This window comes from Kouleothrix sp. 19917 (genome assembly GCF_057073505.1).
In genome coordinates, this window is the sequence record NZ_CP097099.1 from 3,229,482 (window position 1) to 3,287,152 (window position 57,671).

39 protein-coding genes and 2 CRISPR repeat arrays (2 of these 41 cut by a window edge) are annotated in these 57,671 nt (G+C 61.9%); of the genes, 28 read left to right on the forward strand and 11 right to left on the reverse strand.

All coding sequences use genetic code 11. The annotated features are described in order from the left end of the window. The 24 genes from M1P90_RS13160 to M1P90_RS13275 form a co-directional block, all read left to right on the forward strand. Nucleotides 1-3,737, forward strand: the 3' portion of a protein-coding gene (locus M1P90_RS13160) for a PAS domain S-box protein (RefSeq protein WP_483703111.1). The gene continues 1,498 nt to the left of window position 1, outside the view; only the last 3,737 of its 5,235 coding nucleotides appear in the window; its start codon lies beyond the left edge, outside the window; the stop codon is at nt 3,735-3,737. A gap of 8 nt (nt 3,738-3,745) precedes the next feature. After that, on the forward strand, nt 3,746-4,381 hold the full coding sequence (locus tag M1P90_RS13165; protein ID WP_483703112.1) for a chloramphenicol phosphotransferase CPT family protein: 636 nt from the start codon (nt 3,746-3,748) through the stop codon (nt 4,379-4,381). Between the two features lie 92 nt (nt 4,382-4,473). After that, entirely contained in the window at nt 4,474-5,208 is a 735-nt protein-coding gene (locus M1P90_RS13170; RefSeq protein ID WP_483703113.1) for an SDR family NAD(P)-dependent oxidoreductase, read from the forward strand. A 394-nt stretch (nt 5,209-5,602) separates the two neighbouring features. Further along, nucleotides 5,603-9,490 (forward strand): choice-of-anchor X domain-containing protein, encoded by a 3,888-nt coding sequence (locus tag M1P90_RS13175; protein ID WP_483703114.1) that lies wholly within the window; start codon nt 5,603-5,605, stop codon nt 9,488-9,490. Nucleotides 9,491-9,702: 212 nt separating this feature from the next. Next, nucleotides 9,703-10,515, forward strand: a complete 813-nt coding sequence (locus M1P90_RS13180) for a PIG-L deacetylase family protein (RefSeq protein WP_483703115.1) — start codon at nt 9,703-9,705, stop codon at nt 10,513-10,515. A gap of 166 nt (nt 10,516-10,681) precedes the next feature. Continuing rightward, nucleotides 10,682-11,596, forward strand: a complete 915-nt coding sequence (locus M1P90_RS13185; RefSeq protein ID WP_483703116.1) for an SAM-dependent methyltransferase — start codon at nt 10,682-10,684, stop codon at nt 11,594-11,596. Nucleotides 11,597-11,796: 200 nt separating this feature from the next. After that, nucleotides 11,797-13,545, forward strand: a complete 1,749-nt coding sequence (locus tag M1P90_RS13190) for an ABC transporter ATP-binding protein (protein WP_483703117.1) — start codon at nt 11,797-11,799, stop codon at nt 13,543-13,545. A 17-nt stretch (nt 13,546-13,562) separates the two neighbouring features. Next, nucleotides 13,563-15,290 (forward strand): ABC transporter ATP-binding protein, encoded by a 1,728-nt coding sequence (locus M1P90_RS13195; protein WP_483703118.1) that lies wholly within the window; start codon nt 13,563-13,565, stop codon nt 15,288-15,290. Between the two features lie 64 nt (nt 15,291-15,354). Then, on the forward strand, nt 15,355-15,480 hold the full coding sequence (locus tag M1P90_RS13200) for a hypothetical protein (protein ID WP_483703119.1): 126 nt from the start codon (nt 15,355-15,357) through the stop codon (nt 15,478-15,480). A gap of 222 nt (nt 15,481-15,702) precedes the next feature. Continuing rightward, on the forward strand, nt 15,703-17,265 hold the full coding sequence (locus tag M1P90_RS13205; protein ID WP_483703120.1) for an HD domain-containing phosphohydrolase: 1,563 nt from the start codon (nt 15,703-15,705) through the stop codon (nt 17,263-17,265). A gap of 399 nt (nt 17,266-17,664) precedes the next feature. Then, nucleotides 17,665-18,069: a nuclear transport factor 2 family protein gene (locus M1P90_RS13210; RefSeq protein WP_483703121.1), complete on the forward strand. Its 405-nt coding sequence runs from the start codon at nt 17,665-17,667 to the stop codon at nt 18,067-18,069. Between the two features lie 40 nt (nt 18,070-18,109). Continuing rightward, nucleotides 18,110-18,553 (forward strand): ester cyclase, encoded by a 444-nt coding sequence (locus M1P90_RS13215; protein WP_483703122.1) that lies wholly within the window; start codon nt 18,110-18,112, stop codon nt 18,551-18,553. A 226-nt stretch (nt 18,554-18,779) separates the two neighbouring features. Continuing rightward, nucleotides 18,780-19,970 (forward strand): amino acid deaminase/aldolase, encoded by a 1,191-nt coding sequence (locus M1P90_RS13220; protein WP_483703123.1) that lies wholly within the window; start codon nt 18,780-18,782, stop codon nt 19,968-19,970. Nucleotides 19,971-20,305: 335 nt separating this feature from the next. Then, nucleotides 20,306-21,619, forward strand: coding sequence for a D-arabinono-1,4-lactone oxidase (locus M1P90_RS13225; RefSeq protein WP_483703124.1), 1,314 nt, complete (start codon nt 20,306-20,308; stop codon nt 21,617-21,619). After that, nucleotides 21,616-22,593 (forward strand): aldo/keto reductase, encoded by a 978-nt coding sequence (locus M1P90_RS13230; RefSeq protein WP_483703125.1) that lies wholly within the window; start codon nt 21,616-21,618, stop codon nt 22,591-22,593. The genes M1P90_RS13225 and M1P90_RS13230 overlap by 4 nt, the downstream gene beginning before the upstream one ends. Nucleotides 22,594-22,679: 86 nt before the next feature. Continuing rightward, a complete protein-coding gene (gene pobA / locus M1P90_RS13235; protein ID WP_483703126.1) occupies nt 22,680-23,855 on the forward strand; it encodes a 4-hydroxybenzoate 3-monooxygenase in 1,176 nt (391 codons plus the stop codon). A gap of 10 nt (nt 23,856-23,865) precedes the next feature. After that, nucleotides 23,866-24,258: a 4-carboxymuconolactone decarboxylase gene (pcaC, locus tag M1P90_RS13240; protein WP_483703127.1), complete on the forward strand. Its 393-nt coding sequence runs from the start codon at nt 23,866-23,868 to the stop codon at nt 24,256-24,258. Next, a complete protein-coding gene (gene pcaH, locus M1P90_RS13245) occupies nt 24,255-24,983 on the forward strand; it encodes a protocatechuate 3,4-dioxygenase subunit beta (RefSeq protein WP_483703128.1) in 729 nt (242 codons plus the stop codon). The genes pcaC and pcaH overlap by 4 nt, the downstream gene beginning before the upstream one ends. Further along, entirely contained in the window at nt 24,980-25,564 is a 585-nt protein-coding gene (gene pcaG, locus M1P90_RS13250; protein WP_483703129.1) for a protocatechuate 3,4-dioxygenase subunit alpha, read from the forward strand. Before pcaH ends, pcaG begins: the two co-directional genes overlap by 4 nt. Nucleotides 25,565-25,573: 9 nt before the next feature. After that, nucleotides 25,574-26,398, forward strand: coding sequence for a CoA transferase subunit A (locus tag M1P90_RS13255; RefSeq protein ID WP_483703130.1), 825 nt, complete (start codon nt 25,574-25,576; stop codon nt 26,396-26,398). 96 nt (nt 26,399-26,494) lie between these two features. After that, nucleotides 26,495-27,268 (forward strand): CoA-transferase subunit beta, encoded by a 774-nt coding sequence (locus tag M1P90_RS13260; protein ID WP_483703131.1) that lies wholly within the window; start codon nt 26,495-26,497, stop codon nt 27,266-27,268. Further along, entirely contained in the window at nt 27,265-28,599 is a 1,335-nt protein-coding gene (gene pcaB, locus M1P90_RS13265; RefSeq protein ID WP_483703132.1) for a 3-carboxy-cis,cis-muconate cycloisomerase, read from the forward strand. Before M1P90_RS13260 ends, pcaB begins: the two co-directional genes overlap by 4 nt. Beyond that, complete coding sequence (gene pcaD, locus M1P90_RS13270) at nt 28,599-29,399, forward strand: 3-oxoadipate enol-lactonase (RefSeq protein ID WP_483703133.1); 801 nt, start codon at nt 28,599-28,601, stop codon at nt 29,397-29,399. Before pcaB ends, pcaD begins: the two co-directional genes overlap by 1 nt. Beyond that, a complete protein-coding gene (locus M1P90_RS13275; RefSeq protein ID WP_483703134.1) occupies nt 29,392-30,618 on the forward strand; it encodes a thiolase family protein in 1,227 nt (408 codons plus the stop codon). The genes pcaD and M1P90_RS13275 overlap by 8 nt, the downstream gene beginning before the upstream one ends. A 687-nt stretch (nt 30,619-31,305) precedes the next feature. Continuing rightward, nucleotides 31,306-36,802: direct repeats of the CRISPR family, unit length 36 nt; unit sequence GTTTCAGAGCTCTCTGCGAGCCGAATGGATGTGAAC. 53 nt (nt 36,803-36,855) lie between these two features. Here M1P90_RS13275 and M1P90_RS13280 read toward each other — a convergent pair. From M1P90_RS13280 to M1P90_RS13305, 6 genes are all read right to left on the reverse strand, one after another. Continuing rightward, nucleotides 36,856-38,070 carry an IS701 family transposase gene (locus M1P90_RS13280; protein ID WP_483696970.1) on the reverse strand — a complete coding sequence of 405 codons (1,215 nt, stop codon included), beginning with the start codon at nt 38,068-38,070 and terminating at the stop codon, nt 36,856-36,858. A 96-nt stretch (nt 38,071-38,166) separates the two neighbouring features. Continuing rightward, nucleotides 38,167-41,529: a CRISPR direct-repeat array (repeat unit 36 nt; unit sequence GTTTCAGAGCTCTCTGCGAGCCGAATGGATGTGAAC). A gap of 291 nt (nt 41,530-41,820) precedes the next feature. Then, a complete protein-coding gene (cas4, locus tag M1P90_RS13285; RefSeq protein ID WP_483703135.1) occupies nt 41,821-42,432 on the reverse strand; it encodes a CRISPR-associated protein Cas4 in 612 nt (203 codons plus the stop codon). Further along, nucleotides 42,425-42,682, reverse strand: a complete 258-nt coding sequence (cas2, locus tag M1P90_RS13290; RefSeq protein ID WP_483703136.1) for a CRISPR-associated endonuclease Cas2 — start codon at nt 42,680-42,682, stop codon at nt 42,425-42,427. The genes cas4 and cas2 overlap by 8 nt, the downstream gene beginning before the upstream one ends. Before the next feature lie 271 nt (nt 42,683-42,953). After that, nucleotides 42,954-43,970 (reverse strand): CRISPR-associated endonuclease Cas1, encoded by a 1,017-nt coding sequence (cas1, locus tag M1P90_RS13295; protein WP_483703137.1) that lies wholly within the window; start codon nt 43,968-43,970, stop codon nt 42,954-42,956. A gap of 148 nt (nt 43,971-44,118) precedes the next feature. Continuing rightward, the gene (cas6, locus tag M1P90_RS13300) at nt 44,119-45,153 is read right to left on the reverse strand and encodes a CRISPR system precrRNA processing endoribonuclease RAMP protein Cas6 (protein ID WP_483703138.1); all 1,035 of its coding nucleotides are present in this window, start codon (nt 45,151-45,153) and stop codon (nt 44,119-44,121) included. After that, entirely contained in the window at nt 45,150-45,647 is a 498-nt protein-coding gene (locus M1P90_RS13305; protein ID WP_483703139.1) for a hypothetical protein, read from the reverse strand. The genes cas6 and M1P90_RS13305 overlap by 4 nt, the downstream gene beginning before the upstream one ends. 240 nt (nt 45,648-45,887) lie before the next feature. On the opposite strand from M1P90_RS13305, the gene M1P90_RS13310 reads away from it, so the two are divergent. After that, on the forward strand, nt 45,888-46,373 hold the full coding sequence (locus M1P90_RS13310) for a hypothetical protein (protein ID WP_483703140.1): 486 nt from the start codon (nt 45,888-45,890) through the stop codon (nt 46,371-46,373). A gap of 351 nt (nt 46,374-46,724) precedes the next feature. Here M1P90_RS13310 and cas3 read toward each other — a convergent pair whose 3' ends face one another. The 5 genes from cas3 to M1P90_RS13335 all read right to left on the reverse strand — a co-directional run bounded on the left by cas3 (nt 46,725) and on the right by M1P90_RS13335 (nt 53,536). Next, nucleotides 46,725-49,142: a CRISPR-associated helicase Cas3' gene (gene cas3 / locus M1P90_RS13315; protein WP_483703141.1), complete on the reverse strand. Its 2,418-nt coding sequence runs from the start codon at nt 49,140-49,142 to the stop codon at nt 46,725-46,727. After that, entirely contained in the window at nt 49,139-49,861 is a 723-nt protein-coding gene (gene cas5 / locus M1P90_RS13320) for a CRISPR-associated protein Cas5 (protein ID WP_483703142.1), read from the reverse strand. The genes cas3 and cas5 overlap by 4 nt, the downstream gene beginning before the upstream one ends. 9 nt (nt 49,862-49,870) lie before the next feature. After that, nucleotides 49,871-50,941, reverse strand: a complete 1,071-nt coding sequence (cas7i, locus tag M1P90_RS13325; RefSeq protein ID WP_483703143.1) for a type I-B CRISPR-associated protein Cas7/Cst2/DevR — start codon at nt 50,939-50,941, stop codon at nt 49,871-49,873. A 26-nt stretch (nt 50,942-50,967) separates the two neighbouring features. Beyond that, on the reverse strand, nt 50,968-52,476 hold the full coding sequence (gene cas8a1 / locus M1P90_RS13330; protein ID WP_483703144.1) for a type I-B CRISPR-associated protein Cas8b1/Cst1: 1,509 nt from the start codon (nt 52,474-52,476) through the stop codon (nt 50,968-50,970). Between the two features lie 88 nt (nt 52,477-52,564). Continuing rightward, nucleotides 52,565-53,536, reverse strand: a complete 972-nt coding sequence (locus M1P90_RS13335; protein ID WP_483703145.1) for a helix-turn-helix transcriptional regulator — start codon at nt 53,534-53,536, stop codon at nt 52,565-52,567. Between the two features lie 420 nt (nt 53,537-53,956). Between M1P90_RS13335 and M1P90_RS13340 the strand changes: the two genes are divergently transcribed. From M1P90_RS13340 to M1P90_RS13350, 3 genes are all read left to right on the forward strand, one after another. Continuing rightward, the gene (locus M1P90_RS13340; protein ID WP_483703146.1) at nt 53,957-54,853 is read left to right on the forward strand and encodes a PQLLE family protein; all 897 of its coding nucleotides are present in this window, start codon (nt 53,957-53,959) and stop codon (nt 54,851-54,853) included. Nucleotides 54,854-55,816: 963 nt separating this feature from the next. Beyond that, nucleotides 55,817-56,932 carry a methyltransferase domain-containing protein gene (locus M1P90_RS13345; protein WP_483703147.1) on the forward strand — a complete coding sequence of 372 codons (1,116 nt, stop codon included), beginning with the start codon at nt 55,817-55,819 and terminating at the stop codon, nt 56,930-56,932. A gap of 4 nt (nt 56,933-56,936) precedes the next feature. After that, nucleotides 56,937-57,671, forward strand: partial view of a protein O-mannosyl-transferase family gene (locus tag M1P90_RS13350; RefSeq protein WP_483703148.1) — the beginning only. 759 nt of this gene lie beyond the right edge of the window; the window shows 735 of its 1,494 coding nt (coding positions 1-735); the start codon lies at nt 56,937-56,939; its stop codon lies off the right edge, out of view.

The window sequence follows — 57,671 nt, forward strand, 5'->3', positions numbered from 1 at the left end:
AAGATTCCCTGTCGATTGACCGGCAGATCCTGCACGACTACGATCAGATCATCAGCCGCCTGGTGCCAGCGGGCGTTTTGCTCAATGAAGAACATCATATTCTGCATTATTTTGGCGCGATCGGTCAGTATCTCAAGCCGCTGGCGGGCCTGGCCGAGTCCGATTTCACACAAATGGTGACGGAAGACCTGCACCTAGCGGTGAGTGTGGCCTTGCAGCGCGCCCTGACCCTCAAGGGCCATTTCTCGATGCCCAGCATCCCGCTGCCCCAGAAAGAAGAAGGCCAGCGTGTCGATATCGGCGTCGATTGCATCCCTTACGAAAAAACCAACGCACTGCATTTTCTTGTCACGTTCAGCCCGGTGAAATCGCCAGAACTGCTTCCATCGATCTCCGACCCCACAGCGATGGTGGAAAACCTGAATACCACGCAGACCCTGCAGACGCATATCGCCGAGCTCGAGCTCGATTTGCAGTTTGCGCGCGAAAACCTGCAGGCCACGGTGGAAGAGCTGCAAACCAGCAACGAAGAGCTGCAAGCCACCAACGAAGAGCTGCTGGCCGCCAACGAAGAGCTGCAAAGCACCAACGAAGAGCTGCACTCGCTCAACGAAGAGCTGTATACCGTCAATGCCGAGTACGAAAAGAAGAATGCCGAGCTTCAGGCGCTCAACGAGGATCACGTGCACCTGCTGGCCAGCCTGGATGTGGGCGTGGTCTACCTGGATGAGCACCTGACCATTCGCAAGTTCAACCCGGCCAGCGCCACTTCCTTCAAGCTCATGCCGCAGGATGTGGGCCGCCCGATCGACCACATTGCCTACCAGCTCACCGATCAAAAAGAAATGATGGCAAATATCCAGACGGTGCTGCAAACCAGCCAGAAGATCGAAACCGAGCACCAGACACAGGACGGCACATGGCTGCTCCAGCGCATCCTGCCCTATGTCGACAACAAACAAGAGGTAAAGGGCGTCATCCTCACTTTTACCGACGTTACCAACCTCAAAAGCAACGAATCCAAACTGCGCACCCTGTTCGAGCTGCTGCCGGTGGGCGTGACGATCCTCGACAAAGACCGGCACGTGGTCGAAGTCAACCAGGCCATCGAAAAGACGATTGCGCTGAGCCGGGCCGATTTGCTTGGCGGGAACTTTGGGCAGCGCAGCTATATTCGCGCCGATGGCACAGCCATGCCCGCCAATGAATTTGCCTCGGCGCGCGTTATCGCGGAGCAAACGCCAGTGTACAACGTCGAAACAGGTATCAGGAAGGAAGATGGCGCGACTGTCTGGACGAATGTCAGCGCCGCGCCCCTGCCCGACGGCGGCCTGGTGGTGGTGACGGCCGATATCACCGAGCGCAAACGCTCGGAGCAAGCCTTGCTGCGCTGGGCCGAAATTTTCCGCAATGTGGCCTGGGGCGTGGTGGTGAGCAGCGCCGATGGCACAACGCTGGAGCAGATGAACCCGGCCTTTGCCGCGATGCACGGCTGGAGCGAACAAGAGCTGATTGGCGCGCCGATTGCCAGCGTGTTTACGCCCGAGGCGTGGGCGGAAACCCCGCGCCATATTGCGATTGCGCACGAACAGGGCCGCCACGCATTCGAAACCACCCACGTGCGGCGCGATGGCTCGGTGTTCCCCGTTTCGTTAGATATTGTCGCGGTGAAAGACGCCGCCGGGCAGGTGCGCTACCGTATTGTCAGCGTTCAGGATCTGACTGACCAGAAACGCGCAGAGGCCGAACAAAAGGAAAGCGAAGCGCGCCTGTCAACGATCATCAACTCGGCGATGGATGCCGTGATCAGTGTCGATGAACGGCAGCATGTCATTGTGTTCAACCCTTCCGCCGAAGCGATTTTCATGTATAAAGCCGACGAAATACTAGGCAAGCCGCTCGATACGCTCATCCCCGCCCGCTTTCGGAAAACACACTACGCGGATGTAGCCGCTTTCGGCAAAACGCTCGTGACCCAACGCAGCATGGGCAGCCTGGGTACGCTATGCGGCCTGCGCAGCACCGGCGAAGAATTCCCAATCGAGGCTTCTATATCGCACACCGAGCGCAATGGGCAGCATTTCTCCACCGTCATCCTGCGCGACATCACCGAGCGGCATTTGGCCGAGGCAAAGCTCCGCGAGAGCGAAGAGAAATATCGCGGCCTGCTGGAAAGCCTCGACAACTCTGTGGTGATGGTCGATGCCGATGGCCGTTTTATCTTTGCGAATGATGAAGCGGCCAGGCAACTGAGCGGCAGCGCCAACGACATTATCGGCAGAACAATGGACGAGCTTTTCCCCGAACGCTATGCCGACACGCAAATGGCCGCAGTGCGCCAGGTCTTCCGCGATGATACGGCCCTGCTGCTGGAAAGCCAGAGTTTTGCAAGCGGCAGCGTGCGCTGGTATCGCACCACCATCCAGCCGCTGCACGACGATGCAGGGAATGTTACTTTTGCCCTGATCAACGCCACTGATATCACCAACCTCAAAAATGCCCAGCAAGAGCTGGAGGAACTGAACCGCACCCTTGAGCAGCGTGTGGAAGAGCGCACTGCTGAAGTGCGGCAGGCCAGCCTCGCCTTGGAGCAGGCCTCGCGCGCGAAGGACGCTTTTCTTGCCAACATGAGCCACGAGCTGCGCACCCCGCTCAATGGCATCCTGGGCAGCTCGGAGATCCTGCTGGCCGGGTATCGCGGCCCGCTGAATGAGCGCCAGCGCAACTTCATTAGCACAATCGATTCGAGCGGCCGGCATTTGCTGAGCCTGATCAACGACATTCTCGACCTTTCGAAGATCGAAGCCGACAAGCTGGAGCTGCATCTCGAGTCGGTATCGGTTGCGGAGATCTGCCAGGCGAGCGTGGCATTCGTCAAAGAGCTGGCCGCGAAGAAGAGCCTGGAAGTGGATATTGTGATCGATGCGGGCCTGAGCCGCATGCAGGCCGACCCACGCCGCCTGAAGCAGATTCTGGCGAATTTGCTGAACAACGCCGTGAAATTCACCCCTGCTGGGGGGCGCATCACCCTTGAAGCGCGACACAACGCGGAAAAAAGCGCTGCCGAGCTGTGCGTGATCGACACAGGGATTGGCATTTCGCCCGAAAACCAGAAGCTGCTGTTTGCGCCATTTACCCAGGTCGATACCAGTATCAGCCGAAGCTACGAGGGCACTGGCCTGGGCCTGACCCTGGTGAAGCGCCTGACCGAACTTCACGGTGGCAGTGTGTCGCTCCAAAGCGAAGAGGGCAAGGGCAGCCGCTTCACGGTTTCATTGCCCTGGAGCGAAGCTGCGGCGGAAGCAGTTGCGCCAGGGACCACCAAGGGCGATATCGATCATCACGCCCCTTCTTCCATCATCGATCAGAAAAACAAAGCGACTATCCTGCTGGTCGAAGACAACGCCACCAACATGCTCACCATCGTCGATTACCTGGATGCGCTGGGCTATAGTGTTGTGACGGCAAGCGACGGCCACGAGGCGCTGGCCAAAGCTGCCACAAGCGCCCCGGATGTGATTCTGATGGATATTCAGATGCCGCATATGGATGGCCTGGAAGCCACGCGCCGCCTGCGCGATGACCCACAGTTTGCCGCCACTCCAATCATTGCGCTTACCGCGCTGGCCATGCCCGGCGACCGCGAACGCTGCCTCGATGCGGGCGCGAACGAGTATCTGAGCAAACCCGTCAAGCTCAAGTCGCTGGCGTCCATGATCGAGCGTTTGCTGGGGTAGTGCGCGCCGTGCGAAAGGATCGAAAGCAGTTCATGGTCATTGTGCTGAATGGCGTTTCAAGCAGTGGGAAGAGTTCGGTGGCGCGTGCCTGCCAGGATGCGTGGGCCACGCCGCTGCTGCACCTGGGCGTCGATACCTTCGTCGACATGCTGCCCGAGCGATTTTGCGGCGAAGGGCCCGAAGCGCGCTACGGCCTGCAATTCGTGCCAACCCAAACGCCCAGCGGCCCCACAACCGAAATTCGCCAGGGGCCGTATGCGAAGCGCTTGTTCGCGGGGATGGTGGGGGCGATTGGCGCGCTTGCCCGCGCTGGCAACGACATCATTCTCGATGAGGTGCTGTTTGGCGACGCGCTGCTGAAGGCCTATGTGCGCGAACTGCGCGGCCAAACGGTTTATTTCGTCGCGATCACATGCCCGCTGGCGATCGTCGAGCAGCGCGAGCGCGAGCGCGGCGACCGCTTTATCAACTCAGCGAAAGCCCAGTTCCCGCTGGTTCATGGCCCCACCCGCGCCTATGATCTCGAGCTGGATAGCTCCCAACACTCCCCACCGCAGCTCGCCCGCACGATTCTGGCGTATGTTGCGGCCACCCCCGTGCCGCAGGGCTTTGTGGCGATGGAACGCGCGTTTGGCGTTTCCTAACGGCAGAAGCCCCATATTGCCTCACTACTACATCCAGCCGTTTGAATCGCGCGTACATGCTGCACCGGCATTGTTTCGCACAGGAGGCCAGCATGGACGCGCAAACGCAGCCTTTGGTCGCGCTGGTGACGGGCGCGAGCCGCGGGATTGGGCGCGAAGTTGCCAACCAGCTCGCGCAGGCAGGGATGATCGTTCTGCTCACCGCGCGCACTGTTGAGGGTGCCAGCGCCGCAAGGCAGCAGGGCGGCGCGGCGCTCGACATTCGGCCCTGCGCGCTCGACATCACCGACGAAGTAAGCATTCAGCAGCTTGCCGCCACGGTCGAACGCGATTTCGGGCGGCTCGACGTGCTTGTCAACAACGCCGCCGCCGTGGTCGACTGGTCGGAAACGGCGCTCGCCGCCGACCTCAACGCCACGCGCCAGCTGTTTGAAACCAACCTGTTTGGAACATGGCGCATGTGCCAGGTGTTTGCGCCGTTGCTGCGGCGCAGCGCGCACGGGCGCATGGTGCTGGTTTCCAGCGGCGCAGGATCGCATGGCGACGAGCAATTCGGCCTGACGACCAATCGCGGATCGGTGGCCAGCTATGGCATTTCCAAAGCCGCCCTGAATGCGCTTGTCGCCAAGCTGGCGGCCGAGCTTGAAGGCAGCGGCGTGCTGGTCAACGCCGTGTGCCCGGGACTCACCGCAACCGCCCCCGGCATGGAGGCGTTTGGCGCGCGCCCGATCCCCGAAGGCGCAGCCAGCGTGGTGTGGGCCGCAACGCTGGGCGACGATGGCCCGAATGGCGGCTTTTTCCGCGATGGCAAGCCGCTGCCCTGGTAGCAGTGCATCGTTCGAACAGCACAGATCCATCCTGAAAATCGCGAAGCACGCATCGCAGAGCGCCTCGCAACATTTTCCCAAGCCCAGCATATTCGTGTGCCTGGCAAAATCGGGCGAACCTCTTTTTTGCGTGCTATTCGGCTGGGTAGCTATACGCAGTACCCGCCGCGCTCAGCCGTGTACAACAACGCTGGCCCTAACAATACGACTAAACAAAACGAGTATAATCGCCTCTAATAACGCATAGCTCCTTTGTGAAGAATAATTTTTTGCTTTGTACGATGAGCAATCGTGCGAGTATTTCGCTGCCAGCGGAATACTTAACTACATTGCAAAAATCCAGCAGGTTTCTGCTTGCTTCGTGTATGGAACCGTTTGAGTATGTAGGATGATCATGATGTCAAAATCGCGCCTCGTTGCCCTAATTGTTTTGGTTCTGCTGAGCGCAAGCTCAATCGGCGAAACGCGGGTACAAGCTTTCGCCACAACCCCTGCGCCTGCAACCCCTACGCCCGCGCCGATCGCGCGCGATCAGGCGCCCGATTCACCCGAACGCCCACCACTGGCAGCGCCAGCGCAAGCCCAGGTACAAGCGCATGCCGGGCGGGGGCCATTTGCCGCGCCCCAGACAAACGATGCGCGCTTCATCCAAGACAGCGCCCCCACTATGGATGAATATCGCTATGTGACAGGCAGCCCAATAACGTTTCCCATTCACGTCAATCGCGTGATGGGGCGCACCGATACAAACGGCTACCTGCTCGACGCTGACAAATTAATTGCCAATGGCGTCATTTCACAAAAGGCACATTTGCAGCTTCTTGTGTGGGATATTGACGAAGATTACAGCGGTTCGGGCAAAGTTCGCGAGATCGACAAGGTCTATATCAATGGTCATTATATTGGGACACTTTCTGGAGCGAATGAAACCTGGAGTGTCACGCGGCTGGATTTCGACATCCGCTTTGTAAAGTTCGCCAAACCAACCTGCCAGGAAACCGGCGATGCGCAGGGGCAGCAGCAGCTCATGGCATGCCATAGCGCGCCAATACCAGCGCAAAACACCATCCGTATCGACATAGACACAGGCAATGGTGGGGCAAACGTCTGGGCAGTTGAAGTTGACTGGGGCGTTATTTCCTTCGATGCTGCACGGCCAATTCTTTTCGTGCATGGGAAAGGCGGCAGTAACACAGGCGGTGGCTGTGGCATGCCGAACCATGTCGGTGATGGCTACGACTACTGGGATTGCAACGATCAGCGTTATTTCTTTGGCTTTCGCGGGCAGTTTTCGAATTCGGGCTACCTCACCGCAATTACCGAGAACCGCTTGGGCGGAAATGCAGCAATTCAGACAAACTCGTTAGTGTTGAAAGGCATCATTGCCGAGCTCAGGCAACGCTATGGCGTGCAGCGTATTAATATCGTCGCCCACAGTAAAGGCGGGCTCGATTCGCGCGGGTATATTTCCGATCGCAGACTCAACCCGGCGAACGACGTAGAAACCCTGGTGACGCTGGCAACGCCGCACCACGGCTCGTATCTGGCCAATGTGGCTATAGGGCTCTTCCCTATTTCGCTGCTATTTGGCGAGTTTACCCCAGCCAATTACAATCTGACCGAAGAATTCGTCGATTCTTTCAACCTCACGCATCCTGCGCGCGATGGTGTGCGCTATGTGTCGATCGCTGCTGACGCAGAATTTGCAAGAGTGCTGGCGCCCTGGCAAATTACTGCAATGCCAACGCTGAAATGGCAGATAGAAGCTCCTTTTGGCTGGGCTATTATGCGTAATGGCGGCAAATACAAGGGCGCGAACGATATTCTTGTGTCGGTGCCAAGTACTCGCTGGACTGGTATTCCCGGCCACACAGCGAAAAACTCCTTCTTCATGGGCCCATACCAGCGTAACCATCACTCGATCCGGGCGGGCGAGAAGTTGGCTGGCATTGGCGATGCAACGATTGTGAACGCCGCTAAGCAGTGGCTTGATATTAAACCTGATGCTGTAAAGCCCCAATCGGCACCCGAAGCGCAGGCCGAAGCAGAGACCGAACGCCAGACCGAACGTGCAGCGGTAGATGCAATGGCCCCCCAGGCAGCCGCAACCAGCGCGCCATCGGCGCTGACTGCGCTGAATGGCACAATTGCTCAGGGGCAAGTGCTTGCGCGACAAATCGGTATTGACTCAACGACATTTGCAAGCATTGGTCTGTTGTGGGGTAGTGGGAATATGAACCTGTCGCTGATCGACCCGAACGGGCGGATCATCAACCCTTCGATAAACGACCCAAATATTCGTTATGGTGCGAGCCGCGAAGGGAATGAAACGCATGATTTCCTGAAAGGCTACGAGATCTACTATAACATCGTGAATCCTGTTCCTGGCCAATGGAAAGCTGTTATCAAGGCTGACGCATCCTTGCCCAATGGCGCAGCACAGTGGTCGCTGCTCACCACGCAGGAAAGCTCAACCGTGCTGTCTATGGCGACCAATGTCGGGTGGCAGCGCGTAAATCAGCAGGTTATTGTCACGGCGCGCACAAGCAGCAATGGCGCGACAGTGCGGGGAACCGGGGCGCAGGCAACTATAACCACGCCGAGTGGCGCGGCTCAGGGGCTGCCACTGGTGGATAATGGCACGCTGGGCGATGCAGTAGCCAACGATGGTTTGTACAGCCGCGCATTTGTGGTTCGTGAGCAGGGCCGCTACAAAATCACGACCGAAGCTACCGGCGTCGGCCCGAATGGTGCTTTCAAGCGCAACGCCGTTGCCGAGCTACAGGTGGGGGCACCAACAGCAGTGGTACAGCCTTCTGGTTTTACCGACCAGGGCATTGATACCAATGGCGACGGATTGTTCGATGTTATCAGGGTGTATGTCCCGGTTCGCATACTTGGGCGTGCTCAGTATTTTATTTCTGGCAGCCTGTTCGACAGCACAAATCGCGAAGTTGGCTGGTCGAATGCTAATGCCGTGCTGGATGCCAGCATCACCACCATTGCCCTCGATTTCGATGCGCGAACGATCTGGCAGAAGGGCGCGCAAGGGTCGTTTACCCTGCGCGGGCTGCGCGTATTCAACGGCGCTGCCTCAACGCCGCTGCAAATCGACTATGCGGCCCAACCATATGCCACTGCGTGGTACAGCGCAAACCGGCTTGCACACGCCGCCGCAGGTCTAACAGGCACCACCACCGACATGGGTATTGACAACAACGCTAATGGAACGTTCGATACACTTTCAGTTTCACTCGGTGTCTATGTCGAGCAGGCCGGCACCTATAGCTGGAATGCCCGCCTGGTCGATACCAATGACTTCGAGTTTGGCTGGAGCAGCGCAACGCGTTACCTACCTGCCGGCCAGCAAGTGGTGATGGTCACATTCGATGGCAAAGCTATTTCGGCGCATGGCGTGAACGGGCCGTACTATGTAAAAGATTTTGCCTTCTGGGGTCCGTCGGGCTACGTTACGTCGATCAACGCGGCGAGCACGCAAGCCTATAACGCGGCAGCGTTTGAAACCGAGCCCGTAGCAGGCCAGCCGCCAGCCGCGCCACTCAATTTCAGCGCCGCAGCACTCAGCCCAAGCGAAATTGTGCTTTCGTGGAGCGATACTTCCGGCAATGAAAGCGGCTTCAGAATTTACAATGGCGGAACGCTCATTCAATCTCTTGCGTCAAACACGCAGTCGTATGTGGCAGGCGGGCTTCAGCCAAACACCAGCTACTGCTTCACCATCGACGCTTTTAATGAGTATGGCAGTTCGGCCTCTGCCGATCCAGCCTGCGCCACCACCAACCCAAACCCGCCGATCGGTGGGAATCGCCTGGTTAATAGCAGCTTCGAACAGGACGACAATCGCGACAATTTGCCAGATGGCTGGGCGCTCAACGGCAAGTTTACGCGCAGCTCGAACGTGGCACACAGCGGAAACTATGCGGCGAAGCACGAATCGAACAGCAACGCCACCTACCGGGTCTGGCAGTGGATGCCAAATATCAACCCTGGCGCGCGCTACCAATTGGAAGGCTATGTCTATATTCCACCAACCAGCGATAGTTTTGCTTTCCGGGTTGAAGTAAGCTGGTGGAGCGATGGAGGCGGCACGCTTATCAATACAGTCCCGATCCAGACGTTCACTGGGCCGACAAACGGATGGAATTTGCTTGCGGCTGATCTTGTTGCACCAGCCGGGACACAATCAGCAACCGTGCGGATGGTTGTCGATAGCTTGAATGGCCAGATTTACGTCGACGACTTTGGGTTCACGCCGCAATAAAGAGCGAGCAGCCAGCGACAGTGTGGGGTGCGCTGAAGAGCGCACCCTATGATTTTGCCACAGGAGCGTGCAGCGCAGCGCGCGCCTCAATTGCCACGCCAATCTCCCTGTACTATAATCCTCGCTGCGTTAGGCGGAGGTTTTTTGGCGCGGCATCACCGCGTTGCTTGCCACTGTAAGCCCCGCTCGATTGAACCAGCGGAGGTTACCCTATGACTGAAGCACTGAAGCTTCTGGCGATTTTCCCGCACCCCGACGACGAGACGCTTGGTCTGGGCCCGACCCTGGCGAAATATTCGGCCGAGGGCGTGGCGACCTACCTGGTGTGCGCAACACGCGGCGAGCGCGGCTGGAGCGGGCCGGAAGATGAACACCCCGGCTTTGCGGCATTGGGAAGCATTCGCGAGGCCGAGCTGCACTGTGCGGCCGAAAAACTCGGCCTGCGCGAAGTCGCATTGCTCGATTACATCGACGGCGAGGTCGACCAGGCCCCGCCACAGGAAATTATTGCGCAGCTGGTCGCGCACATCCGCCGCATCCGCCCGCAGGTGGTGGTCACCTTCTCGCTGGATGGCAACTACGGCCACCCCGACCATATTGCGCTTGCGCAGTTTGCGGCTGCGGCGCTGGTGTGCGCGGCCGATGCCGAGTATCACGACCCGAGCAATATGCCCGCATTCCGCGTATCGAAGCTGTATTACATGGTTGACTCGAAACGCCTGGTCGATGCATTCAGGTCGGCAATCGGGCCGATCGGCATGGAAGTCGATGGCGTGGAGCGCAACCATTTCGGCTGGGAAGAATGGTCGGTGACCACGCGCATCGATGCCAGCACGCATTTCGATGCGGTCTGGCAGGCGATTCTGTGCCACCGCTCGCAGCTTGCCGGCTACGGGCCAATACTCGATCTGCCGCGCGAAACCCTGCAGCGCATCTGGGGCGAAGGGACGTTTGTACGCGCCTACAGCCTGGTGAACGGCGGGCGCGCGATCGAGCGCGATCTGTTCGAGGGTTTGCGGTCGTGATCTCGCTGGTGAAGTGCAGATCAGGTAAGCCACAGAGCGCACAGAGGGCACGGAGTTTTGTTTTCTTGCTCGGTGTTCTCGGTGTTCTCTGTGGCTTAACCAATTGGTGCTTGGCTACGGTAGCGTTTGAAACATCGGAACGCCTCGGCCGCCGGGGAACAGCTCCATGACGATCGACGCGCTCCAGGCGCGGCTCGCCGCCCTTGACGAGCCCGCACTCTACGCGCCGGGCGAGTTCCAGCGCCGCGCCGACGCGCTGGATGCGCTTGCAAGCGACATCATCGACGAGATCGACGCACTGCTGGCCTACCCGGCGCAGCCGCGCCCGTTGCGCGCGCTTCGGCAGGCCGCCGAGCAGCTTCAGCAGCGCCTGCTGGCCGCCGACGCGCAGCTCTGCCACGAGTTGCGGGCGCGCATTCGTGGCGGCTTACGGGGCGCGCCGCTGCGGGAAATGATCGAACAGCTTGCCGGCCTGCCACCCGCCAGCGCGCAGGGACGCGCGATTTACGGCTACGACCGGCTCGACCGGCTGGTGAGCGGCATTCTCGACGCCGACGCACTGCCCGCGCCACGCCGCGCCCCCGAAGCCGAAATGATCCTCAACCAGCGCACGCCCGCCCGGCTGGTCTTCGAGCTAGTACAGCGCGCCGCGCTCGGCCCAGGCGATGGCTTCTTCGACATTGGCGCGGGCACCGGGCATGTGGCCACGCTGGCGCACCTGCTGAGCGGCGCGGCGGCGCGGGGCGTGGAGTTCGAGCCGGCGTTCTGCGAGTATGCGCAGGCCCGCGCCGCCGCGCTGAGCCTGACTGACGTTACGTTTCTCAACGCCGACGCGCGCCACGCCGACTACGCGGCCGGCACGATCTTCTACCTGTTCACGCCCTTTGAGGGCGCAATGCTGCGCGCGGTGCTCCATCGCCTGCGCGAGCGCGCCGGTCGCGGCCCGATCCGCCTGGCGACCTATGGCGCGTGTACCGGCGTCGTCGCGCAGCAGGGCTGGCTTTCGGCGCCGAGCCCGGCCGAACCGGGTAGCTACCGGCTCGCGCTGTTCAGCAGCCTAAGCGAAGAGAAGATCAGTTGAGCCACAGAGCGCACAGAGGGCACTGAGTTTTGTTTTCTTGCTCGGTGATCTCCCTGTGCTCTGTGGCTCTGTCGCTTGACCTTCGACTGTAAAAGCCCTTCCCACCTCCATCAAATGGCGGATTGACCCCACCCCACCGCCGTGCTACGCTGCAACGGTTTGTGCTCCCGCAACACGCTTCCCCAAACGAAAGAAAAGCAATGCACGCCTCCACAGCGCCCTATGGCGGTTTTCTCCGCACGTATCTGGCACCGCAGCGCACACGCATGGTCGTGCTGGCCGCGCTGATGCTGGCCGATCTGGCCTTGCAGCTTGGCCTGCCGCGCGTGGTGCAAACCTTTATCGACCGGGCGATGGCGGGCAGCGACCTGCGCACCCTGCTGGGCATTGGCGTGGCCTATTTCATTGTTGCGCTGGCCCAGAGCTGGACGCTGGTGGGCTGCCAGTATGTGGCCCAGAATGTCGGCCTGACCGCCACCAACCGCATTCGTGCCGACCTGACGCTGCACTGTTTACGGCTCGACATGGGCTTTCATACGCAGCGCACGCCGGGCGAGATGATCGAGCGCGTGGATGGCGACGTGGGCAAGCTCGAAAACTTCCTGTCGCAGTTTCTTGTGCAGGTGGTGCTGAATGGCCTGCTGCTGCTTGGCGTGCTGGTGCTGCTCTCCCTGATCAACTGGCGGGTGGGGCTGCCAAGCGCGGTGAGCGTGCTGGTTGCTGCGGGCAGCGCGCGCCTGCTGACGAAGCGGCTGGCTCGCTACAGCATCAGGGAGCGCCAGGCCAGCGCCGAGCTGTTTGGCCTGCTGGAAGAGCGCCTGTCGGGCACCGAAGATATTCGCGCCAATGGCGCGGTGGGCTATGTGCTGCGCCGCCACGTCGAGCGCTCGCGGCAACTGTTTCGCGCCGGCGTGGCGCGGGCCGCCTGGGGCGTGGTGAGCTGGCGCTCGCTGAACATGGCCATCACGATTGGCGGCATTCTTTCGCTGATCATTGGCGCGTTCCTCGCGCTCGACGGCGCGATTACCGTTGGGCAGGTATATCTTATTTTTGCCTATACCAACATGCTCAATCGCCCGGTGGAAGAACTGATGCGCCAGCTCGACGATTTACAGCAGGCGACCGCCAGCATCGGGCGGGTGCAGGAGCTGTTCGCCACTGCCCCGCAGATCGCGGATGCCAGCCCACCCGCGCGCCTGCCCGACGGGCCGCTGTCGGTTGAGCTTGGCGCGGTGAGTTTCGCCTACCCCGGCGACGCGCTGGTGCTGCGCGACGTCGATGCGCTCCTTCCGCCGGGCAGCGTGCTTGGCGTGCTTGGCCGCACCGGCAGCGGCAAAACCACGCTCACGCGCTTGCTGCTGCGCTTGTACGACCCAACGGCGGGCGCGGTGCGCCTGGGTGGCGTCGATCTGCGCCAGGTGCCGAACGCCGATCTGCGCGCGCGCGTGGCCGTTGTGACGCAGGACATTCAACTATTCAGCGCAACCGTGCGCGAAAACCTAACCTTTTTCGACACCGGCATCTCCGACGCGCAGATTTTGGCCGCGCTCGACACGCTGGGCATGGGTGAATGGCTGCGGGCGCTGCCCAACGGCCTCGATACGCTGCTGGCTGCCGGCGGCGCGGGCCTGTCGGCCGGGCAGGCGCAGCTGCTGGCCTTTGCGCGCGCCTTTCTGCGCGACCCGGGGCTGGTCATTCTCGACGAAGCATCGTCGCGGCTCGACCCCGCGACCGAGCGGCAGCTTGAACAGGCGCTGCGCCAGCTCCTCCATGGCCGCACCGCCATGATCATTGCCCACCGGCTGGGTACGCTCGAACGCGTCGATCAGCTGCTGATTCTGGAAGACGGCCAGGTGATCGAGCAGGGAGCACGCGCCGCGCTGGTACGCGACCCCGGCTCACGCTTTGCGCAGCTCCTGCGCGTCGGCATGGACGACATGCTCAGCTAGAAGAGGCAGGAATCGTTATGTCCACACAAGCACGCCCGTCGACAATTCGCTCGTCGTGGTGGTACATCGCCCGCCTGATCGCGTTTCGGCCCGGGCGGTACCTGCTCAGCGCGGCTGGCATCATGAGCTTCTACCTGTGGCCGCTGGTGCCGGGCATTTTCATCCGGCGCATCTTCGACATGCTTTCGGCCCACATGCCGCTGACGAACGACACGCGCGCCACGCTCTGGGCGATTGCCGGCGTGCTGATCGGCGTGGCGGCTGTGCGCTCGGTTTCGGTGCTGGCCTACCCGTTTGGCGAAAAAGCCGCCATGCTGGTGGCCGAAACCCTGATGCGGCACAACCTGCTGCGTGCGATCCTCGGGCGGCCGGGCGCGACCCCCTTGCCGCCGGGCTCGTCGCCAGGCGAGGCCGTGAGCCGCCTGCGCGACGATATGGCGCATATCAGCGTGTTTATGACCTGGACAGCCGACCCGGTTGGGCAGCTTCTGGCCTTTGGAATTGCCTTTGTCACGCTGGCGCGGATCGACCTGCGCATTACGATTTTCGGCTTTCTGCCACTGCTCGCCATTCTGGCATTCGTGAACGCGCTCAACACGCGCATTCGGCGCTACCGCAAAGCCAACCAGGAATCGATTGGGCAGGTGACGGGCCTGCTGGGCGAGCTGTTTGGCGCGGTGCAGGCGGTCAAGGTCGCGGGCGCGGAAGCCCACGTGGTGGCGCACCTGCAGCGCGCCAGCGAGGCCCGGCGCATGGCGGCCCTGCGCGACCAGCTGCTCACCAACCTGATCAACGCAGCCTCGTTTGGCGCAACGAATATTGCCACCGGCGTGCTGCTCATTCTCGCCGCGCAGTCGCTGCAATCGGGCCAGATCACGGTAGGCGATTTTTCGCTGTTTGCCGCGTACCTGAGCTGGCTGGCGACGGTGATGGGCATGGTTGGCGGCTATGTGACGCGCTACCAGCAGGTGGGCGTGTCGTTGCAGCGCGCCGTCGAGCTGTTGCAGGGCGCGCCGGCCGGCCTGCTGGTGCAGCACGACACCGATGTGCGCATGCGCGGCGCGCTGCCAGAGCCGGCCGCGCCAGCCCACAACCAGCGCAACGCCCTCGAAACGCTGCGTGTAAGCGGGCTGAGCTATCGCTACCCCAGCAGCGGCCAGGGCATCGAAGACATGAATTTCAGCATCGAGCGCGGGCAGTTTGTGGTGGTGACCGGGCGGATCGGCAGCGGAAAGAGCACCATGCTGCGGGCGCTGCTGGGCTTGCTGACGCCACAGGCCGGCGAGGTCTGCTGGAATGAGCGGCGGGTTGACGACCTCGGAACCTTCATGGTACCGCCGCATGTGGCCTACACGCCGCAGGTGCCGCGATTGTTTAGCGAAACCCTGCGCGACAACCTGCTGATGGGCATGAGCGCGGGCGAAGGGTCGGGCGACGAACGGCTCGAAGCGGCGCTGCACCAGGCCGTGCTTGAGCGCGACGTGCCACGGCTGGAACACGGGCTGGAAACGCGGGTTGGGCCGCGTGGCGTGCGTCTTTCGGGCGGGCAGGTGCAGCGGGCAGCGGCTGCGCGCATGTTTGTGCGCCGGGCCGCTCTGCTGGTGTTCGACGACCTGTCGAGCGCGCTGGATGTCGAAACCGAGCGGCTGCTGTGGGAACGACCGTCAGCAGTCAGCAGTCAGCAGTCAGCAGTCAGCAGTCAGCAGTCAGCAGTCAGCAGTCAGCAGTCAGCAGTCAGCAGATGACCCACTGCCAGCTGCCGACTGCCAACTGCCCACTATTCTCGCCGTCTCGCACCGCCGTGTCGCATTGCAGCGCGCCGACTGGATCATTGTGCTGAAGAACGGGCGCGTAGCGGCGCAGGGCCGGCTCGACGACTTGCTCGCCACAAGCGCCGAGCTGCGCGATCTGTGGCGCACCGAGGCCGATCAGTAACAGGGCAATTTCATCAGGGGCCAAAGTCCCAAACCATCCACAGATGACGCAGATTACGCAGACAAGAGATATCATATCTGCGTAATCTGCGTCATCTGTGGATTCATGTCGCCCTCATTCTCGTGTTGACAGCGCGGCCGGCTTCGCGCTATGATCAGGCCCATCACATCGTGCTTAGGCTTGTTTTCCCGCTGCACACTCTATTCAATGCGGAGCAAGAATATGCCCGCTTCGCCGCCAACCGAGCTTCGCCTGGCCGAACTCATGGCATCGCTCGCGACCGCCACCGACCTCGGCATGGGCCAGCCGCTTGAGTTCGCCATGACTGCCTGTGTGCTCGCCACCCGTCTGGGCGACGCGCTGGGCATGGATGCTGGCGAGCTGCGCGATGTCTACTATTTCGGCCTGCTGCGCTTTATTGGCTGCAACAGCGACACGCACGCCATGGCGGCGCTGCTGGGCGACGAACTCAGCCTGCGCCGCGCATTCGCCGCCGTCGACCCCGGCAACACGCCGCAGGTGCTCAACCTGACCATCCGCTTTATGCGCCAGGCCCATGCTGGCGCGTCGCCGCTCGACATGGCGCGCACGATTGCGCGCGGCGTGCTGAGCATGCCGCAGTTCATGCACGAGCAGTTTAGCGGCCACTGCGAAGTTGCCCAGCGTCTGGCCGAGCGGCTTGGCTTTGGCGCGTCGCTCATTCACGCGCTTGGCCAGCTCTACGAGCGCTGGGATGGCAAAGGGCTGCCCAACGGCCTGCGCGCCGAGGCAGTTTCGCCCGCCGTCCTGCTGGTCACACTCGCGCAGGACGCGGTGATCCACCAGCGCCTGGGCGACCTGGACGCGGCGGTGCAGATGGTGCGCTCGCGCAGCGGCAGCGCATACGACCCGCGCCACGCCGAGTATTTCTGTGCCCACGCGGCCACGCTGATGCACGGGCTGGATGACGAGCCCTCGTGGGAGCTGGTGCTGGCCTGCGAACCGGGCGAGCAGCCGACCCTGAGCGCGGCCCAGTTCGACACAGCCTGCCACGCGCTGGCCGATTTTGCCGACCTGAAATCGCCGTATATGCTCAACCATTCCGCCAGTGTCGCGGCGCTGGCCGCACACGCGGCGCGGCTGGCCGGGCTGGGCGAAACCGAGGCGCTAGTGCTGCGCCACGCGGGCTTGCTGCACGACCTCGGTCGCGTGGGCGTGTCGGCGGGCATTTGGGCCAAACCAGCGCCGCTGAGCGAGCGCGAGTGGGAACAGGTGCGCCTGCACCCTTACTACACCGAGCGCATTCTGGCGCGGCCTGCGGCACTGTCGAGCATTGGCGCGCTGGCGGCCCTGCCGCACGAGCGGCTCGACAGCTCGGGCTACCACCGGCGCCTGCCCGCCAGCATGATCTCGCCCGCCGCCCGCCTGCTGGCCGCCGCCGACGTGTTTCAGGCGCTGTGCGAGCCGCGCCCACACCGCCCAGCGCGCCCGCCCGACGCAGCGGCGGCTGAGCTGGCGCGCGCCGCACAGGCCGGCGGGCTCGATCCGGAGGCCGTGCGCTGCGTGCTGGCGGCGGCCGGCCAATCGGCGAAGCAGCCCCGGCCCACGCGCCCGGCCCAGCTCACCGAGCGCGAGCTGGCGGTGCTGCGCCTGATCGCGCGCGGCCATTCGATCAAAGCTATGGCCCGCGAGCTGACGATCTCCCCAAAAACGGTCGACAGCCATGTTCAGCATATTTACGAGAAGCTTGGCGTTTCGACGCGCGCGGGCGCTACGTTGTTCGCCGTCGAGCACAGTATCGTATAGCCCGCGTGAAGCTCGGCCCTGCCCGCTGCCCGCTGCCCGCTGCCCGCTGCCCACTGCCCGCTGCCCGCTGCCCGCTGCCCGCTGCCCGCTGCCCGCTGCCAACTGCCCGCTGCCCACTGCCTCCTGCCCGCTGCCCACTGCCTCCTGCCCGCTGCCCACTGCCAACTGCCTCCTGCCCACTGCCAACTGCCTCCTGCCCACTGCCTCCTGCCTCCTGCCTCCTGCCCGCTGCCCGCTGCCCACTGCCCAGTGCTTCCTGCCCACTGCCCACTGCCCGCTGCCCGCTGCCCGCTGCCCACTGCTAACAATAAAGATCAGGTGTTCTCCCGATAGAATGCGCCGCCCCGGCGAGCTACCCTATACCCATCGAACGGCCAATCTACAGCAAGGAGAACTCGTATGTCGACCCAAAGCAATCTGGCGACGGCGCAGGGCATCTACACGGCCTTTGGCCAGGGCAACATCCCCGCGATCCTGAATGTTTTCGCCGATGATGTCGAGCTGCACGAGCCGCCCGGCGGCGAACCGCCATTCACTGGCGTCTACTACGGGCTGGATGGCGCCGGCACCTTTTTCCAGCGCATGGCCGAAACTGTGGACGTGCTTGCCATGGTGCCGCAGGAGTTCGTTGCCCAGAACGACACCGTGGTTGTGCTGGGGCACTACCGCTTCCATGTGCGGGCGACCAACAAAACCTACGACACCGACTGGGCGATGGTCTGGCGCTTCCGCGACGGCAAAGTCGTGAAGTTTCAGATCCACGACGACTCGGCCACCGAAGCCGCCGCGCTGCGCGGGGCATAGTGCCCGCCCGCATCAGCAACCGTAAAAAGGAGTTGCAGCTATGTCGAACGAGCAGAACAAATCCACCGCCCGCCGCTGGTTCACCGACATCATCGCGCAGGGCCAGCTCGGCGTCGCCGACGAGATTTTCGCCGCCAACCATGTCATTCACGACCCGCACGGGCCGCCGAACGGCTGGCCGGAAGGGCCAGAAGGCTTGAAAATGGTTGCCAGCGTGTTCGGCGGCGGCTTCCGCGATTGGGATATTGTGGTGGAAGATCAGATCGCAGAGGGCGAATGCGTGGCTTCACGCTGGGTTGCAAGCGCGATCAACAGTGGCCCGGTGATGGGCATGCCGCCAACAGGCCGAACCGTGCACGTAACTGGCGTCAATGTCGCGCGCTTTGCCGAGGGCAAAATCGCCGAGTCGTGGTTCAACTTCGATATGCTGAGCCTGCTCCAGCAGCTTGGCGCGATCCCGGCCCCGGCAGAGCATAGCCATTAAGCAGTTCAGGCAACCTTTCTTGACGTACTATTTCCCGTGCTGCGCCCCGATCTCGCTGGGCGCAGCACGGGAAACAACATTCCGGCCCCATATCCCCGCTGTCTGTGCCTCCCGCGCACGCTTGCCCACGAGCGCATTGCCAGAACGCCCGCGCCGCGCATCTTGACGATTACGCATTTCCGAAGACAATGGCACAAACAGCCGGGGAAATGAGGAAAAGAGCGCAGTGCCACGCGACTACCAGTACTATAAGGCCGCCTTTGCCGGCTGCATGCTGCCGTTCGCCTACGCCGACACCGATCTGCTGGCCGAAAATCTCCGCGCGACCGTGGCGCGTGCCGGCGCGAAGCGCATCCGCATCGCCTCGAAGTCGCTGCGCTGCCGTGGCATCATCGAGCGCGCCCTCGCCGCGCACCCGCAGTTTGGGGGCATCATGGCCTACACCGCAGCCGAAGCGGTGTGGCTCAGCGGGCACGGCCACGACGACCTGCTGGTGGGCTACCCCACCCGCGACACCGCGCAGGTGCGCGCGGTCTGCGCCGAGCTGCGGCGCGGCAAGACGATTGTGCTCATGCTCGACGCAGCCGAGCACGCCGCGCAGCTGGCCGCCATCGCCGCCGCCGAAGGCGTGACGCTGCCGCTCTGCCTCGACATCGACCTCTCGCTGGATGTGCCGGGCCTGCACTTCGGCGTGTGGCGCTCGGCAGTGCGCGACGTGGCGGGCGCGCTGGCTGTGTACGGCGAAATTGCGCGCCACCCGCAGCTGCGCCTTGAGGGCGTGATGGGCTACGAGGCGCAGGTGGCTGGCGTGGGCGATAATGCGCCCGGCCAGCGCGCCCGCAACCTACTGATCCGCATGCTCAAGCGCCGCTCGGTGGCGCTGGCGGCGCGGCGGCGCGGCGCAATCGTGCGGGCGCTGCGCGAGCGTGGCGCGCCGCTGCGCTTTGTGAACGGCGGCGGCACCGGCAGCCTGGAAAGCACTGGCCGCGAGGCCTGCGTCACCGAAGTGACGGTTGGCTCGGGCCTGTTTGCGCCCACGCTGTTCGACGCCTACCGGGCGTTTCGCTACCAGCCCGCCGCCGGCTTCGCCATCCCAATCGTGCGGCAGCCGCGCCCCGACATTTTCACCTGCCTGGGCGGCGGCTATGTGGCCTCGGGCAGCGCCGGCCCCGAAAAGCTGCCGCAGCCGTTTTTGCCGGCTGGCGCGCGCCTTGTGCCACTGGAGGGCGCGGGCGAAGTGCAGACGCCAGTGGTCTATAATGGCCCCGAGCGGCTTGCGCCCGGCGACCCGATTTTCATGCGTCACGCCAAGGCCGGTGAGCTGTGCGAACACTTCAATGCGCTGCTGCTCGTGGCGGGCGGCGCGGTGGTTGGCGAGCTGCCAACCTATCGCGGCGAGGGCATGGCGTTTCTGTAGGATGCGACGACCGACCCTTCGACAAGCTCAGGGCAGGCCAAACGACGACTGACGACCGACGAACAATATAGCGTCCTGGACCCATAGGGTGCCCCGGCCGAAGGCCGTATCGAAGGGCGACGACTGACGACCGACGACCAGAGGGATTTCACCACGGAGGCACGGAGGCACGGAGAGCTTGGGATTGCGAGTTGCGGGTTTGAAGGTTGCAAGTTACGGGTTACGAATGATTGGCCAAATCCCAAAACCCCAGACCCTAAACCCTCATGCGATTCTTGGTTCTCGCAGCTCGCATTCTGTCTCCTGACTCCTGAACACGAGAGAAAGCACTCGCTATGCCATCGTCCTGGGAAAACTGGTCGGGTTCGGTACACGCGCAGCCGGCGGTGATCCGCTACCCCACCACGCTCAACGAGATCGCCGCGATTGTGCGCGAAGCCAGCGCGCGTGGCGTGGGCGTGCGCGCAGTTGGCGCGGGCCACTCGTTCACGCCGCTCGCCGCCACCGACGGCATGCTGGTGAGTCTGGATCGTTTCGCCGGGCTGGAAAGCGTCGACTTCACCACCCGCCGCGCAACCGTGCGGGCCGGCACGCGCATCAAGGCGCTGGGCGAAGAGCTGGCGCACCACGGCCTGGCGCAGGCCAACCTGGGCGACATCGACGTGCAGTCGATTGCGGGCGCGATCAGCACCGGCACGCACGGCACCGGCACGACGCTCGGCAGCATTGCCACTCAGGTCGTCGAGCTGACGCTGGTCACCGGCACGGGCGAGATCGTCACCTGCTCGGAGGAGCACAACCGCGATCTCTTCAAGGCCGCGCAGGTTTCGCTTGGCGCGCTCGGCATCATCGCGCTGGTCACGCTCCAGCTCGAACCGGCCTACCGGCTCGACTACCGCTGGGCGCGCGAGCCGCTTGCCGCCACGCTGGCGAATCTCGAATATGAGCGGCTGGAGAATCGCAACTTCGAGTTCTACTGGTTTCCCTACAGCGAGTGGGCGCTGGTCAAGCGCAGCAACCGCACGGAAGCGCCCGCCCGCCCGCGCAACCTCCTGCGCGGCTTCAACGATCTGGTGATGGAAAATGGCGCGTTCTGGGCGCTCAGCGAGCTGTGCCGCCTGCGGCCGCAGCTCAGCCCGCGCATGGCACGCCTGGCCGGCGATCTCATTTCGGGCGGGCAGGATGTCAACGCCAGCCACCGCGTCTTCGCCACCACCCGGCTGGTGCGCTTTCAGGAAATGGAGTACAGCATCCCGGCCGGCGCCATGGCCGAGGCCGTGCGCATGATCGATGCGCGCATTCGCCAGCAGGGCATTCTGGTGCACTTCCCAATCGAGTGCCGCTATGTGCGCGCCGACGACATCGACCTCAGCCCGGCCTATGCCCGCGACTCGGCCTACATCGCGGTGCATATGTATCGCGGCATGCCCTACCGCGATTACTTCGCCCAGATCGAGCCGATCCTGCGCAGCTTTGGCGGCCGGCCGCACTGGGGCAAGCTCCACACGCTTGCCGCCGGGGAGCTGCGCCCGCTCTACCCGCGCTGGGATGCCTTCGCCGCAGCGCGTCGCCAGCTCGACCCGGCCGGCGTGTTTCAGAACGACTACCTGCGCGCGCTGCTGGGCGATGTGCGCGAGGAGGCCGTATGATGCTCGTGCCTTCTTCCAGCCGCATCGGGCTGGGCATGGCCGCGCTCGGTCGGCCGGGCTATATCAACCTCGGGCACGCCGCCGCGCTCCACGGCCAGACCGACGCGGCCGCGATGGCGGCGCACGCCCGCGCCCTGCTCGACGCAGCCTGGCAGGGTGGCGTGCGCTACTTCGACGCGGCGCGCTCATACGGGCGCGGCGAAGAGTTCCTGGGCGAGTGGCTCCATGCCCGCCAGATCGACCCGTCGGCGGTGGCGGTTGGCTCGAAGTGGGGCTACACCTACACGGCGGGCTGGCGCGTCGACGCCCTCGTGCACGAGGTGAAAGACCATTCGCTGGCGGTGTTCGAGCGGCAGTGGGCCGAAACGCAGCAGTTTCTGGGCGGCTTCCTGCGTCTGTACCAGATCCATTCCGCCACGCTCGACAGCGGCGTGCTGGCTGATGCAGCCGTGCTGGGCGCGCTGGCGCGTCGCAAAGCCCAGGGCACCGCGATTGGTCTGTCGCTCAGCGGCCCCGAGCAGGCGGCCACCTTGCGTCGCGCGCTGGCGGTTCGCGTCGATGGCGTGCCCTTGTTCGACGCGGTGCAGGCAACCTGGAACCTGCTGGAGCCTTCCGCCGGCCCAGCCTTGGCCGAGGCGCATGCCGCCGGGCTGCTGGTGATAGTAAAGGAAGCCGCGGCGAATGGCCGCCTGACGCAGGGCAACAACGACCCGGCATTTGCAGCGCAGCGCGCAGTGCTGGGGGAGCAGGCCGGCCGATTACGTGCCAGTCTGGATGCGCTGGCGCTTGCGGCGGCGCTTGCGCAGCCGTGGGCGGGCATCGTGCTCAGCGGCGCGTCCACCGTCGAGCAATTGGCGTCGAACCTGCGCGCGGCGCGCGTGCGCTGGGACGGCGAAGCTGCCCAGGCACTCGCGCCGCTGGCCGAAACGCCAGCCGCCTACTGGGCCGCGCGCAAAGCCCTGGCGTGGAACTAGGGCGCGAGATCCGCTGAAGGGCGTATCGCATGCGTCCAGGCCGGCGAAAGGCGTAATCGCATACGCCCAGACAAGCGGAGGGCAACATGCGCACACAGATCGCAATCATTGGCGCTGGCCCGGCCGGGTTGGTGCTGGCCCACCTGCTGCACGGGCACGGCATCGAGTCGGTGGTGCTGGAACACCGCGACCGCGCCTATGTCGAGAGCCGCGTCCGCGCTGGCGTGCTGGAACAGGGCACCGTCGATCTGCTGGCCGCGCTCGGTCTCGACAGGCGGCTGCGGCGCGAAGGTTTAATCCATCACGGCATCTACCTCCAGTTCGATGGTGCGCGCCACCGCATCGACATGCACGAACTGACCGGCGGGCGCGCGATCACAGTCTACGGGCAGCAGGAAGTGGTGAAAGATTTGATCGCCGCCCGACTGGAGCAGGGCGCGCCGATCCTGTTCGACGTCGCGGACGTGTCGCTGCACGACATCGACGGCGCGCGCCCAAGCGTCCGTTTCCACCACGGCGGGGACGACCACACGCTGGAATGTGATTTCATTGCTGGCTGTGACGGCTTTCACGGCGTGAGCCGCCCAACTATTCCTGAAAGCTCCATGCAGATCTTCCAGCGCGTGTATCCGTTCGCGTGGCTGGGCATTCTGGCGCACGCCGCGCCCGCCAGCGACGAGCTGATCTACGCCTATCACGAGCGCGGGTTTGCCCTGCAAAGCATGCGCTCGCCTACGGTCAGCCGCCTGTACGTTCAGTGCCCGGTCGACGACCGGATCGAACAATGGTCCGACGACCGAATCTGGTCGGAACTGCACGCCCGGCTCGATCTGCACGACGGGCCGCCGATCAACGACGGGGCGATTGTCGAGCGCGGTATCACCGCCTTTCGCAGCTTTGTGGTCGCGCCAATGCACTATGGGCGCTTGTTTCTGGCGGGCGACGCCGCGCACACCGTGCCGCCAACCGGCGCGAAGGGGATGAACCTGGCGATTGCCGACGTCGCCGTGCTGGGCGCGGCGCTGGCGGCCCATTACGCGCACGGCGACGACGAATTGCTGCGCGCGTATTCAGAAACGTGCCTGCGCCGCGTCTGGCGGGCCGAACATTTTTCGTGGTGGATGACCAGCATGCTGCATCGCTTTCCCGACGCCGACGATTTTCAGCATCAGCTTCAGCTCGCGCAACTGCGCTACACCGTCGCGTCGCGCGCCGCCGCCACGAGTCTGGCAGAGAATTATGTAGGGTTGGAGCGGGTATAAAGGAATCATCATGAGCGAGTCACGCTACGACGAGGGAATGCGCGTGCGGCGGGCGGTGCTTGGCGACGCGCATGTCGACCGGGCGACTGCCAGCGCCACCGCGTTCGACGCGCCGTTTCAGCAGTTCATTACCGAAACAGCCTGGGGCGGCGTGTGGGCCTCCGACACGATCGACCGGCGCACGCGCAGCCTGATCACGATTGCCATTCTGGCCGCGCTTGGCCGCCAGGAAGAACTGGCCCTGCACCTGCGCGCCACCGCCAGCACCGGCGCGACGCCCGACGAGATCCGCGAGGCGCTGATGCACGTGGCCGTGTATGCTGGCGTGCCAGCCGCCAACAGCGCCATTGCGCTGGCGAAAACCGTTCTGGCCGAGCGGGGCCAGGGAGAGGACGCATCGTGACCAGCACAACGATTGGCGCGATCGTGCGCGGCGACGGGGCCGTGTTCCCGCCTTACCTGTACGAAGCCTACCAATCCACGCGCCGCCGCGCCCCGCTGCTGCCGCTGGTCGACATGCCGCTGACGCTGTCGGAGCTGACCGGTCCCGGCCCGGCGATCGGCGCGGTCACGCCCGAGGACGCCGACCTGACGCGCAACGCTGGCACGGGCGGCGAAGCGCTTGGGCAGCGGATTATCGTCACCGGGCGCGTGCTCGACCAGCGCGGCCAGCCCATCCCGCATACGCTGATCGAGGTCTGGCAGGCCAACGCCTGTGGCCGCTACATCCACCGCCGCGACGACTGGCCCGGCCCGCTCGACCCAAACTTCCTGGGCATCGGGCGCTGCCTGACCGACGCCGACGGCGCGTACCGCTTCCAGACCGTTCGCCCCGGCGCGTACCCGTGGCGCAACCACCCCAACGCCTGGCGACCGGCGCACATCCACTTTTCGCTGCTTGGCCCATCGTGGGCGGCGCGGCTGATCACGCAAATGTATTTCGCCGATGATCCGCTGTTTTTCCAGGACCCGATCCTCAACAGCGTGCCCGAAGAAGTGCGCCCGCGCCTGGTTGCCAGCTACGCCCACGACGTAACCGAGCCGGAATGGGCGCTTGGCTGGCGCTGGGACATCGTGCTTGGCGGCGCAGACGCGACCCCGTTCGAGAACGACGAGGTGCCGCAGTGATCAAAAGCGCATACCTGACCGCCTCCCAAACGGTGGGGCCGTTTTTCCACGATTGCCTGCTGCGCGACGGCGCGCACCTGCCCACGCTGGCCGGACCAGACACCATTGGCGAGCGCATCCGCATCCTCGGGCGCGTGCTCGACGGCGACGGCGCGCCCGTGCCCGATGCGCTGCTCGAAATCTGGCAGGCTAATGCTGCCGGGCGCTACAACCACCCGCTCGACCGGCGCGACCTGCCGCTCGACCCGAATTTTACCGGCTATGGCCGCACCGGCACCAACGCCGACGGCGGCTACTGGTTCGACACGATCCGGCCCGGCGCGGTGCCGTTCGACACGGGGCAGATGCAAGCGCCGCACATGTGCGTGGCGGTGCTTGGGCGTGGCCTGCTGAACCACCTGTTTACGCGGCTGTACTTTGCCGACGAACGGGCTACCGCGAGCGATCCAGTGCTGCAGCTGGTGCCCGCCGCACGCCGCTCGACCTTGCTTGCGGTTCGCGAAGAAACCGGCGACACGCCGACCTATCGCTTCGACATCGTGTTGCAGGGCGAGGGCGAAACCGTGTTTTTTAACCTGTAGGAGCGGGCGATGCCACAGTTTTTGCCGCTGCACGACGCGGTCGCCAAGCATGTTCAGGACGGCATGACTCTGGCGCTGGAAGGTTTCACCCACCTCATCCCGTTCGCCGCCGGGCATGAGATCATCCGCCAGCACAAACGCGACCTGACCCTGATTCGTATGACGCCCGACCTGATTTACGACCAGATGATCGGCATGGGCTGCGTGCGCAAACTGGTGTTTTCCTGGGGCGGCAACCCTGGCGTCGGCTCGCTGCACCGGCTGCGCGATGCGGTGGAGCGGGGCTGGCCGCAACCGCTGGAGCTGGTCGAGCATAGCCATGCCGCAATGGCGCACGCCTATGCCGCTGGCGCTGCCGGGCTGCCCTGCGCGATCTTTCGCGGCTACTACGGCTCGGATCTGGCGGGCAGCAACCCGGCGATTCGCCACGTCACCTGCCCGTTCACCGGCGAGCAACTGGCCGCCGTGCCCGCACTTCGTCCCGATCTGGCAATTGTTCACGCCCAGCGCGCCGACCGGCAGGGCAATGTGCTGATCGAGGGCATTATTGGCGTGCAGAAAGAAGCGGTGCTGGCGGCCAGCGCGGCGCTGGTCACCGTGGAAGAAGTGGTTGACCACCTCCGCGCACCAAGCCCGAACAGTTGCATCCTGCCGCACTGGACGGTGAGCGCAATTGCCGAAGTGCCCGGCGGCGCGCGGCCTTCCTACGCGCACGGCTATTATGGCCGCGACAACGCCTTTTACACCGCCTGGGACACGATTGCCCGCGAGCGCGACACGTTTCTGGGCTGGATGGGGGAGAACGTCCTTGGCGGGGTGACGACCGACGACTGACGACCGACCAAGAACCGGGAACCGCAGAACCGCAGAACCGAGAACCCTGTCACCTTGTCATCTTGTCATCGGGTCATCAGGTCAGAGAGACAAAAAATGACCTACACAACTTCCGAAATGATGGCCGTCGCCGCCGCGCGCGTGCTCAGCAACGACGACGTGTGCTTTGTTGGGATCGGCGCGCCGAGTCTGGCGTGTAATCTCGCGCGGCTGACCCACGCGCCCGGCATCACGCTGATCTACGAATCGGGCACGATTGGCACGAAACCGGACGTACTGCCGCTGTCGATTGGCGACCCGGAACTGTGCGAAACCGCATTGTGTACGGTATCGGTGCCAGAAATGTTCGGCTCCTGGCTGCAAGGCGGGCGCATCACGGTCGGCTTTCTTGGCGGCGCGCAGCTCGACAAATTCGCCAACATCAACTCCAGCGTGATCGGCAGCTACGCCAGCCCCAAAGTGCGTTTGCCCGGCGGCGGCGGCGCGCCCGAGATCGCGGCCCACTGCCGCCAAACCTATGTGGTTATGCCGCAAAGCAGGCGCACGTTTGTGGAAAAGGTCGATTTCATCACCTCGTTCGGCTACGGCGTGGGCGGCGACCAGCGCGAGCAGTTGGGCTTGCGCACGCTTGGGCCGACGCTTGTGATCACCGACCTGTGCGTGATGCGGCCCGCCCCTGAGATAAAAGAGCTCACCGTCACTGCACTGCACCCCGGCGTAAGCCGCGAGCAGGTCGCGGCCAACACTGGCTGGGCCGTGCGCTTCGCCAGCGACCTCGCGGAAACGCCGCCGCCAAGCGCCGAAGAACTGCGCGTGCTGCGCGACCTCCAGGCGCGTACTGCTGCCGCGCACGGAACCGCCGCGCCATGATGCAGGCCCTGTACACGCCGCCTGCGCTGGCCGCTCTGTTCACGCCCGCCGCCCACGTGGCGCACCTGCTTCAGTTCGAAGCGGCGCTGGCCCGCGCCCAGGCGCAGCTCGGCATCATCCCCGCCGCCGCCGCCGACGCGATTGCTGCGGCGTGTGCCGTCGAGCGCTACGACGTCGATGCGCTGCTGCGCGACGCTGGCCGCGCTGGCACGCTGGCGATCCCGCTGGCGCAGGCGCTGACCGCGCAGGTCAGCGAAGTGGGCCAGCCATACGTTCACTGGGGCGCGACCAGCCAGGACGCAATCGACACCGCGCTGATGCTGCAAAGCCGCGCTGCCCTCGCCCTGCTCGACGCCGACCTGCTGCGCCTGGCCGCTGCCTGCGCGGCACACGCCGAAACGCACCGCACGACGCTCATGCCAGCGCGCACGCTGCTTCAGCAGGCACTGCCGATCACGTTTGGGCTGAAAGCCGCCCGCTGGCTTGCGCTCGCAACGCGCCAGATTCGCGCCCTTCGCGCCCAGCGCAAGCAGCTCGCCGTGCAGCTTGGCGGCGCAGTTGGCACGCTGGCCGCGTTTGGCGACCATGGCATGGCGCTGGTCGACGCCCTTGCCGCCGCGCTCGATCTGGCGGTTCCCGACCTGCCCTGGCACGCCGAGCGCGACCGGGCGGCGGCGCTCGCTGCTGCCCTGAGCATCGCCGCAGGAAGCGCAGCGAAAATTGCCCACGACATCGTGCTGCTGGCGCAGAGCGAGGTTGCCGAGGCCCGCGAGGCCGCAGAAGCGGGCAAGGGCGGCTCGTCGGCAATGCCCCACAAGCGTAACCCGGTCGACACGACGCTGGCGCTGGCCGCCGCCCGGCTGGCACAGGCGCAGGCCGCCGTCATCCTCGGCGCGCTGCCGCACGAGCACGAGCGCGGTGTCGGCGGCTGGCAGGCCGAGTGGCAGGCGCTGCCCGATCTGCTATGCTACGCTGGCGGCGCGATTGCGCATGCCGCCGACGCAGTTGCCGGTCTGGAAATCGACGCTGATCGCATGCACGCCAACCTTCTGGCCGACGGCGGCCTGATGATGGCCGAGTCGCTGACGCTGGCGCTCGCGCCGACGCTTGGCCGCGCCGAGGCGCACCAGCGTGTGCAAAAATTATGTCAATTATCAACAACAAGTGGCACGACGCTGCAAGAAATCACTTTGGCCGATCAGCAGGTGCGCGCTGTGCTGTCGGAAGATGCGATTGAGCGGGCGCTTGACCCCGCCAGCTACTTGGGCAGCGCCGACGCGCTGATCGACCGGGCGCTGGCGGCGTATCGCGAGCTTGCGGAGAATGGCTGATGGCGACGCTTATTCTTGGCGACGGATTGCATCTGAACTACCAGATCGACGGTGCTGCCGACGCGCCAGCGCTGCTGTTCAGCAACTCGCTCGGCACCGATCTGCACCTGTGGGATGGGCAGGTCGCGGCGCTCGGCTCGCGCTATCGCATCGTTCGCTACGACACGCGCGGCCACGGCCAGTCTGGCGTGCCACACGAAGCAGCAACGCTCGACCAGCTTGGGCACGACCTCGCCGCCCTGCTCGATCACCTTCGGATCGAACGGGCGCACCTGTGCGGGCTGTCGCTCGGCGGCATGGCCGCGCAGTGGCTGGCGATTCATCACCCCGAACGAGTGGATCGTCTCGTTCTCAGCAACACCGCCGCACGGATCGGCAGCGTCGACACCTGGGCCGAGCGCATCGCAGCGGTCGAGCGCGGCGGCGTGGGGGCGGTTGCCGCAGCGTCGCTTGGGCGCTTCTTCAGCCCGGCGTTTCATGGGCAGCAGCCACAAGTCGTGGCGCAATACGACGCCATGCTCCGCAGCATCGACCCGGCGGGCTACACAGCGTGCTGCGCGGCGCTGCGTGACGCCGACCTGCGCGGCCAAGTCGCTGCGATCAGCGCGCCAACGCTGGTGATCGGCGGCAGCCTCGACCAGTCCACGCCGCCCGAGCAGGCGCGAGAGCTTGCCAACCTGATCCGCACCAGTGAGCTGGCGATTCTCAACGGCGCTGCCCACCTGGCCAACGTCGAGCAGCCAGACGCGTTCAATGCGCTGCTTGCTCATTTTCTTGCCAAAGGAGGCCCCGATGCCTGACCGCGAAGCCTGGATCGTTGCCGCCGTCCGCACGCCAATCGGCAAACACGGCGGCGCACTGAGCAGCGTGCGCCCGGACGACCTGGCGGCGCTGGCGCTGCGCGGCGTGCTGGAGCGGGCCGACGTGCCGCCAGCCGCGATCGAAGACGTGATCCTGGGCTGCGCGAATGGCGCGGGCGAAGACAACCGCAATGTTGCGCGCATGGCCGCGCTGCTGGCTGGCTTGCCCGACAGTGTGCCAGGAACTACCGTCAACCGTTTGTGCGGCTCGGGGCTGGATGCGGTGGCCCATGCGGCGCGGGCGCTGCTGCTTGGCGAGGGCGATGTGTACCTCGCTGGCGGCGTGGAGTCGATGAGCCGCGCGCCCTGGGTGCTGCCCAAAACCGAGCGCCCATTCCCAACCGGCCACAGCACACTCTACGACACCACGCTGGGCTGGCGCATGACCAACCCGCGCATGGAAACGCTCGGCCACACCGACCCGCTGGGCGTCACCGCCGAGCATCTCGCCGTTGGTCAGCACCTCGACAGCGCCGGGCGCATCAGCCGCGCCGACCAGGATCGTTTTGCGCTGGCAAGCCACCAGAAAGCGGTGCGTGCCACAGACGAAGGCCGGTTTGCCGACGAACTGGTGCCAGTTACGGTCACCATGCGCAAGGGCGAAACGGTTGTGACGGCCGACGAAGGGCCGCGCCGCGATACCAGCCTGGAGCAGCTGGCTGCGCTCAAACCGGCATTCCAGAAGAACGGCACCGTCACGGCGGGCAATTCCAGCAGCCTGAACGATGGCGCGGCCGCGCTGCTGCTGGTGTCGAAGAGCTACGCGCAGGCCCACGGGTTACAGCCGCTGGCAACGGTGCGCAGCATGGCAGTGGCGGGCGTGCCACCGCGCTGGATGGGCATTGGCCCGCTGCCCGCCACCGCGAAGGCCCTCCAGCGCGCCGGGCTTGCTCTGGCCGACATTGGCCTGATCGAGCTGAACGAGGCGTTTGCCGCGCAGTCGCTGGCGGTGCTGCGCGCCTGGGGCCTGGCCGACGACGACGAGCGCGTGAATGTGAATGGCGGCGCGATTGCGCTTGGCCACCCGCTTGGCTGCTCGGGCGCGCGCATCCTCGCCACGCTGGTGCACGAAATGCGGCGGCGCGGCACGCAGTTCGGGCTGGCGACGATGTGCATTGGCGTTGGGCAGGGCATCGCGATGGTGGTGGAACAGCAATAAATTCAGGCAATTTTCGCGCTACACTATGATGCAACCTCTTGTTTGGCGCTTGGCGCGCATGCCTCCGTTATGCTCGCCTGCTGGCGACTTTTAGATAGGCAGTACTAGCCCAAACGCTGTTTGCTCAGGCCACACGGCCGTTTGCTCGAGCCGCACGGCCGCAGTACTAGCCCAAGCGCTGTTTGCTCAGGCCGCAAGGCCGCAGTACCTGCCTCTTTGGGGCACTACCAGCCCAAGCGCTGTTTGCTCAGGCCGCAAGGCCACAGTACCGGCTCAAGCGCTGTTTGCTCAGGCCGCACGGCCGCTGGGGCTCGCGCCGCCCCAGCACCCCGCGTCGGGGCGTTGCCCCGAACCCCAAATTTTAGGTGGTCACAAGATTGAGGGTTTGTCTGTCATGCCTCCGTTATGCTCGCCTGCTGGCGACTTTTAGATAGGCAGTACCTATACAGTACTCTGGAAAATAAGTTACTTCATACGACGGGCAAGCTTCCAGGAAGCTTATCTGAGTATCAGGTTGAAAGAAAACTGGCTTGAGCTTCCTGGAAGCTGAGTACAAGGAAATTTATTTTCCAGAGTAATCAGAATCGCATTAAAAAAACAAAGCTACCTCGTTCGATGCCTTGCCTTCATCCACAACGAAGGCATGACGCACAATCATCTGCATAAGCGCAGGCCGCGCCGCCACGCGTTTCAGAGCTCTCTGCGAGCCGAATGGATGTGAACACACCGGTCGGGCCATAGAGATAGATCCACCCGTAGTTTCAGAGCTCTCTGCGAGCCGAATGGATGTGAACTTGCAAGCCGTGAGCGGCGGTGGCACCACGGCACGTTTCAGAGCTCTCTGCGAGCCGAATGGATGTGAACCTCGACATACCAGCCATTGCCCTGCGACACGCGAAGTTTCAGAGCTCTCTGCGAGCCGAATGGATGTGAACTCTAGGATACCAAAGAAACCTATTGACATTGAAATGTTTCAGAGCTCTCTGCGAGCCGAATGGATGTGAACTGCGCTGGTGGCGTGGCGGCTGTGGTTTGCCGAGAGTTTCAGAGCTCTCTGCGAGCCGAATGGATGTGAACTCGGCAGCGTGCCGGCCATAATCGCGCTCTGGTTCGGTTTCAGAGCTCTCTGCGAGCCGAATGGATGTGAACGCGCACCTCGCTGGCAACCGTATTGACAGCGGCGCGTTTCAGAGCTCTCTGCGAGCCGAATGGATGTGAACTTCACGATCCCCGCGATCAAGTCGGCGCTGATTATGTTTCAGAGCTCTCTGCGAGCCGAATGGATGTGAACCAAATACAGCATCGGTATCGAACTGCATATCAGCGTGTTTCAGAGCTCTCTGCGAGCCGAATGGATGTGAACGCATTACCTGCCGAATACACGGCCTGCCGGTCGAAGTTTCAGAGCTCTCTGCGAGCCGAATGGATGTGAACCATTCTATTTTGCGTCAAATATGACTATTCAAAAGTTTCAGAGCTCTCTGCGAGCCGAATGGATGTGAACCACACAACCAGCATCAGCCCGCATATCACGCCGAGTTTCAGAGCTCTCTGCGAGCCGAATGGATGTGAACCTCGTAGCGGCAATACCCGCCTTTTTCGTCTTTGTGTGTTTCAGAGCTCTCTGCGAGCCGAATGGATGTGAACACCGTATCATTTTGATAATGAAGACGGTATTATATGTTTCAGAGCTCTCTGCGAGCCGAATGGATGTGAACCTTTCTGGCACCGCAAGCGCCCAAGATGTGTTTTTGTGTTTCAGAGCTCTCTGCGAGCCGAATGGATGTGAACATGAGCCGCGCCCCTGGTGGCGATGTCGAGCGCGAGTTTCAGAGCTCTCTGCGAGCCGAATGGATGTGAACGACCTTGCTCAAGTTCAGGCCGGTGCGCAGATGCTTGTTTCAGAGCTCTCTGCGAGCCGAATGGATGTGAACCGCAACCGTCATGGCTTTCGACAGGGTGAGCCACGTTTCAGAGCTCTCTGCGAGCCGAATGGATGTGAACGTCGTGAGGGTCATAGCCTGTTAAAACCTGACATGTTTCAGAGCTCTCTGCGAGCCGAATGGATGTGAACCGTGCTCAAGTATCTGCGCGCGGCCCTTCCGGCCGTTTCAGAGCTCTCTGCGAGCCGAATGGATGTGAACCTGCTGCTGATTGACAGCCCCGGCGGCGAAGCGAAGTTTCAGAGCTCTCTGCGAGCCGAATGGATGTGAACCGCGCTCGACATAGGCCGAGAGCCGCGCGCGGATCTGTTTCAGAGCTCTCTGCGAGCCGAATGGATGTGAACCGCGTATACTGGCGGTGCGTGCGAGGTCGGTTCAGTTTCAGAGCTCTCTGCGAGCCGAATGGATGTGAACCATCGACCGCATTGGCCATCTGCACCATGACATCGGTTTCAGAGCTCTCTGCGAGCCGAATGGATGTGAACTACGTCGCCGGAATGCACCAACCACAGCCTGGCGAAGTTTCAGAGCTCTCTGCGAGCCGAATGGATGTGAACACTGTGGGCAGTGCGTTGTCATTCTCGCTTGTCGTAGTTTCAGAGCTCTCTGCGAGCCGAATGGATGTGAACGAGTTTGAGACATACGCCGCCCGCGTGAAGGCCGAGTTTCAGAGCTCTCTGCGAGCCGAATGGATGTGAACCCAGTCCACGCCGAACACATACGAATGCCCCGCGATGTTTCAGAGCTCTCTGCGAGCCGAATGGATGTGAACCGGCGCGTGGGGTCAACGGCGGCGTGGCGGAGCGCGTTTCAGAGCTCTCTGCGAGCCGAATGGATGTGAACAGCTTGCGGCCCTCCAAGCCCAAGCGGGCATGGCGTTTCAGAGCTCTCTGCGAGCCGAATGGATGTGAACCTTCAAGGTTGTCCCCCACAAGCTCCGCAGGTTGTGTTTCAGAGCTCTCTGCGAGCCGAATGGATGTGAACCGCCCGCCGTTCTGCACTCATCGTCTCCAAGAGTCGTTTCAGAGCTCTCTGCGAGCCGAATGGATGTGAACTGGCGAGGCTACCGACACGCAGATCATGTTCGCGCGTTTCAGAGCTCTCTGCGAGCCGAATGGATGTGAACCCACCACGGAAGCAGAAGTAGATCGGATGCAACGCTGTTTCAGAGCTCTCTGCGAGCCGAATGGATGTGAACGCGCTGAGCACCAGCAGCAGCAGCGCCGTCAACGCGTTTCAGAGCTCTCTGCGAGCCGAATGGATGTGAACGCCTGCCACGCGCCGTCCCAGTCACCTTGGATGAGTTTCAGAGCTCTCTGCGAGCCGAATGGATGTGAACCCCTGGCTGATCAGCTCGGCGCTGCGCTGGGCGAAGTTTCAGAGCTCTCTGCGAGCCGAATGGATGTGAACCGTCAGGATGAGCACTCGGCTCACTGCCGCGCTGTGTTTCAGAGCTCTCTGCGAGCCGAATGGATGTGAACCCTCACCTCGCCTTCGCTGCCGTAGCCGACGGCCTGTTTCAGAGCTCTCTGCGAGCCGAATGGATGTGAACGCACGCGCTCCGCTCGCATGCAACCGGGTTGCAAGTTTCAGAGCTCTCTGCGAGCCGAATGGATGTGAACCCGCCAGCCCGGCCACGGGAATGAATGTCGTGCGCAGTTTCAGAGCTCTCTGCGAGCCGAATGGATGTGAACCACGGATCGGCGCGGCTGCCCGTCGGGCTGCTGGTGTTTCAGAGCTCTCTGCGAGCCGAATGGATGTGAACCTGCAGCGCGTCGGCCGTACGCTGATGAACGCCTGTTTCAGAGCTCTCTGCGAGCCGAATGGATGTGAACCCGCCCACCGAAGACATCATTATGAATGTCAACATGGTTTCAGAGCTCTCTGCGAGCCGAATGGATGTGAACGACGATTGCCCGAATAGCCCAACCTTTTACTGCTGTTTCAGAGCTCTCTGCGAGCCGAATGGATGTGAACCGTTGCGCCCGAGGCGCTGCGGCTCCGCTGCTTTGTTTCAGAGCTCTCTGCGAGCCGAATGGATGTGAACCATCGACCATTAAATACTGATCATCGCTATCGATGGTTTCAGAGCTCTCTGCGAGCCGAATGGATGTGAACCCCGACCGTGCCACGCGACCTGGCCGCGCTCGGCTGTTTCAGAGCTCTCTGCGAGCCGAATGGATGTGAACGTCGAAATGTGCAGGCCCAGGCCCTCGGCCAGCTCGTTTCAGAGCTCTCTGCGAGCCGAATGGATGTGAACCAGCAGCTTGCGCGACACCTTGATGCGCTTGGCCAGTTTCAGAGCTCTCTGCGAGCCGAATGGATGTGAACGCGACCGACGAGCAGATCAAGGCCCTGCTGGCCGAGTTTCAGAGCTCTCTGCGAGCCGAATGGATGTGAACATGCAAGCAACTGATCGAGGCTGTCAACGTCTCCTGTTTCAGAGCTCTCTGCGAGCCGAATGGATGTGAACCGGCCCTGGTCGCTGCTGTGGTAGCTCGTCACGAAGTTTCAGAGCTCTCTGCGAGCCGAATGGATGTGAACTACTCGTTGGTAAACGTGACGGTTCCAATAATCGTGTTTCAGAGCTCTCTGCGAGCCGAATGGATGTGAACCAGGTGCGGCGCGGAGGCCACGCAGCTTATGGTGGTTTCAGAGCTCTCTGCGAGCCGAATGGATGTGAACCCACTATACTATCACAGCGCATGGCCCATGTCAAGAGTTTCAGAGCTCTCTGCGAGCCGAATGGATGTGAACAGCGCCGAGGCCGCATCGCCATACGCTCTGGCCAGTTTCAGAGCTCTCTGCGAGCCGAATGGATGTGAACGCCAGTTCGAGCAGGCCCGCGCCGGTCTTTTTCAGTTTCAGAGCTCTCTGCGAGCCGAATGGATGTGAACCTCGTATTCGTAGCTCTCGGCGTCGTTGGCCATCAGTTTCAGAGCTCTCTGCGAGCCGAATGGATGTGAACCATAGACCACGTTCGTACCAACCTGCCCTTCGGTGTTTCAGAGCTCTCTGCGAGCCGAATGGATGTGAACCCTCGCATGGCCATAGCGCGTGCGTTTGTGCCGGTGTTTCAGAGCTCTCTGCGAGCCGAATGGATGTGAACTGCTCGCCGGTGGCGTGCCATGCGGCCGGTGCCAGTTTCAGAGCTCTCTGCGAGCCGAATGGATGTGAACATTGCGGAGTGCCAGCACAGCGCCACCTGCGGCAGTTTCAGAGCTCTCTGCGAGCCGAATGGATGTGAACGGCGTGGCGGATGTGACGGTGGAACAGTGGTATGAGTTTCAGAGCTCTCTGCGAGCCGAATGGATGTGAACCGTAGTTCTCAGCCCGAATGGTGAGCGGGGCGAAGGTTTCAGAGCTCTCTGCGAGCCGAATGGATGTGAACGCGGCTGACCCAAGTGCGCCGCCCATCCTGAAGTGTTTCAGAGCTCTCTGCGAGCCGAATGGATGTGAACACCACCGACATCAACGGCGCGACCGTCGACATGCAGTTTCAGAGCTCTCTGCGAGCCGAATGGATGTGAACCCAGCAAAGCGCTGGCTGGCGTGCTCACCAGTAGCGTTTCAGAGCTCTCTGCGAGCCGAATGGATGTGAACCCCACCACCAAGGCGTTGATATGCCGGCCTCGCTGTGTTTCAGAGCTCTCTGCGAGCCGAATGGATGTGAACCTGTTCCCGCAGCGATCGATCAGGATCGACTGCTGTTTCAGAGCTCTCTGCGAGCCGAATGGATGTGAACTTCGACAAGCAGCGGATTGCCTTCGGCATCGTGCTGTTTCAGAGCTCTCTGCGAGCCGAATGGATGTGAACGCAACCCGCTGGCCTGGCGCTACGACGAGCTGAAGTTTCAGAGCTCTCTGCGAGCCGAATGGATGTGAACTGCGCCGGCTGCCACGCAAACGGCGGGCACCACCTGTTTCAGAGCTCTCTGCGAGCCGAATGGATGTGAACGACGGATCCGCCGTTTAGCGATTGGACGCACATCGGTTTCAGAGCTCTCTGCGAGCCGAATGGATGTGAACTCCGTACAGGTACACCACAGCACGCCGCCCGTGTGTTTCAGAGCTCTCTGCGAGCCGAATGGATGTGAACCATATCGTTCTCACTTTCTGATTTATACTAGTACCGTTTCAGAGCTCTCTGCGAGCCGAATGGATGTGAACTTCACGCAGCCCCGCACGCCTTGGACTACCTGCGCGTTTCAGAGCTCTCTGCGAGCCGAATGGATGTGAACTGCTGTACTTTCAGCGTCACATTAAACTAAGGTTTTGCAGAAATAGGCGAAAGCTCAGGGTAAAGCCAAACGGAGCTTGATATCGGACAGAGTCATGCCTTGGTGCGATTGTTCGATGGCCCAAGCAAGCGTTTTGCCCAAGGTCTCGCGAGCGATGGTGCGACAGGACTCGCCAATGGTCATCAGGCGTGTGTGAGCCCATTCGAAGGCACGATCATGCTTCAATTGGCGCATCAGAGCCGTGTACGCCAGGACGACGAGGTGCATGTGCCTGGTCTGGCCCATCCCGTCCCTGAGCTGACACTCGCCCATGCCCAAATGCTGCTTCCCGTCCCGATGAAAGGTCTCCGTCCCTGTCCAGCGCTTTTTGTAGACCTTCAAAATGCGATGAGCTTCCCACTGGGTTCGGTTGCTGATCAGGATCTTGCGTGGCGTCGCAGCTTCTGCTTCTGACCACAACACCAGAATACGCACTGGGTGGTTGACATTGGGCAGACGAACGGACTTGGTGAAGTACCATTGCGTGTGACCGCCGACCGTAAACTTGGTGCGAACAAGCGGCGTGAGCGTTTTGACCCACTCAGTCACGCTGGTCTGCTTCCCGCTGACTACAATCACTCGGTTGGCTTTCAAATCACCGATGTAGCTGCGACCTTTGGCGTGGAGGGTGTTCATAATTGGCGCGTTGGTGAAGTAACTGTCGAAGGTGAAGTCGCCCGGTATGTCCTCAGCGACAACCCAATCGATCAGTTCCTTAGCGAGGTCGGTGTGATTCTTGAACGGGCGCTCGTCGTCGCACTGCTCGCGCTTGCGGAAGCGCCGGAAATCGAGCGGATAATGTTTCCCACTCGGGTTGACGTAGTTGGCAAACAGGTAATCGTGGGCGATCAGGTGGCGTTTGTCGGCATGGTCCCAGAAATAGCCGACATCCTCTATCAGTTTGCCGTCATGATCTATCAAAGTGTTATCGATCGCGATAACGCCGTCGTGACGATAGCGCGTTGCAGCGTCCTGTTGAAGCCATTCGAGCCGGTGCGCGTTGATGCGCTGGACATCCCAGGGCGCTTCAGTCAACCATCGATTGAGAGTGGATTGGTCGGGTGGGGCGGCAAACTCTCGCGTGATACCGCTCACGGTCTTGTGCTCCGCTACAAACAGCCCGGTCAGGTATTCGGCAAAGTGGCGGCGTGAAGGCTCATTTGGAAACAGGTCGGCGAACTGGACCAGCAGTTCCTCGACCACCTGTGGTATCGCGACAATTGCTGGCACCTGTGCCTCCCAACTGGTAGACCAACGCTCGCCTGATCATATGCTCAGAAGCTTGTTGCCGCAAATCTGCAAAAGTCCAGATTAAAGTAATAGACAGTTTCAGAGCTCTCTGCGAGCCGAATGGATGTGAACCCGACGCCACATGGCAACTGCTGTGCGAATACCTGTTTCAGAGCTCTCTGCGAGCCGAATGGATGTGAACCCAACAACGCCGTCAGCGCCCTGGCTATCGGCGTGGGTTTCAGAGCTCTCTGCGAGCCGAATGGATGTGAACGATTCGTGGCTGGATAAAGCGAAGAAAGAGATTAGTTTCAGAGCTCTCTGCGAGCCGAATGGATGTGAACTTATCGAGCGCCGCCGTGAATGGATCAACAGGTTCGTTTCAGAGCTCTCTGCGAGCCGAATGGATGTGAACCCCGCCCTGCTGCAATCCTGCACACCTTTGGCTGTTTCAGAGCTCTCTGCGAGCCGAATGGATGTGAACCACGTCAGCACCGCCACGGCGCTGGACATTGCGCGTTTCAGAGCTCTCTGCGAGCCGAATGGATGTGAACCAAGCCACGCCCGCGCAGGTAGTCCAAGGCGTGCAGTTTCAGAGCTCTCTGCGAGCCGAATGGATGTGAACCATTCACCAAAGTATCTTTGCCTATGTGCTGCGCTGTTTCAGAGCTCTCTGCGAGCCGAATGGATGTGAACAGCCACGCCAGCACCCCGCCTGCGCAGGATTTGACGTTTCAGAGCTCTCTGCGAGCCGAATGGATGTGAACGGTGATGACCTGATGGGTGTTGAGTTTGTTGTGAAGTTTCAGAGCTCTCTGCGAGCCGAATGGATGTGAACTCTCTTTCTGGCGTTCCGCGCCCGCCCGATTGGCGTTTCAGAGCTCTCTGCGAGCCGAATGGATGTGAACGCTTCACGCGGCGCACTCGCGGCGCGCACCACCACGTTTCAGAGCTCTCTGCGAGCCGAATGGATGTGAACGCGTCGGTGAAGTTGTAGCCGTAGTAGGCCATCGTGTTTCAGAGCTCTCTGCGAGCCGAATGGATGTGAACCTGCTCGATACCAACCGCCACGCGCCCCAATGCGCGTTTCAGAGCTCTCTGCGAGCCGAATGGATGTGAACCACACAGCCGCTCCAGCGCCGCCGCATAGCGTGCTGTTTCAGAGCTCTCTGCGAGCCGAATGGATGTGAACTGTGAGCATGCGATCCTTGCGCCCGATTGGACGTGTTTCAGAGCTCTCTGCGAGCCGAATGGATGTGAACCACGCGCTGGCGCATCTGCCCGCCGCGCTTCATCAGTTTCAGAGCTCTCTGCGAGCCGAATGGATGTGAACCGAACCTGTCCACCGTGATTTGTGGGCAGTTGCAAGTTTCAGAGCTCTCTGCGAGCCGAATGGATGTGAACCTTCTGGCAGCGCACCGGGAACGAACTGATTGTGCAGTTTCAGAGCTCTCTGCGAGCCGAATGGATGTGAACTCGGTCGGCTGCCCGCCCGGTGTCGGCGTGGTGGCGTTTCAGAGCTCTCTGCGAGCCGAATGGATGTGAACCTACCTGCTTTACGGCGCGGCGTGACGCTGGCTTAAAGTTTCAGAGCTCTCTGCGAGCCGAATGGATGTGAACCACCACGCGCCAGAATTGCGCGCCAGTCATCACGCGTTTCAGAGCTCTCTGCGAGCCGAATGGATGTGAACGTAGGTATCCAGCCAAAATCCGCAACTCATCAAAGTTTCAGAGCTCTCTGCGAGCCGAATGGATGTGAACCCCTTGAAGATCTCAAAGGTATTCGCGCGCGGACTAGTTTCAGAGCTCTCTGCGAGCCGAATGGATGTGAACCACACGGCAAGCCGGTCGCGCCCACCGCAGAAGTTTCAGAGCTCTCTGCGAGCCGAATGGATGTGAACCCGCCCATCCGTGCGCACCGGCCCGCGCTCGTAGGGTTTCAGAGCTCTCTGCGAGCCGAATGGATGTGAACCCCACCGACCCAACCGCCACGTACACCTATTACAGCGTTTCAGAGCTCTCTGCGAGCCGAATGGATGTGAACTTATCCGTCAAGCCGCGCCCGTGCAGGTAGTCCAGTTTCAGAGCTCTCTGCGAGCCGAATGGATGTGAACTTAGCTTCCCAATGCCCTATTCCGCGTATACGCGGTTTCAGAGCTCTCTGCGAGCCGAATGGATGTGAACTTGTTCGCCGCGCGTGGCCTGCCTGCCCAATCCTGTTTCAGAGCTCTCTGCGAGCCGAATGGATGTGAACATCTGGCTCAGCAAGCAGGATGGCAAACTGTACGCGTTTCAGAGCTCTCTGCGAGCCGAATGGATGTGAACCCGCCCAGCCCTGCGCACGCTGGCGCGGAATGCACGTTTCAGAGCTCTCTGCGAGCCGAATGGATGTGAACGTCCACGAGTGCACCAGACCTGCGGGCGCGGCGGGTTTCAGAGCTCTCTGCGAGCCGAATGGATGTGAACCCGCGACGTGCGCAACGCACAGCAGGGCAAGGCAAGTTTCAGAGCTCTCTGCGAGCCGAATGGATGTGAACCGAGCGCACCGTCGCCCCCACCGCCTCCAGGGTAGTTTCAGAGCTCTCTGCGAGCCGAATGGATGTGAACGTCGCTCTGGTCAAAGCTGCCCTTGCCTTGCATGAGTTTCAGAGCTCTCTGCGAGCCGAATGGATGTGAACCTATAGTACGTGTAGGTGGCGGTCGGATCGGTCGTTTCAGAGCTCTCTGCGAGCCGAATGGATGTGAACCTAGCGATCAGTACATACGCCAACCATTGCTGACTAGTTTCAGAGCTCTCTGCGAGCCGAATGGATGTGAACCGTAGGTCGCAATGTCGATGAGGAGACCCTCAATGTTTCAGAGCTCTCTGCGAGCCGAATGGATGTGAACTATAGTGCAGAAAGACTTCCGCATCACGATCGGCGGTTTCAGAGCTCTCTGCGAGCCGAATGGATGTGAACTATTGAATCCACGATCCCCCATGCCGATGCGGTGAGTTTCAGAGCTCTCTGCGAGCCGAATGGATGTGAACGCCGCTTCACTGGTCGCAGCGTCGTACGCTAACACGTTTCAGAGCTCTCTGCGAGCCGAATGGATGTGAACCCAGCAGCTCCAGTGCCGATGTGCATTGGGAAGTCGTGTTTCAGAGCTCTCTGCGAGCCGAATGGATGTGAACCGCGCATGCACGCCGTAGAGCACCAGGTTCATGCCGGTTTCAGAGCTCTCTGCGAGCCGAATGGATGTGAACTCGCGCTCGAGACTCGCCCGCGCCACCGCTGGAAGTTTCAGAGCTCTCTGCGAGCCGAATGGATGTGAACGCCGATTAGGCTGGCCAGGCTCCGAACAATCGCCTGTTTCAGAGCTCTCTGCGAGCCGAATGGATGTGAACCATGACGGCGATACGTGTATCAAGTGCAGCAAGTAGTTTCAGAGCTCTCTGCGAGCCGAATGGATGTGAACCGAGGCAGCCAGGTGATGCTTTTTCCTGTCCATAGATCGCCCGAGTTCCTTTTCGCTTCTTCTGAGCCGTTCTGTGCGTTTGTTCATGCCGCTCCATCCTATCATTTCGGCGGCTGCTTCGCAACTTACTTTTTGCGCCAGATCGCTGTTAAGTTGCGAGGCAGCCGTTTCGCCACGCTGCTGCGTGAAATCTGTTCGAAAACTCCGACACCTTTTCCCAGTACGTCCTCCCTGGCCGCCCCACGCGGCGGTTTGCGAACGCGCCGCGCAAGGCAGCCGTTTTTCGCCCGATCACACCACGTCGTTGCAAAAACGCCGAAATTCGCAGCTTACGCACGGTCGCCGGCTGGCCGGCGCATCTGGCATGCGCTCGCCCGCAATCGCTGCGCGCATTGCTTCCACCGTGCTGCGAACCTTGCTGCGCAATGCTGGCGTTATAGCAATCACCTCGGTTTGGCGCAGCGGGATGCTGTAGATGTAGCCGCGCCGCACTGGCAGCTCCCACGCTTCTTCCAGCAGCAGCGCATAGGCCGCCAGCTGGAGCTTGAAATGCGGGCCGGCAGCTTTCTCGCTGTCTTTGTACTCCACTACCATCGCTTCGGCCCCTGGCGCAGCGCGCGCCGGCACGGCAATCGCCAGGTCGAGCCGCCCGCGCAGGCCAAGCGCGCCTGAGCGCAATCCCACATCAAAGGCGCGCTCGCCGGCAGATAGCCCATACGTCCGCAGCGAGCGCCGCTCTTCGCGGCCGGCCTCGTCGGCGTGGCTGCGAATGCCCGCCGCGATTAAATCGGTGACGGGCCGGATCTCTGGCAGGCAGTAGCGATAGTACAGCACACGCGGGCAGTAGGTCCACTGCTTCAGGTCGGTCACTTCGAACAGCAGCTCGCTGGCCTGCTCACTCATCCCGGCCCTCCTGCGCAATTGCGCGCCGCCCGCCCCAGGCGCGCTCGTCGAGCGGAAACAGCTGGATATTGCCCGAATTGCGCCCCAGTCGCTTCTTGATCTCGGTGAACAGCGCGCGCTGGTGGGTGCGGCTCAGGTCGCCGCAGAAGGCACTGTATTGCAGGCGCTGCAAGCCATAATCCAGGCAGGCATCGGCAACCTTCTGCCGCGCCCGATCATTCGGGATGTCGTAGATCACCAGAGTTTGCATGGCTTCCTCTTCCTATGGCCACAGACGGCAGGATTTAACCGCAAAGGGCGCAGAGAACGCAAAGATTTTAAGTTGATAGTTGCGGGTTAGAGTTAGCATGTTTCAGGTTTGAACGTTACTGCCGACTGCCCACTGCCAACTGCCCACTGCCGACTGCCCACTGCCGACTGCCCACTGCCGACTGCCCACTGCCGACTGCCCACTGCCGACTGCCCACTGCCGACTGCCCACTGCCGACTGCCCACTGCCGACTGCCCCCGCCGTCGCCCGCTCACCAGCCCATCACAAACGGCGTATACTCAGCGCGCTCGCCTCGCACAAACGTGGCAATATGCCGCGCCTGAAGCTGCAATATATGGCGCAGTGGCTGGCGCTTGCCCTCGTACGGCTCGGTCGATTCCATGCGCTCAATCACCTTCTCGACGATCCGTTTGCGCGTTGGGCCATCCAGCCGGCCGCTCTCATCCTGCCCAACCGCAAAGCCGCGATTGACCTGCCCGATCAGCGTGCGGTCAACTGCCGCCTGCCGAAACTCCTCAATCAGGTCAAGGGTCAGGCTGGGCTTGCCAGGGCGGTCGGCATGCAAAAAGCCAGCGTTTGGCTCCAGCCCGGCCAGCAGCAGCGCCTGCCGCACCTGCGAGCGCAGCACGCCATAGCCATAGTTCAGCGCCGAATTGAATGGATCGCGCGCGCCCTGTGTTTCGCGCCCCGGCCAGGCCAGCTCGCCCGGAATGATCAACGCCACCGCCTGCCAGTAGCGCGCCGCTGCGCGCCCCTCGCCGCCCATCAGCGCCGCCCGGTTCGCCTCGTCCATCACGCCCGCGAGCCGGCCAATCGCCGGCAGGGGATCAAGCACCTCGGTGGCGGCCAGCGTCAGCGCGGCATAGAGCGCGGGGTCGGCGTCTTTGCGGTATTTGGCGGCGTAGCGCAGCATATTCGCCTGGCTCTGGATCTTGCCATTCACAAAAGCCCGCGCCAGCAGCAGGCCGCGCTCATCTTCATAAGCGCGCAGCTGGGCGCGCTTGGTCAGCGCCATGCCGGTCAGCCCACTCGCGAACAGCGTGCCATAATCGTCGCCATTCGAGCCGTTCAGGAAGTGGATCGGAATGCCTTCCTCGGCGCAGGCGCGCACCACATCGCTGCTCAGGCCCACGCCATTGCTGCAAATCAGCACTTGCTCCAGGTGCATAATCGGCACCTCCGCCAGCCGCTGCTTGTCCTTCTCCACGCGCAGCCGGCCCTGGTGCTTGGAAACAAACACGCCGCGCTCTTCAACAATCAGGTGCATTACGTACCTCCGCTACACAACAATGCCATGCTCTCGCGCGAGCCGAAAGGGAAAAGAAAATTTGTTAAGGTGCCAGTTGGCAGGGCCGATCACGTGGCAAACCTGCGGTCATGCGAACGCCGCGCGCTGATACCCGCATTGCCGGGCGTCAAATACGCTCCATCCTTTCCTGCATGCCCTCACCGACATCCCCAACAATGCTGTACCAGCCGTCGCCCTTCACCGCGTTCTTGCCCACATGGATCAGCGAGCCCCATACCAGCAGCTCGCGCAGTGGCCCCAGCTCGCCCGCCAGCGTCACATCGCCCACGAGCCCGCCAATCGGCGTGCGCCCGCGCGTGCGCGAAGAATAGCTCACCACATCCACCCAGCGCGTGCGATCTTCCGCCACACGCACCTGCTCGGCCAGGGCTGGCAGCTCCTGGTACGGGCTGATCGCAGCGCCACCACCATACACCTGCGCCAGCTCGTCGAGCCGCCAGGCCAGCCGCGCAAAAAACGGCCGCGCGTCGAAACGATGCACCAGCCGCGTCACACCATCGCGTTTCTCGGTCAGCCGCAGGGGCGTGCGCAGGCGCAGGGTGATGCGATCGTCGGGCAGCGCCGCCGCCGCCGCAGCAACATCGGCCGCCTCGATTGGCAGGCCGGGCGTTTGCACCTGCGGGCGCTCGCGCTGGTACAAGGGCTGCGCTGCACCCGTCAGCGGGTTCACGGCGGCGATCGCCTGGATCTGGAGCGCGCCGCGCCGGCCGCCATTGCTTGCCAGGCGGCGGCCCAGGCCGCTCTGCTCGATATCCTGCGCGGCCATAAACACATACGGGAACAGCCGGGCCGCCGCGCCAACCAGCCCCACGCCAAACGTAAGCGTGTCGCCCGGCGCATAGCCACGCCGTGGGCCAAGCGGTGGCCGCACCACATACGGGCGCGGGCGCTGCTCGCCGCCTGTCTCGCCATCAGCGCGCATGGGTGCAACCAGCTCGGCCACCGGGCACAGCGGCAGGCCGCTCGGGCCGGGCATGCTGAATGGGCACTCGGCACATGTCGGCGCAGCCTTGTTCGCGCAGAACTTGCCCCACAGCCCGCCAACAATCGCGCCGCGCACCGACGAGCCGGCCTGGTCGTCGAGCTCCAGCGGCGTGGCGGCAGTTGCCGTAAACTGGAGATGATGCGTGCTCAGGGTCATCCGTTTCCCTTTCGTTGCATGCGCCGCAGCAGCGCATCGAGGCGGGCTGCGTGGCGCTGCGGATTTTCGGCGATGTAGCGGCGCACGGCGTGGAGCTCCCGTTCATCGCGCACAATGCGTTCGTAGTAGCCGCGCTGCCACACCGGCGCGCCCGGCGTGCGCCGCCGCCGGTTGACGCGCCGGGCCACCGCAGATTTATATGAACGCACGATCGCGCCCAGCGACCCCGGCGTCACATTGTCGGCAAACACCCGTTCGCCGGCATTGGGTGGCGGCGTATCCCGCGCCGTGTCATGTGACGAACGTGGCGGCATATCCCGCGCGGCATCGTGGGATGGACGTGGCGGCGTGTCACGCGCCGCGTCGTGGGATGGACGTGGCGACGTGTCACGCGCCGCATCGTGGGATGGGCGTGGCGGCATATCCCGCGCGGCATCGTGGGATGGACGTGGCGGCATATCCCGCGCGGCATCGTGGGATGGACGTGGCGGCATATCCCGCGCCGCATCGTGGGATGGACGTGGCGACGTGTCACGCGCCGCATCGTGGGATGGACGTGGCGGCATATCCCGCGCGGCATCGTGGGATGGACGTGGCGGCATATCCCGCGCGGCATCGTGGGATGGACGTGGCGGCATATCCCGCGCCGCATCGTGGGATGGACGTGGCGACGTGTCACGCGCCGCATCGTGGGATGGGCGTCGTAGGGGCGCAGCAGCCAGAAGGCGTTCCGAATGCCGATGCATTACCGGCTGCTGCGCCCCTACATCATCCCCATCGCCCACGCCATCATCACCCGCACCATCATCACCCGCACCATCATCACCCGCACCATCATCACCCGCACCATCATCACCCGCACCATCATCACCCGCACCATCATCACCCGCACCATCATCACCCGCACCATCATCACCCGCACCATCATCACCGACGTCATCGCCAATCACAATGATGCCATGCACATGGTCGGGCATCACCACCCACGCATCGGCATGCACGCGCCCGGCGGATGCGCCGCGCAACCCGGCGCTGTTCAACGCCTGCCATTGCTCCTCGGCGATCTGCCGCAACGCCGCGTCGTCGAATATCCGCGCGCGGCCGTGCGTGCAGATCGTCACGAAATACACGCCTGCCTGGCTGTAATCATATCCCCGCAGGCGGATCGACCGGCGGTGGTGCGTGTTGGGATCATATGGCATGGCGTGCCTCCATCATAACCACATTGCACCAAACAATGAACCATCCATCGACATCGTGGCATCCCACCGACATCGTGACATCCCACCGACATCGTGGCATCCCACCGACATCGTGGCATCCCACCGGCATTGTGGGGGCGCAGCAGCCAGAACACGTTCCGAATGTCGATGCATTACGGGCTGCTGCGCCCCTACATCGCCCCATCGCCCCACCGCCCCACCGCCACATCGACCCATCGCCCCACCGCCCCATCGCCACATCGCCCCACCCCACCCGCCGCCATCGCCATCATTGGCCACAATGCCCTTGCACCGATGAACCATCGTTGTCGTTGCATAACCGCGGAATTGCGCAGTGGTGAAAGGTATTTAGCTCCAATCGGGATCGGCACCTGGCCCGTCGAGCTGCAAGCCGTTTTTCGCATCATAGGACACATTGACAACCCAGCGCTTGCCCTTCAAATACCCTTCGGGATCTTCTACTGGCCGAACCTTTCCCTCACGGGCCAACCGAGCATAACGCTGCTTACTAATACTGACAAAGAATTGGCTTGCTTCAATATATTTATGAGCAGCGATAAGCTCAAGATACTCGCGCTCAAAACACAATGGCAGAACATCCACACCATCAAACATCTGCTCAAAAGTATCTTCTTTTTGCTCGTTGCTATTGAACGGCAACAGTGAGCGAATATAGTATTCGGCTTGCGCAGAAATACGTCGGTATTCATCCAGCCAGCTAGCTTCCAGCTGTGTGTCGCTGTAGATGCGATCAAGCCAATCGTTGATTGCCGACTCATCAATAATCTGACCGTTGTGCTGTTCAAGTTCAGCAAGCGTTACACGTACAATATGGCCCGATTCATCTTTGTTCTTGCTGCGCCCATACACACCTTGACCATCGGTAGGGGCACGGAATACATACACTGGGCAAATGCCCTTTTTGCAAGCCCGATTAACGCGCCCAAAACGCTGCAACAATGCTTCCAGTGGGGCCGGATCGCTGTAAATCATGTCGAGGTCGATATTCAAACTTACTTCAACAACTTGGGTTGCTACCAAGATAAAAGGCTCTGCATCATTGCTTCCAAGCTCGCTACGCTTGCGCACTTCTTCTTCAAGCCGGGTGCGATCTCGGGTGATAAAGCGGCTGTGTATCAGCACAATATTGGCTTCAGCCACCCCAAGTTGCTGGAGCTGCCGTTCAACATCTTGCGCACGTTGCACAGTATTCACACATACCAGCACCTGCTTTCCAGCGCGAAAATCAGCCACGACCCGATCCAGATGCTCAAGAAGCTCCCCATCAATCAGCTGTAGACGATGACGTGTGAATTTCTTAAAGGTGGCATCGTCGGCTCGGATAGTGATGCAATCGCCAAGCGCCTGTTGGAGTTCTTGGCGGATCAGGGAAGGGAACGTGGCAGACATTACAAAAAAGCGCGCGCCAAATTGTTCTCGAAGATACCGAACAAAAATGAGTATCAAAGCCAGCCGACCAGGTTCATATGCATGGATTTCATCGAAGATGAACGCTGCTCCAGCATAGTCGGTGATCATAGCCTCGAAACCGCGAATCTGAAATAACGCTTTTAGCATCTGGTAGGGGCTGAACACTTTGATCGGGCGCGCATTGAGCGTGTTAATATTTCGCTCCCAACGTGCTGCGTTCGCCGCACTAGACAACCCACGTTCACTATTTTGGAGCCGCGCATACATGGCCTGAAGCGCACGCCCATGCTGAATGCCTACCGCTTCGTAGCCAAATCCACGAACCGCATCGCATAGCCGGTCATACATAGCATTCATGCTGGCCTGGTAGGGCAGTGCGTAGAAAAGGCGGGCCAACGGTACAGCACCATCTCCCAGCGACCAGAACAGCGCCGATTCGGTTTTTGCGCTGCCGGTTGGCGCGATCAGCAGGACTGAACACCCGGTAGCTGCCGCACTTGCACGTTGATGTTGGTAGAGTTCAGCGTGTGGGTTGCTCTGCCGGATGATGCTAAGAATACGTTTGGCCAGCGCCTGCCAGGACTCCTGAACTGGTGCAGGCATAACATTAAGATGCGCTGAAGCCATATGATCAGCACTAGTTGTCAGTCCACGCAGCACCATACCAAGCAGCGCATCGTGCGCAATGCCACTATGCAGGTCGGCAATCCAATCGGTGTAGCAATATAGCCAGCGCCGAACTCGTTGAACGCCTTCGTTGCATACCTGCACAATCGCTCGTTCCTGCGGCGGCAAGGTAATAAGCTCAACTTCATCAGCAGAAAAACCAAGCGCATCACGCCACCCTTCCGCGCATTCGCTAACCCAAAGCCACAACTGCGCGGTTGTTCTCAGATCAAGCTCGGCAAGCAGAGGTACTAGCGGGTCGGGCGTTACATCGTCATAGGTTCTGCCAATATAATCAGCGTCGCGGTGATGCGATACGATTGCAGCAAGCACCCACGTTTGTTCTTCTGAACTCAACCCGGTTGCGATCCAATCGAGAAAGGCCAGCGACAGCACCTCATGCCGCTGATTCCATGGTGGGCCACCAGCAAGCCGCGCTTGAAAACCGCGCGCGGCCTTGCCGAAATCATGCAGCAAGCACGCCCAGAACAAACAATGCCATAATCGTGGAACGCCCATCTCCTGCGCAAGGCCGGGGCGAAGCTGACGCAGTTCGGCCAGCTTCGCCAGCACGTCCCAAGTGTGCTGCGCCAATGATTCGCCACCATATTTTTCGCTTTTGGCCTTGGTATCCTCCATCCACGTAGGCCATGCTGCGGGCAAGTTCATGGTGCTTCTCCCACAAATGAATGGAAACACAAGCCCAGCGCTGCACCCTTGATCTGCGGGACGCTTGGGTCGGCCCAATATTCGGCTGCTGAGTGTTCATAAAGTACGAGTCGTTCGCTCGATACACGTTGTTGCAGCAGCACATAGCGGTCGAATGTTGGCTGGCGATTGTTCCAGTAGTCGAGCCAGCGGGGCATCAGCGACACAACGCCAACCGATGTTTGGGTTGCCATCTGGTAGGGCAGTAGTGTATGCTCAAAATACACGTTGCTGCGGCGTTCCAGATCGATCACCTCAATGCTGGTATAGCAGGCCAGATCCTGTGAGCGGCCTAACACCACCGGGTAGCGCGGTGCGCGAAACGCCTCCAGCCACTCGGGCCGATTGAGATACAGTACCAGCCGTGGGTGCAGCAGCACATGGCGGGTGAACGGGTTGACATTGCCTTCCAGCACCTTTGGCAGACGCGTGCCAGGCAGCTTGCCGGTTGCAACCGAGAGCACATGGATATGTTCCAGATCCTCGCCTTCACCGGTTGCCGTAAAATGGTAGGCAAATGCCACCCCTTGCGGCTCGATCCACTCACCGAGCGCGCTGCAAATATGGCCGTAGATGGTGGCCGGCGGCGGCAGCGGAAAAGTGGGCTGGATGCTCAGCATAAAGTGCGGGTAGCGAAACGATGTCATCGTCCCTTCCAGCACAATCTTGAGTACGCGCATAGCGCCCTCCTAATCCAGCCACTCGGGATGCTCGTCGAATGCAGTGATGAGCGATTGAAAAGCTGTGCGCGGATGCGTAATAGTGATCGCCCGGCTTGAATATTCGGGCGCAAAGGCTTCCATTGCGGCACGTTCTTCGTCGAGGTAGCCCTGCGCCCAGCCAACATAGATCGGCGACACAATCGTATCGGCGTAGACATCGAGCGCCTCCTGCAAGGCTTTCAGCTTTACTACCGGCTGCCCCTTTGCATTTGCACCAATCGCATGGTGGAAAATGTGGTTGCCGCCCTTGGTTACAGCTAAGAGCACGAGTGCCGGGCTTACGTCGGTGTAATGCAGGGTTTGTTTTGCGCCGCCCTCGATCTGTGCCATGCCCTCGAAAAGTGCCTTGATGCGCTCGACGCGCTGCGCAGCTGGCAAACGATACGCTTTTTCGACTTCCCGGTGCTCAATACCCTCAACATCTTTGGCAAGTGCCTCGCGCACACTGTCGAGGTTGCGGAAGCCGGTTTTATTGCGATAGGAAAAGGTGCCACAAGCATGCAGATCGAGCGAGAACAGCCCTTTGAGCGTTGCGCGATAGAATTGGTGCTCATGTGGCACCGGGTTACCTTCGTGGCGCGACATCGTGCCAAAATCACTTGTTGGTGTCACTGGAGCGATTGACACGAGCGTACTCACACGAAAAGGAGCGGCGCGGGTAATCGTATCAGTTGTTTCGGTTTCGCCTATGCGCGACGCATCTGCCGCGCGGGCGGCTTTAGCAGTTTCTTTTTTCGATGGCGCGCGCATATAGCCAAAGAGATCATCATCCCAATACAACAAGGGGTTAGCGTCAGTATATGCGACTTTTTCTTCACGATAGATTGGCGCTGCCTTCCAGCCAGCCACCCGAGCATTGAGTGTTTCGCGCAGCCAGTAACGAAATGCCTGTGCCGAAACATACGGGTAGATTCCATCTTTCGCCCTGATGACCTTGACGCCAACCGTATTATCTTCGCGTTCACCAGGAATTGAGCCAAGATTATTCAGCGCCGAAGCAGGTGCATCGACTAAAACCAAACCAGTCACGAAAGCCATGAGGATGCTCCTTCATACTAAAAGTGTCAGGCATTAGATGTAATCTGCTCAGATTGAGCGGTATCTTCTTCTGGTAAAGCATCGGGATTGTTAGCGATCCAATCCTTGAGCTGTTCGACCATCCGAATAAGAACCAAATCACGCGCCAAACGCCAGTCTGGCCGCATCAGATCGTCGCCTTCCATAAAAACATCGATATAGTTATCAAGATCAAAAAGTGTATCTCGCCCCTTTGTAAACTTCACATAGTTGATGTTGGTTTTCGTTAGAAGCGAGAAGAAGTTTGCAGTGTTCTGCTCGGTGAAGAAAGCACGGAAAAAGCGCCGCCCGCCTTGATTTCGCGTGTAATCGGCGAGCTTATCGCCCAGCGCCCGAATATGTTCAATACGATCGGCTTCCATTGTCATTACCTCCTTTAGAAATAGTTCCACCAGGGGCCATGAAATAAGGTGCTGCTCATGTGCAGGTGAGTATGTGCTCCGCGGATCATCAACAAACCGGCTACGCTGCGGTATGCGCAGGAAATAGCGCCGAATAAAGCGAGCAGCGTTTTGCGGCAGTGTAAATAGATCTTCATAGACATAGTTATGCCTCGGCGCAATACGTTCGGTAATGTTTCCTTTCTTGTCGATCTTCACCTGCTCGCGCTGCCATCCTCGCTGAACGATCTGCTGCCATGCGTCGCTGTAGGGCGCAGTCAGCACGATTCGCAGGAAGTTCGAGATTTGCAGCGGCAGGTGATAGATCACTAGCTGTGGCGATTTGCCATTATTAAAGTTGTAGGCAGTAATCGACGCAGATCGTCCGCTGCGGCGTTCGGTTTGAAGGCGTTGTCGTTCAATGTCGCTCAGCGTCTCGATCAGCAAGGTTTTAAGCGAACGCTGTGCGCTCGGCAGTTTATCTTCGCCAGCAGCCTGGGCCAGCATTACAGCTTCAGTATTCTGCCGGAAGAAAATTCTGGCAAACGCCAGGGTCAGTTCCTCACTATCGGAATGCACAGCCAGCAAGCCTACGCCACATTTTGCGCAGCCCATTGGCATAAATTGCAGCGCCAACAGCGCCTGTGGCGACACTGGCAAACCTGGATCGCCGCCAGTAAAGAAATTGATCGCATCATCACCTTGCAGCAAAGGCATCTGGTTGCGGCCTAAACGGCCAGGCGCGAGCTTGCCCGAAAGCTCACGCGGCGCGGCTGGCAAGCCAGTGAAGACACATATTTCGCCACTCGTGGCCTGATCTTGCCATTGGCGTACATGGTGCGACGCCCAGCGATCACGCGTCGCCCGCCGCTCGGCGCGCTTCTCAGCTGAAAGCTCGGGTTTATCGGGGTTGAAGGCATCCTGAATAAACCAGGCGTTGGACGTAAATGCCATCGTCAGGTGGCCGCGCAGCGGCGCGCGAACATAGTTCTGCTCGATATAGTCGGCTACTCGCAGAAAATTGGCTTCGTTGATTTCACCGGGCTGCTTGTCACAGTAATCTGCAATCGCGGCAATTCCTACATCAACAAATGGATGTCCTGTATATTTCAGCATCGTTCGCTCCCTGAATACTTGATAGTGCCCACTCTATCACCTCACCCTGCAATATAGTTGCAGTCTCGCGCGAGTTTTCGAGCAGTTTCTATTGTGGGCTATAGCGCCGCGTCATCGCGTTGGCCTCGGCAGCAACCTCGGCACGCAAGCTGGCTGGCTCAAGCACTTCGGCATGATCGCCAAACGACATCACCCAGCGCCGTACCTCGTCCATTGCGCCGCTCCACAAACGCATTGTGAGCGAACCATCGTCGTGTTCTTCGATCTGCTGCGATGGGTGAAACTCACGTCCACGTATATAACGCGCCTGATAATCGTCAAACCAGATCTCGATCTCAACTGCTTGGTCGCCACGCTCGGCAAGAAAGCCGGTGCTTAAGTATTCCACAACTGAAAAGCCCGGATCGCGTACAAATCGCTTTGCGCGTAGAACAGTCCAGGTTTCGATCCGACTGACCGCGAACTGCCGAACTCCCTGCCGCCGATGGTCGAACGCGACCACCTGCCAGTCGCCACGTACATTGAAGAGATGGTATGGCTCAAGTACACGCTGCTTGCGTTCGCCGCTGCTTGCGGTGAAATAGGTTATATCGATCGGCCAGCACTCCCGCACGCACTCAAAAAGCGTCATCAGGAGTGTCGCATCGGTTCCTATCGTCGCGCCCGACTGAAATGTGTAATGCTGTGTAAGCGCGCTCAAGTCAATCTGAAGTTCATCTGGCAGGCGGTCTACAAGCAGGTTGACCATTTTCCGCAACGGTGCCTCGAATGCAGTTCCAAGGTAGCGCCGTGTCAGCTCGACACTCAGGAAGAACGCCAATAATTCACCTTCCGTGGCGAACATTGTCGGCAGCGCCCAGGTGGGATCGGTATAGTGGTAACCGCCGCGCCTGCGATCATATTCCAGCGGTGCATTCAGCCGCTCGCGCATAAACGCAAGATCACCGCGCACCGTGCGCTCGCTAACCTCAAAACGCTCGATAAAAATCTGCACCGAAGGGAAACCGCCACCACGAATCGTGGCGTCCATGGCAATCATTCGCTCAAGCCGAAGTGACATTGATAGCTCCTTGATATGCTGCGCAGGCATTGCCAGCCTTGCAGCGACTGCAAGTTCCTGCTGCAGTAACTGATTCGTCGATTGGCGTAGACGTATTGGCTTGGCTGTTTCCTGATCTGGGCGTATAGCAATGCACCCTTCGGCGCTTCCTGGTCTGGTCATAGAGCAATACACCCTTCGGCGCTTCTCGCTTCCTGATTCTGGCAGATTTGCTGTATCACCTACTAAACGGCCCTGCTAGCCTTTTTGGGAAGCCACTTCGATAAACAGTTGCACATCCGATACAGAATCGTAGCGGCGCACACCTCGGGGTATCCTGCGCCTAACTGTCACGGTGCAAACGACATACATGCGTATGTATGCTGGTCGCAATTGTGCGCCAGCCAAACAGCTTCGGCACTCACAAAGGACAATCTGCCAATGCCGACCAATGGAACGACGACGCAGGCCAATGGAACGACGACGCAGGCGAATGGAACGACGACGCAGGCCAATGGAACGACGACGCAGGGCGATGGGACGACGACGCAGGTCAATGGAAGCTCCGCGCAGGCTGATGGAACGACGACGCAGGTCAATGGAAGCACCGCGCAGGCTGATGGAACGACGACGCAGGTCAATGGAAGCACCACGCAGGGCAAAAAGACACAACGGCTGACCGAACAATACCGCCAGCAAGATCGTATGGACAAGCGGCTGGTGGCCGCGAACACGCTGATCGAAGCCGTGCTGACCAGCCCCGACATGCAGGCGCGCATGGCTGCCTTTGGCTACGACCACAGCCGTATGGTGCAGGGCCAAACCCTCCGCCGAACTGCCCACACCCTCTACCAGCAAGCCCGCGCCCTCGAAGGCGCACAGCGCGCCGCCGCCGCCACCCGCGACACCAACCGCGAGCAGGCGCACGCCTTCTACCTGCGCCATGTCGTCACGGCGCGGCTGGCGTTCAAGGGCAATGCCAGCGCGCAAACATCGCTCGATCTCAACGCCCGCAAGCGCACGCAGTCGGGCTGGCTGGTGCAGGCGCAGCTATTCTACGCCAACCTCCTGGCCGACGCAGCCTTCATGACGCACATGGCTGAGTATGGCGTCGGCCAGGCGCAGCTCGAAGCGGTGCAGGCGCAGGTGGCCGCCGTGGCCGCCGCGATGGTGCAGCGCAGCCAGGCCCGCACCGCCGCGCTGGAAAGCACCCGCGCGCGCGACCGCGCCTTCCGCGCACTCGATAGCTGGATGAGCGGCTTCATGACTATGTCGCGTATTGCGCTGGCCGATCTGCCGGCGCAGCCCGATCAGCTGGTGGTGCTGGCGCAAGGCTAACTCCACATCCACGATATGGTCACGAGGCTCGCCACGCTCGCGGGCCTTTTGTTTTGCTCGGGCCACAGGGCCATTTGCTTGAGCCGCACGGCCGCAGTACCAGCCCAAGCGCTGTTTGCTCAGGCCGCAAGGCCGCAGTACCAGCTCAAGCGCTGTTTGCTCAGGCCGCAAGGCCGCTGGGGCTCACGCCGCCCCAGCACCCCGCGTCGGGGCGTTGCCCCGAACCCCAAATTTTAGGTGGTCACAAGATTGAGGGTTTATGTGTCATGCCTCCGTTATGCTCGCCTGCTGGCGACTTTTAGATAGGCAGTACTAGCCCAAGCGCTGTTTGCTCAGGCCGCACGGCCGTTTGCTTGAGCCGCACGGCCGCAGTACCAGCCCAAGCGCTGTTTGCTCAGGCCGCACGGCCGCTGGGGCTCGCGCCGCCCCAGCACCCCGCGTCGGGGCGTTGCCCCGAACCCCAAATTTTAGGTGGTCACAAGATTGAAGGTTTGTCTGTCATGCCTCCGTTATGCTTGCCGCTGGCTGCACGCAATGAAAGCAGAGCCAGTGTATCGTGCTTAAAAGTGATGCAAAGCTACCTCGTTCGATGCCTTGCCTTCATCCACAACGGAGGCATGACCACGAGCGTTCCGCACGCCGGCCACGCTCTTTTTGGGGTCTGGGGCAACGCCCCAGCGGAGAGGTCCAGGAGACCGGCGGCGGTCTCCTGGCGCGGAGCGCGAGGGCGCGTAGCCCTCGCAACAAGGTACAAACCAAAAGGATGCCTAGCTCTCGCACCCTTCGATACGGCCCTGCGGGCCTACTCAGGATGCGAACATCATGGAAGCGCGAGGGCGCGTAGCCCTCGCAACAAGCGCGGGGCGGACACACAGGTCCGCCCAGACATGAGGGCGCGCAACCCTCGCAAAGCCAGCGCCCCACTGTGCTACAATAGGCCGCTTTGAGAAGGAAGGAACCACCGTGCCACGCCAAGCCCAGCGCCCGCCGCGCAACTCCCGCCCCACGCCCCGCCCAAGCCAGCCAGCTGCGCCGCCCGCGCCGCGCTACGAGCTCGAGGCCGACGTGCTGGAAGGGCTGGAGGAGTTTGCCGAGGACGAGCTGGATGCGCGTTTTGGTTCGCGCGTGCGGCTGGGCGCGGGCCGCCCCGGCGCGCTGCGCTTCGGCTACGCGGGCGAGCTGCGCGCGCTGCTCGAACTCCGCAGCGTGGTGGCCGTTTACCTCGTGCAGCAGCTCGACATCCCGCGCCCCAAGGCGCTGCTTGGCAACCAGCAGTTTGGCGAGGTGTGCGCGCTGGCCGAGGCCGCGCTCGGTCTGGCCGGGCCGGATGCCTTTCGCACCCTGCGGCTCAGCGCCGCTGGCGACGACTCGGCGGTCTATACGCGCTTCAAAGAGCATCTCGCCACCCGCTTCGGGCTGGCCGTCGCCGCCGACGAGGGCGACCTGCTGGTGCGCGTGCGGCGCGCTGCCGACGGGCCGGGCTGGGAGGTGCTGGTGCGCCTGACGCCGCGCCCGCTGGCGACGCGCGCCTGGCGCGTGTGCAACTTCCCCGGCGCAATGAACGCCTCGCTCGCACACGCTATGGCTGTGCTCACCGCGCCGCGCGCGGGCGATACCCTGCTGAACGTGGCCTGTGGCTCGGCCACGCTCCTGATCGAGTGGCTGGCGCTCAGCCGCGCGCGGCGCGCAATCGGCTGCGATACCGAACCGGCCGCGCTGGCCTGTGCACAGCAGAACCTCGAAGCCGCCGGCTTTGCGCCCGAGGTGCAGCTGGAAGGGTGGGATGCCGGCACGCTCCCGCTTCCCGACGCGAGCGTCGACGTGATCGTTGGCGACCTGCCGTTTGGCCAGCTGGTTGGCACGCACCGCCAGAATATCGCGCTGTATCCGCGCGTGCTGGCCGAGGCCGCCCGCGTGGCGCGGCCCGGCGCGCGCCTGGCCTTGCTCACCCACGAGGTGCGCCTGCTCGAACAGGCTGCCGGCGAGTTCAGCGACCAGTGGATTGTGCGCGAGGTATTGCGCGTGCGCACCGGCGGCATGACGCCGCGGGTGGTGCTGTTCGAGCGCAGCGCGGGGTAGCGCAATGGAGCGTGTCCGCCGCGCATGGCCCGCCGCACTGCTGTTCGGCCTGTTTCTGGCGGTGTATGTGCGCACCGCCGCGCCCAGCGTGCTCGCCGGCGACTCGGCCGAGTTTCAGATGGCCGCGCCGCTGCTGGGCGTGCCGCACCCCACCACCTACCCACTCTATATTCTGCTCGGCAAGCTTGCCACGCTGCTCGTGCCCTGGGGCGGCCTGGCCTGGCGCGTGACTCTGGTGTCGGCGCTGGGCGCGGCGCTGGCGGTGGCGGCGCTGTTTGGGGCAGCGCGGCGCGCGCTCGGCAGCACAGTCGCGGCCGCGCTGGGCGCGCTGGCGCTGGGCTGCGCCCCCGGCCTGTGGAACGCCGCCACCATTGCCGAGGTCTATGCGCTCATGGCTGGCCTGCTGGCAACCCTGATGGCGCTGCTGGTTCCGGGTGAAGCGGGCGCGCCACCAGGCTGGCGCAGGCTGCGTGTGGCCGCGCTTGTCGGCGGGCTGGGCTGCACGCAGCACGCCTTGTTTGTGCTGGCGGGCATGCCACTGCTGGCGGCCGCTGTGCTGTGGGCATTTGTTCATCCCAACACACGCCCCACTAACACACGTGCTGCCGCTGCGGAGCTGGCGTGGCTCGCGCTCTGCTGGGCGGTCGGGCTGCTGCCCTACCTGTTTCCGCTCGTGCAGTATGCGCGTTTCGGGCCGTTCGACGGGCAGGATTACGGCCTGCCGCGCCACTATTTCTGG

Coding starts and splice junctions, on each gene's coding strand:
- M1P90_RS13170 (WP_483703113.1), top strand. CDS start 4,474: ATGGACGCGCAAACGCAGCCTTTGGTCGCGCTGGTGACGGGCGCGAGC.
- M1P90_RS13175 (WP_483703114.1), top strand. CDS start 5,603: ATGATGTCAAAATCGCGCCTCGTTGCCCTAATTGTTTTGGTTCTGCTG.
- M1P90_RS13180 (WP_483703115.1), top strand. CDS start 9,703: ATGACTGAAGCACTGAAGCTTCTGGCGATTTTCCCGCACCCCGACGAC.
- M1P90_RS13185 (WP_483703116.1), top strand. CDS start 10,682: ATGACGATCGACGCGCTCCAGGCGCGGCTCGCCGCCCTTGACGAGCCC.
- M1P90_RS13190 (WP_483703117.1), top strand. CDS start 11,797: ATGCACGCCTCCACAGCGCCCTATGGCGGTTTTCTCCGCACGTATCTG.
- M1P90_RS13195 (WP_483703118.1), top strand. CDS start 13,563: ATGTCCACACAAGCACGCCCGTCGACAATTCGCTCGTCGTGGTGGTAC.
- M1P90_RS13205 (WP_483703120.1), top strand. CDS start 15,703: ATGCCCGCTTCGCCGCCAACCGAGCTTCGCCTGGCCGAACTCATGGCA.
- M1P90_RS13210 (WP_483703121.1), top strand. CDS start 17,665: ATGTCGACCCAAAGCAATCTGGCGACGGCGCAGGGCATCTACACGGCC.
- M1P90_RS13215 (WP_483703122.1), top strand. CDS start 18,110: ATGTCGAACGAGCAGAACAAATCCACCGCCCGCCGCTGGTTCACCGAC.
- M1P90_RS13225 (WP_483703124.1), top strand. CDS start 20,306: ATGCCATCGTCCTGGGAAAACTGGTCGGGTTCGGTACACGCGCAGCCG.
- M1P90_RS13230 (WP_483703125.1), top strand. CDS start 21,616: ATGATGCTCGTGCCTTCTTCCAGCCGCATCGGGCTGGGCATGGCCGCG.
- pobA (WP_483703126.1), top strand. CDS start 22,680: ATGCGCACACAGATCGCAATCATTGGCGCTGGCCCGGCCGGGTTGGTG.
- pcaC (WP_483703127.1), top strand. CDS start 23,866: ATGAGCGAGTCACGCTACGACGAGGGAATGCGCGTGCGGCGGGCGGTG.
- M1P90_RS13255 (WP_483703130.1), top strand. CDS start 25,574: ATGCCACAGTTTTTGCCGCTGCACGACGCGGTCGCCAAGCATGTTCAG.
- M1P90_RS13260 (WP_483703131.1), top strand. CDS start 26,495: ATGACCTACACAACTTCCGAAATGATGGCCGTCGCCGCCGCGCGCGTG.
- pcaB (WP_483703132.1), top strand. CDS start 27,265: ATGATGCAGGCCCTGTACACGCCGCCTGCGCTGGCCGCTCTGTTCACG.
- pcaD (WP_483703133.1), top strand. CDS start 28,599: ATGGCGACGCTTATTCTTGGCGACGGATTGCATCTGAACTACCAGATC.
- M1P90_RS13275 (WP_483703134.1), top strand. CDS start 29,392: ATGCCTGACCGCGAAGCCTGGATCGTTGCCGCCGTCCGCACGCCAATC.
- cas4 (WP_483703135.1), bottom strand. CDS start 42,432: ATGAGTGAGCAGGCCAGCGAGCTGCTGTTCGAAGTGACCGACCTGAAG.
- cas2 (WP_483703136.1), bottom strand. CDS start 42,682: ATGCAAACTCTGGTGATCTACGACATCCCGAATGATCGGGCGCGGCAG.
- cas1 (WP_483703137.1), bottom strand. CDS start 43,970: ATGCACCTGATTGTTGAAGAGCGCGGCGTGTTTGTTTCCAAGCACCAG.
- cas6 (WP_483703138.1), bottom strand. CDS start 45,153: ATGACCCTGAGCACGCATCATCTCCAGTTTACGGCAACTGCCGCCACG.
- M1P90_RS13305 (WP_483703139.1), bottom strand. CDS start 45,647: ATGCCGCCACGTCCATCCCACGATGCCGCGCGGGATATGCCGCCACGT.
- M1P90_RS13310 (WP_483703140.1), top strand. CDS start 45,888: ATGCCGATGCATTACCGGCTGCTGCGCCCCTACATCATCCCCATCGCC.
- cas3 (WP_483703141.1), bottom strand. CDS start 49,142: ATGAACTTGCCCGCAGCATGGCCTACGTGGATGGAGGATACCAAGGCC.
- cas5 (WP_483703142.1), bottom strand. CDS start 49,861: ATGCGCGTACTCAAGATTGTGCTGGAAGGGACGATGACATCGTTTCGC.
- cas7i (WP_483703143.1), bottom strand. CDS start 50,941: ATGGCTTTCGTGACTGGTTTGGTTTTAGTCGATGCACCTGCTTCGGCG.
- cas8a1 (WP_483703144.1), bottom strand. CDS start 52,476: ATGCTGAAATATACAGGACATCCATTTGTTGATGTAGGAATTGCCGCG.
- M1P90_RS13335 (WP_483703145.1), bottom strand. CDS start 53,536: ATGTCACTTCGGCTTGAGCGAATGATTGCCATGGACGCCACGATTCGT.
- M1P90_RS13340 (WP_483703146.1), top strand. CDS start 53,957: ATGCCGACCAATGGAACGACGACGCAGGCCAATGGAACGACGACGCAG.